Annotated in this window: 53 protein-coding genes, 2 tRNA genes, 1 pseudogene and 1 riboswitch (1 of these 57 only partly in view); of the genes and pseudogenes, 32 read left to right on the forward strand and 24 right to left on the reverse strand. The window is 70.7% G+C overall.

Going from position 1 to position 55,467, the window contains the following annotated elements:
• The 3 genes from ADK64_RS24720 to ADK64_RS24730 form a co-directional block, all read left to right on the forward strand.
• A partial coding sequence (locus tag ADK64_RS24720; RefSeq protein WP_199829703.1) for an AIM24 family protein occupies positions 1-947 on the forward strand: 947 nt, incomplete at its 5' end.
• An 11-nt stretch (positions 948-958) separates the two neighbouring features.
• A complete protein-coding gene (locus ADK64_RS24725; RefSeq protein WP_053662037.1) occupies positions 959-1,639 on the forward strand; it encodes an AIM24 family protein in 681 nt (226 codons plus the stop codon).
• Between the two features lie 17 nt (positions 1,640-1,656).
• A complete protein-coding gene (locus ADK64_RS24730) occupies positions 1,657-2,412 on the forward strand; it encodes an AIM24 family protein (RefSeq protein WP_053662038.1) in 756 nt (251 codons plus the stop codon).
• 67 nt (positions 2,413-2,479) lie between these two features.
• On the opposite strand, the gene ADK64_RS24735 is transcribed toward ADK64_RS24730, so the two are convergent.
• On the reverse strand, positions 2,480-3,001 hold the full coding sequence (locus ADK64_RS24735; protein WP_053662039.1) for an NUDIX hydrolase: 522 nt from the start codon (positions 2,999-3,001) through the stop codon (positions 2,480-2,482).
• Positions 2,998-4,446, reverse strand: a complete 1,449-nt coding sequence (locus ADK64_RS24740) for a zinc-dependent metalloprotease (RefSeq protein ID WP_053662040.1) — start codon at positions 4,444-4,446, stop codon at positions 2,998-3,000. The genes ADK64_RS24735 and ADK64_RS24740 overlap by 4 nt, the downstream gene beginning before the upstream one ends.
• A 189-nt stretch (positions 4,447-4,635) precedes the next feature.
• On the opposite strand from ADK64_RS24740, the gene ADK64_RS24745 reads away from it, so the two are divergent.
• The 4 genes from ADK64_RS24745 (at position 4,636) to ADK64_RS24760 (ending at position 7,785) form a co-directional block, all read left to right on the forward strand.
• The gene (locus ADK64_RS24745) at positions 4,636-5,748 is read left to right on the forward strand and encodes an SDR family oxidoreductase (RefSeq protein WP_053662041.1); all 1,113 of its coding nucleotides are present in this window, start codon (positions 4,636-4,638) and stop codon (positions 5,746-5,748) included.
• Between the two features lie 126 nt (positions 5,749-5,874).
• Positions 5,875-6,336: a molybdenum cofactor biosynthesis protein MoaE gene (locus ADK64_RS24750; protein ID WP_053662042.1), complete on the forward strand. Its 462-nt coding sequence runs from the start codon at positions 5,875-5,877 to the stop codon at positions 6,334-6,336.
• Between the two features lie 128 nt (positions 6,337-6,464).
• A complete protein-coding gene (locus tag ADK64_RS24755; protein ID WP_053662043.1) occupies positions 6,465-6,662 on the forward strand; it encodes a hypothetical protein in 198 nt (65 codons plus the stop codon).
• A 25-nt stretch (positions 6,663-6,687) separates the two neighbouring features.
• Positions 6,688-7,785, forward strand: a complete 1,098-nt coding sequence (locus ADK64_RS24760) for a PDZ domain-containing protein (RefSeq protein WP_053662044.1) — start codon at positions 6,688-6,690, stop codon at positions 7,783-7,785.
• A gap of 74 nt (positions 7,786-7,859) precedes the next feature.
• Here ADK64_RS24760 and ADK64_RS24765 read toward each other — a convergent pair whose 3' ends face one another.
• A complete protein-coding gene (locus tag ADK64_RS24765) occupies positions 7,860-8,402 on the reverse strand; it encodes a PPA1309 family protein (RefSeq protein WP_053662045.1) in 543 nt (180 codons plus the stop codon).
• A gap of 163 nt (positions 8,403-8,565) precedes the next feature.
• Here ADK64_RS24765 and ADK64_RS24770 point away from each other — a divergent pair, with 163 nt between their 5' ends.
• From ADK64_RS24770 to ADK64_RS24785, 4 genes are all read left to right on the forward strand, one after another.
• Positions 8,566-11,505 carry a UPF0182 family protein gene (locus ADK64_RS24770; RefSeq protein ID WP_107093073.1) on the forward strand — a complete coding sequence of 980 codons (2,940 nt, stop codon included), beginning with the start codon at positions 8,566-8,568 and terminating at the stop codon, positions 11,503-11,505.
• A gap of 41 nt (positions 11,506-11,546) precedes the next feature.
• Positions 11,547-11,620: transfer RNA gene (locus ADK64_RS24775), tRNA-Met, on the forward strand.
• Between the two features lie 204 nt (positions 11,621-11,824).
• Positions 11,825-13,645 carry a tetratricopeptide repeat protein gene (locus tag ADK64_RS24780; protein ID WP_199829704.1) on the forward strand — a complete coding sequence of 607 codons (1,821 nt, stop codon included), beginning with the start codon at positions 11,825-11,827 and terminating at the stop codon, positions 13,643-13,645.
• A gap of 79 nt (positions 13,646-13,724) precedes the next feature.
• Positions 13,725-13,798, forward strand: a tRNA-Met gene (locus ADK64_RS24785).
• Positions 13,799-13,931: 133 nt separating this feature from the next.
• Here the strand turns inward: ADK64_RS24785 and ADK64_RS24790 are convergent.
• A complete protein-coding gene (locus ADK64_RS24790; protein WP_078992818.1) occupies positions 13,932-14,348 on the reverse strand; it encodes a Fur family transcriptional regulator in 417 nt (138 codons plus the stop codon).
• A 138-nt stretch (positions 14,349-14,486) separates the two neighbouring features.
• Here ADK64_RS24790 and ADK64_RS24795 point away from each other — a divergent pair, with 138 nt between their 5' ends.
• Positions 14,487-15,956 (forward strand): catalase, encoded by a 1,470-nt coding sequence (locus ADK64_RS24795; RefSeq protein WP_053662048.1) that lies wholly within the window; start codon positions 14,487-14,489, stop codon positions 15,954-15,956.
• 86 nt (positions 15,957-16,042) lie between these two features.
• Here ADK64_RS24795 and ADK64_RS24800 read toward each other — a convergent pair whose 3' ends face one another.
• Positions 16,043-16,438, reverse strand: coding sequence for a cyclic nucleotide-binding/CBS domain-containing protein (locus ADK64_RS24800; protein ID WP_053662049.1), 396 nt, complete (start codon positions 16,436-16,438; stop codon positions 16,043-16,045).
• A gap of 141 nt (positions 16,439-16,579) precedes the next feature.
• The gene (hisN, locus tag ADK64_RS24805) at positions 16,580-17,380 is read right to left on the reverse strand and encodes a histidinol-phosphatase (protein ID WP_053662050.1); all 801 of its coding nucleotides are present in this window, start codon (positions 17,378-17,380) and stop codon (positions 16,580-16,582) included.
• 136 nt (positions 17,381-17,516) lie between these two features.
• Between hisN and ADK64_RS24810 the strand changes: the two genes are divergently transcribed.
• Complete coding sequence (locus ADK64_RS24810) at positions 17,517-18,125, forward strand: TetR/AcrR family transcriptional regulator (RefSeq protein WP_078992819.1); 609 nt, start codon at positions 17,517-17,519, stop codon at positions 18,123-18,125.
• 103 nt (positions 18,126-18,228) lie between these two features.
• On the opposite strand, the gene ADK64_RS24815 is transcribed toward ADK64_RS24810, so the two are convergent.
• The 4 genes from ADK64_RS24815 to ADK64_RS24830 all read right to left on the reverse strand — a co-directional run bounded on the left by ADK64_RS24815 (position 18,229) and on the right by ADK64_RS24830 (position 21,858).
• Entirely contained in the window at positions 18,229-18,552 is a 324-nt protein-coding gene (locus ADK64_RS24815) for a DMT family transporter (RefSeq protein ID WP_053662051.1), read from the reverse strand.
• Positions 18,553-18,636: 84 nt separating this feature from the next.
• Positions 18,637-19,647 (reverse strand): ribosome small subunit-dependent GTPase A, encoded by a 1,011-nt coding sequence (rsgA, locus tag ADK64_RS24820; RefSeq protein ID WP_053662052.1) that lies wholly within the window; start codon positions 19,645-19,647, stop codon positions 18,637-18,639.
• A gap of 9 nt (positions 19,648-19,656) precedes the next feature.
• Positions 19,657-20,997 carry a 3-phosphoshikimate 1-carboxyvinyltransferase gene (aroA, locus tag ADK64_RS24825; RefSeq protein ID WP_053662053.1) on the reverse strand — a complete coding sequence of 447 codons (1,341 nt, stop codon included), beginning with the start codon at positions 20,995-20,997 and terminating at the stop codon, positions 19,657-19,659.
• 138 nt (positions 20,998-21,135) lie between these two features.
• Entirely contained in the window at positions 21,136-21,858 is a 723-nt protein-coding gene (locus ADK64_RS24830; protein ID WP_053662054.1) for a M50 family metallopeptidase, read from the reverse strand.
• 49 nt (positions 21,859-21,907) lie between these two features.
• Between ADK64_RS24830 and ADK64_RS24835 the strand changes: the two genes are divergently transcribed.
• The 10 genes from ADK64_RS24835 (at position 21,908) to ADK64_RS24880 (ending at position 31,927) form a co-directional block, all read left to right on the forward strand.
• Entirely contained in the window at positions 21,908-22,762 is an 855-nt protein-coding gene (locus tag ADK64_RS24835; RefSeq protein ID WP_053662055.1) for an SOS response-associated peptidase, read from the forward strand.
• 1 nt (position 22,763) lies between these two features.
• Entirely contained in the window at positions 22,764-23,390 is a 627-nt protein-coding gene (locus ADK64_RS24840; RefSeq protein WP_053662056.1) for an alpha/beta family hydrolase, read from the forward strand.
• Positions 23,391-23,646: 256 nt separating this feature from the next.
• On the forward strand, positions 23,647-24,342 hold the full coding sequence (gene sigR / locus ADK64_RS24845) for an RNA polymerase sigma factor SigR (protein ID WP_053662057.1): 696 nt from the start codon (positions 23,647-23,649) through the stop codon (positions 24,340-24,342).
• Positions 24,339-24,641, forward strand: a complete 303-nt coding sequence (rsrA, locus tag ADK64_RS24850; RefSeq protein WP_053662058.1) for a mycothiol system anti-sigma-R factor — start codon at positions 24,339-24,341, stop codon at positions 24,639-24,641. Before sigR ends, rsrA begins: the two co-directional genes overlap by 4 nt.
• Before the next feature lie 108 nt (positions 24,642-24,749).
• Positions 24,750-26,054, forward strand: coding sequence for an HD-GYP domain-containing protein (locus ADK64_RS24855; RefSeq protein ID WP_053662059.1), 1,305 nt, complete (start codon positions 24,750-24,752; stop codon positions 26,052-26,054).
• Positions 26,051-27,343, forward strand: coding sequence for an HD-GYP domain-containing protein (locus ADK64_RS24860; RefSeq protein ID WP_053662060.1), 1,293 nt, complete (start codon positions 26,051-26,053; stop codon positions 27,341-27,343). Before ADK64_RS24855 ends, ADK64_RS24860 begins: the two co-directional genes overlap by 4 nt.
• Before the next feature lie 100 nt (positions 27,344-27,443).
• Positions 27,444-28,427: a tetratricopeptide repeat protein gene (locus tag ADK64_RS24865; protein ID WP_053662061.1), complete on the forward strand. Its 984-nt coding sequence runs from the start codon at positions 27,444-27,446 to the stop codon at positions 28,425-28,427.
• A gap of 114 nt (positions 28,428-28,541) precedes the next feature.
• Positions 28,542-29,192, forward strand: coding sequence for a peptide deformylase (gene def, locus ADK64_RS24870; RefSeq protein WP_053662062.1), 651 nt, complete (start codon positions 28,542-28,544; stop codon positions 29,190-29,192).
• A 291-nt stretch (positions 29,193-29,483) separates the two neighbouring features.
• The gene (cyc1, locus tag ADK64_RS24875; RefSeq protein WP_107093074.1) at positions 29,484-30,569 is read left to right on the forward strand and encodes an epi-isozizaene synthase; all 1,086 of its coding nucleotides are present in this window, start codon (positions 29,484-29,486) and stop codon (positions 30,567-30,569) included.
• Entirely contained in the window at positions 30,566-31,927 is a 1,362-nt protein-coding gene (locus ADK64_RS24880; protein WP_053662065.1) for a cytochrome P450, read from the forward strand. Before cyc1 ends, ADK64_RS24880 begins: the two co-directional genes overlap by 4 nt.
• A 27-nt stretch (positions 31,928-31,954) precedes the next feature.
• On the opposite strand, the gene ADK64_RS24885 is transcribed toward ADK64_RS24880, so the two are convergent.
• From ADK64_RS24885 to nagB, 7 genes are all read right to left on the reverse strand, one after another.
• Positions 31,955-32,917 (reverse strand): GlxA family transcriptional regulator, encoded by a 963-nt coding sequence (locus tag ADK64_RS24885; RefSeq protein ID WP_053662067.1) that lies wholly within the window; start codon positions 32,915-32,917, stop codon positions 31,955-31,957.
• Between the two features lie 248 nt (positions 32,918-33,165).
• A complete protein-coding gene (locus tag ADK64_RS24895; RefSeq protein WP_053662071.1) occupies positions 33,166-34,179 on the reverse strand; it encodes a ribonucleotide-diphosphate reductase subunit beta in 1,014 nt (337 codons plus the stop codon).
• Positions 34,179-36,542, reverse strand: a complete 2,364-nt coding sequence (locus tag ADK64_RS24900; protein WP_053662073.1) for a ribonucleoside-diphosphate reductase subunit alpha — start codon at positions 36,540-36,542, stop codon at positions 34,179-34,181. Before ADK64_RS24900 ends, ADK64_RS24895 begins: the two co-directional genes overlap by 1 nt.
• A 127-nt stretch (positions 36,543-36,669) precedes the next feature.
• Positions 36,670-36,830: riboswitch (cobalamin riboswitch) on the reverse strand.
• Between the two features lie 123 nt (positions 36,831-36,953).
• On the reverse strand, positions 36,954-38,570 hold the full coding sequence (mctP, locus tag ADK64_RS24905; protein WP_053662076.1) for a monocarboxylate uptake permease MctP: 1,617 nt from the start codon (positions 38,568-38,570) through the stop codon (positions 36,954-36,956).
• On the reverse strand, positions 38,567-38,830 hold the full coding sequence (locus ADK64_RS24910) for a DUF3311 domain-containing protein (protein ID WP_199829705.1): 264 nt from the start codon (positions 38,828-38,830) through the stop codon (positions 38,567-38,569). Before ADK64_RS24910 ends, mctP begins: the two co-directional genes overlap by 4 nt.
• Positions 38,831-38,981: 151 nt before the next feature.
• On the reverse strand, positions 38,982-39,746 hold the full coding sequence (locus ADK64_RS24915) for a GntR family transcriptional regulator (RefSeq protein ID WP_053662080.1): 765 nt from the start codon (positions 39,744-39,746) through the stop codon (positions 38,982-38,984).
• A 381-nt stretch (positions 39,747-40,127) separates the two neighbouring features.
• Positions 40,128-40,913, reverse strand: a complete 786-nt coding sequence (gene nagB, locus ADK64_RS24920) for a glucosamine-6-phosphate deaminase (RefSeq protein ID WP_053662082.1) — start codon at positions 40,911-40,913, stop codon at positions 40,128-40,130.
• A 217-nt stretch (positions 40,914-41,130) separates the two neighbouring features.
• Between nagB and ADK64_RS24925 the strand changes: the two are divergent.
• Together ADK64_RS24925 and ADK64_RS24930 are read left to right on the forward strand one after the other, a co-directional pair.
• A pseudogene (locus tag ADK64_RS24925) lies at positions 41,131-41,492 on the forward strand (TetR/AcrR family transcriptional regulator); the annotation flags it as partial.
• 331 nt (positions 41,493-41,823) lie between these two features.
• Positions 41,824-43,290, forward strand: a complete 1,467-nt coding sequence (locus ADK64_RS24930) for a sensor histidine kinase (RefSeq protein ID WP_053662084.1) — start codon at positions 41,824-41,826, stop codon at positions 43,288-43,290.
• Between the two features lie 210 nt (positions 43,291-43,500).
• Here the strand turns inward: ADK64_RS24930 and ADK64_RS24935 are convergent, their stop codons facing one another.
• Together ADK64_RS24935 and ADK64_RS24940 are read right to left on the reverse strand one after the other, a co-directional pair.
• Positions 43,501-43,758: a WhiB family transcriptional regulator gene (locus ADK64_RS24935; protein WP_003992873.1), complete on the reverse strand. Its 258-nt coding sequence runs from the start codon at positions 43,756-43,758 to the stop codon at positions 43,501-43,503.
• Between the two features lie 319 nt (positions 43,759-44,077).
• Complete coding sequence (locus ADK64_RS24940) at positions 44,078-45,046, reverse strand: diacylglycerol/lipid kinase family protein (protein ID WP_053662087.1); 969 nt, start codon at positions 45,044-45,046, stop codon at positions 44,078-44,080.
• A 162-nt stretch (positions 45,047-45,208) separates the two neighbouring features.
• Here ADK64_RS24940 and ADK64_RS24945 point away from each other — a divergent pair, with 162 nt between their 5' ends.
• The gene (locus ADK64_RS24945) at positions 45,209-45,664 is read left to right on the forward strand and encodes a hypothetical protein (RefSeq protein WP_053662089.1); all 456 of its coding nucleotides are present in this window, start codon (positions 45,209-45,211) and stop codon (positions 45,662-45,664) included.
• 41 nt (positions 45,665-45,705) lie between these two features.
• On the opposite strand, the gene ADK64_RS24950 is transcribed toward ADK64_RS24945, so the two are convergent.
• From ADK64_RS24950 to ADK64_RS24960, 3 genes are all read right to left on the reverse strand, one after another.
• Entirely contained in the window at positions 45,706-46,818 is a 1,113-nt protein-coding gene (locus tag ADK64_RS24950; RefSeq protein WP_234384696.1) for an RNA polymerase sigma factor SigF, read from the reverse strand.
• A 17-nt stretch (positions 46,819-46,835) separates the two neighbouring features.
• Positions 46,836-47,252: an anti-sigma regulatory factor gene (locus ADK64_RS24955; RefSeq protein ID WP_031163342.1), complete on the reverse strand. Its 417-nt coding sequence runs from the start codon at positions 47,250-47,252 to the stop codon at positions 46,836-46,838.
• Positions 47,253-47,562: 310 nt separating this feature from the next.
• Entirely contained in the window at positions 47,563-47,823 is a 261-nt protein-coding gene (locus ADK64_RS24960; RefSeq protein ID WP_053662091.1) for a UBP-type zinc finger domain-containing protein, read from the reverse strand.
• A 61-nt stretch (positions 47,824-47,884) separates the two neighbouring features.
• On the opposite strand from ADK64_RS24960, the gene ADK64_RS24965 reads away from it, so the two are divergent.
• A complete protein-coding gene (locus tag ADK64_RS24965; RefSeq protein WP_053662093.1) occupies positions 47,885-49,480 on the forward strand; it encodes a Na+/H+ antiporter in 1,596 nt (531 codons plus the stop codon).
• Positions 49,481-49,569: 89 nt separating this feature from the next.
• On the opposite strand, the gene ADK64_RS24970 is transcribed toward ADK64_RS24965, so the two are convergent.
• A complete protein-coding gene (locus ADK64_RS24970) occupies positions 49,570-50,469 on the reverse strand; it encodes a 1-aminocyclopropane-1-carboxylate deaminase/D-cysteine desulfhydrase (protein WP_053662095.1) in 900 nt (299 codons plus the stop codon).
• 79 nt (positions 50,470-50,548) lie between these two features.
• The gene (locus ADK64_RS24975; protein WP_053662096.1) at positions 50,549-51,142 is read right to left on the reverse strand and encodes an N-acetylmuramoyl-L-alanine amidase; all 594 of its coding nucleotides are present in this window, start codon (positions 51,140-51,142) and stop codon (positions 50,549-50,551) included.
• Positions 51,143-51,432: 290 nt separating this feature from the next.
• On the opposite strand from ADK64_RS24975, the gene ADK64_RS24980 reads away from it, so the two are divergent.
• The 5 genes from ADK64_RS24980 to ADK64_RS25000 all read left to right on the forward strand — a co-directional run.
• Positions 51,433-52,839, forward strand: coding sequence for a family 2B encapsulin nanocompartment shell protein (locus ADK64_RS24980; protein ID WP_053662098.1), 1,407 nt, complete (start codon positions 51,433-51,435; stop codon positions 52,837-52,839).
• 112 nt (positions 52,840-52,951) lie between these two features.
• Positions 52,952-54,100, forward strand: coding sequence for a family 2 encapsulin nanocompartment cargo protein polyprenyl transferase (locus ADK64_RS24985; RefSeq protein ID WP_053662100.1), 1,149 nt, complete (start codon positions 52,952-52,954; stop codon positions 54,098-54,100).
• Between the two features lie 266 nt (positions 54,101-54,366).
• Positions 54,367-54,951 (forward strand): dihydrofolate reductase family protein, encoded by a 585-nt coding sequence (locus ADK64_RS24990; protein ID WP_053662102.1) that lies wholly within the window; start codon positions 54,367-54,369, stop codon positions 54,949-54,951.
• Between the two features lie 29 nt (positions 54,952-54,980).
• Positions 54,981-55,313, forward strand: a complete 333-nt coding sequence (locus ADK64_RS24995) for a DUF952 domain-containing protein (protein WP_053662104.1) — start codon at positions 54,981-54,983, stop codon at positions 55,311-55,313.
• Positions 55,314-55,357: 44 nt separating this feature from the next.
• On the forward strand, positions 55,358-55,467 hold the start of the coding sequence (locus ADK64_RS25000) for a hypothetical protein (protein WP_053662106.1). 139 nt of this gene lie beyond the right edge of the window; the window shows 110 of its 249 coding nt (coding positions 1-110); it begins with the start codon at positions 55,358-55,360; the stop codon falls past the right edge of the window.

Raw genomic sequence — 55,467 nt, forward strand, 5'->3', positions numbered from 1 at the left:
TGCCGAACGTGCACGCCGCGCCGACGCTCATCGCCCCCCTGCGCCCACCCGTCGGCGGCCCGGAACCGCCCCCCGCCCCGGCCCCGGCTCCCGCCCCGCACCCCGCGCCCTACGGCCAGCCGCCGCAGCAGCCGTCGTACGGCGGCGGTCAGCCCGGCGCGCCGATGCCGCCCGGCTACGGCCAGCAGCCGCCCCCCTACGGCGGTCAGCCGGCCGCTCCCATGCCGCCCGGTTACGGCCAGCAGGCCGCCGGTTATGGAGTGCCGCAGGGCGCCCCGGCCGGCGCCGCCGGTGTGACGGCCGCACTCCAGATGTTCAAGGAGACGCCCACCGGGCAGCGCTGGACGCTGCAGAACAAGAAGCTCATCCGGGTCGACCTCGGCATCGGCGGACAGCCCGTGCTGGCCCGGCAGGGCAGCATGGTGCTCTACCAGGGCAAGGTCGACTTCGGCTACAAGGGCGCCGGGTTCGCCGGGCGGATCGTCGGCCACGCCACCGGCCAGGAGATGCAGCTGATGCGCTGCACCGGCCAGGGCCAGGTGTTCCTCGCCGAGAACGCCACCCAGCTGCACCCCATCGAACTCCAGGGCGACGCGATCTGCGTGTCCGCCGAGAACGTCCTCGCCTTCGACGAGAGCCTGCACCACGAGGTCCGCCGCATCGAGGGCCACGGCATCCCCGGCGGTGCGCTGTTCACGATGCAGTTCCAGGGCACCGGGACGATCGTCGTCAAGACGCACGGCACGCCCGTCGTCCTGCCGGTCACGCCGACCACCTTCGCCGACTGCAACGCCGTCGTCGCCTGGTCGGCCGCCTCCCAGGTGATCGTCTCCAGCCAGGTCCGCATGCGCCGCAACGCCTACCCGGGCGACACCGGAGAGAGCGTCAACCTCCAGTTCCGGGGCGCACCCGGCAACTTCATCGTCGTCCAGCCGTACGAGGTCTGAGGGAGCCCGTCATGAACCAGCCGCTCGCGGGCTACGCTCCCGCACCCGTCACCGCCCGCATGGAGAACCACGGCCAGCACATGCTGAAGGTCGCCATGCAGACCGGAAACGACCTCCTCGCGCGCGTGGGCTCGATGGTCGCCTACGAAGGCTTCGTCCAGTACGAGCCGAACCCGCCGGCCGTCCGCCAGATCGCCCGTGACTGGATCACCGGCGAGGGCGCGCCCCTGATGAAGTGCTCCGGCGACGGACTGCTCTACCTCGCCGACTACGGCGCCAACGTCGTCGTGATCAACCTCAACGGCGACGGCATCTCCGTCAACGCCAGCAACCTCCTCGCCTTCGACGCGCACCTGAGCTGGGGCGTGGAGCGGGTCAAGGGCCTGGCGAAGTTCGCCGGCCAGGGGCTGTGGAACACGAAGATCTCCGGGCAGGGCTGGGTCGCGCTGACCTCCCGGGGCGTGCCGATCGTCGTCGACTGCGGCGGCGGCGAGGACGAGACCTATGTCGACCCCGACGCGCTCGTCGCCTGGTCGCCGAACCTGAAGGTGCGCGGCAAGCGCAGCTTCAAGGCGCAGTCGCTGATCGGCCGGGGCAGTGGCGAGGCCTACCAGATGGCCTTCTCCGGCCAGGGCATCGTCGTCGTCCAGCCCAGCGAGGACAGCACCGACCGCCTCCGGATCCGGGGCTGAGGGGGATTCAGAACGTCATGCAGAGCCCGCTTTTCGCGCACAACGACCTCCAGACACAGGAGCGCTGGAGCCTGCAGAACTCGCAGCTGCTCCGCGTCACCCTGGAGGGCCACGACGACATCCTCGCCCGCAAGGGCACCATGGTCGCCTACCAGGGGCTGCTCGAGTTCGACGCCGAGTACCAGAGCAACAACCAGGCACGCGCGCGTGCGTACACGGGCGAGGGCCTGGACCTGATGCGCTGTCACGGACAGGGCACGGTCTATCTCGCCAACCTCGCCCAGCACGTGCACATCATGGACGTCGAGCAGGACGGACTGACCGTCGACAGCTCCTACGTCCTCGCCATGGACTCCTCGCTGCACCACGAGGTCATCGCCGTCGACAGTCTCTACGGTGTCTCCGGCTCCGGGAAGTACCAGCTGAACATCACCGGGCGCGGCAAGGTCGCCCTGATGACCTCCGGTTCGCCGCTGCTGATGCAGGTCACGCCCGACCGGTACGTCAACTGCGACGCGGACGCGATCGTCGCCTGGTCCACCGGGCTGCGCGTGCAGATGCAGGCCCAGACGCACTCCTCCGGCGTGTGGCGCAGGCGCGGCAACACCGGTGAGGGCTGGGAGCTGAGCTTCATGGGCTCCGGGTTCGCGCTCGTGCAGCCCAGCGAGCTGCTGCCGCCGCAGAACGCGGTGATCGGGTCGGGTCTCGCCGCCCAGTTCGGCATGGGGCAGCAGGGGGCGCGCGGACAGAACCAGGGGAACGTCTGGAGCTGAGCCGCAGCGGCTCGGTCCGGAACGCAACAGTAAGGGGCGACCGTCCAGGTGGTCGCCCCTTACCCGCTCACAGCCGTGCGCGGGTCGCTTCCAGCAGGCGTACGACCGACTCGTCCGCCACGTTTGCCACCTCGTCGTAGGCGAACCAGCGCAGGTCGAGGGACTCGTCGCTGATCGTCTGCACCGAGCCGGCCGGGGCCAGGGCGGCGTACTGGACGTCGAAGTGCCAGTGGCACGGCGCCGGGATCGGATGCCGGTCCAGGCGGAGCGGGCCGCCGGGCAGCGGTGTCAGCCCTGCGATCCCGGACTCCTCGGCCGCCTCGCGCAGCGCCGCCGCCTCCAGGGACGCATCGTCCGGCTCGCAGTGGCCGCCCATCTGGAGCCACATCCGCAGCTTCTTGTGCAGGGTGAGCAGCACCCGGCCGTGCCCGGGGTCGATCACCAGCGCGCTCGCCGTGATGTGCCCGGCGCCGCAGGCCTTCCACATGCCGTCCGGGTGGGCCGCCAGATGGTCCAGGTAGGCCTGGCGCAGTTCTCCCTGGCCCTCGTACCCCTTCAGCACGAGGACCGCGTCGTCGTACAGACTCACTCGGTGTCGTCGCCCTCGGCCTCGCCGTCGTCCTTCTTGTGCAGGTCGGGCTTGTGCAGGTCCGGCTTTCCGGCCGCCTCGCCGAGCATCTTGTCCAGCTCGGAGAAGTCCAGCTGCTCGCGGTGCACGAAGCCGTCCGGGTCGTCCAGGTCGGTCGCGGTGGGCAGCATGTCCGGGTGGGCCCACAGGCCGTCGCGGCCGTCGACCCCGCGCGCGTCCGTGAGCGAGGCCCACAGGCGCGAGGCGTCGCGCAGCCGGCGCGGGCGCAGCTCGAGGCCGATCAGCGTGGCGAACGTCTGCTCCGCCGGGCCGCCGGTCGCGCGGCGCCGGCGCAGGGTCTCGCGCAGGGCGTCGGCGGACGACAGACGCGGCTTCGCGGCCGCGTGCACCACCGCGTCCACCCAGCCCTCGACGAGCGCCAGAGCCGTCTCCAGACGGGCCAGGGCGGCCTTCTGCTCGGGCGTGTCCTCCGGCTGGAACATGCCCTGCTGGAGCGCGTCCTGAAGCTGCTCGGGGTTCTGCGGGTCGAACTGGCCGACCACGTCCTCCAGCTTGGCCGTGTCGACCTTGATCCCGCGCGCGTACCCGTCGACCGCGCCGAACAGGTGTGAGCGCAGCCACGGCACATGCGCGAAGAGGCGCTGGTGGGCCGCCTCGCGCAGGGCCAGATACAGCCGCACCTCCTCCTGCGGCACGCCGAGGTCCTTGCCGAAGGCCTCCATGTTGGCCGGGAGCAGCGCGGCCTTGCCGGCGGTGCCGAGCGGCAGGCCGATGTCGGTGGAGCCGACGACCTCGCCCGCGAGCACGCCTACGGCCTGCCCGATCTGCGTGCCGAACATGGCGCCGCCCATCGAGCGCATCATGCCGATCAGCGGGCCCGCCATGGCCTGCATCTCCTCCGGCAGGACGTCGCCCATGGCCGCGCCGACCCGCTCGGCGACCGGGTCGACCAGCTCCTGCCACGCGGGCAGGGTCGCCTCGACCCACTCCGCGCGGGACCAGGCCACCGCCGAGGCGGAGCCCGACGGCAGGGACGTCGCGTCGTCCAGCCACAGGTCGGCCAGGCGCACGGCCTCCTCGACCGCCTTGCGCTCGGCCGGGCCGACGCTGGCGTCCTTCGTGCCGTCCGGGGTGCCCTGGGCCACCGTCTGGCGGGCGATCTGCTTGGCCATGTCCCAGTTCACCGGGCCGCCCTCGTAGGAGAGCATCTGGCCCAGCTGCTGGAACGCGGCGCCCAGATCGGTGGGGTTCAGGGAACCGAACATCGCGGCGAGCGGATTGTCGGCGCCGGGGCCGCCCAAGCCTCCGGCTCCGGGCAGGCCGCCGAAGCCGAACGGGTTGGCCGGTCCCTGCCCACCACCGCTCTGCTGGTCCTTCTTCTTGCCCTCGTCGCCGTCTTCCGGCTCCTCCGGCGGAAGGCCGAAACCGAATGGGGTGTCACTCACAGGATTCCTCGGCTGGTAAGGCCACCGGTCTGTCTCCGGCGGCGCGGCTGCCCGACACCACCCAGCGTAGACACCCTGACCCGATCGGGCCTCGGTGCTTTGCCCACGGAAGGCCTGCGGCAGGATGGATACACCTGGTACGCACGCGTCACTCGCGCTCGTATTGAAGACAACCGCTGGAGACGCCCGGTGAGTTCCCCAGATCCGCAGGTTCGCGCAGCGCGAAACCCCTCAACCCCTCCCGCCTCGCGCGGGCCCGTCGTAGCGGTCACCGGCGCCGCCACCGGGATCGGCGCCCTGCTCACCGAGCGGCTGGCCGCCTCCGAGGAGATCAAGCAGGTCATCGCCATCGACGAGCGGCGCGGGGACTGTGCCGAAGCCGAGTGGCACATCCTCGACGTGCGCGACCCCGCCATCGCGGACAAGCTGCGGGGCGCCGACGTCGTCGTACACCTCGCGCTGGACCTCGACCTGGAGACGGATGCGGCGGCGCGTACCGCTTACAACGTCCGGGGGACACAGACCGTCCTCACGGCCGCGGCGGCCGCCGGTGTGCACCGGGTGGTGCTGTGCACCTCGGCCATGGTCTACGGCGCCCTGCCGGACAACGAGCTGCCCCTTTCGGAGGACGCCGAGCTGCGCGCGACCGCCGAGGCCACCGGGGTCGGCGACCTGCTGGAGATCGAGCGGCTGGCGCGGCGGGCGCCGCGGGCGCATCCGGGGCTCAACGTCACCGTCGTACGGCCCGCCGTGCTGGTCGGCGGCACGGACACGGCGCTGACCCGGTACTTCGAGTCGCCGCGACTGCTCGTCGTCGCCGGATCGCGGCCCGCGTGGCAGTTCTGCCACGTCGAGGACCTGTGCAGTGCGCTGGAGTACGCCGTTCTGGAGAAGGTCGAGGGGGAACTGGCCGTCGGCTGCGACGGGTGGCTGGAGCAGGAGGAGGTCGAGGAGCTGAGCGGGATCCGGCGGATGGAACTGCCGTCGGCGGTCGCGCTCGGCGCGGCGGCCCGGCTGCACCGGATCGGGCTCACACCGTCCCCGGCCGGGGATCTGGCATACACGATGTATCCCTGGGTGATCAGCGGGAGCCGGCTGCACGACGCGGGGTGGCGGCCGCGCTGGACCAACGAGGAGGTGCTCGCCGAGCTGCTGGACGAGGTCTCCGGCCGGCACACGGTGGCCGGGCGCCGGCTCGGCCGCAAGGACGCCACGGCCGCGGGTGCCGCCGGAGCGACGGTCGCCCTGCTGGGCGCTGCGGCTGTCGTACGGCGGGCCCGGAAGGCCCGGCGCCGCGTGTGAGGCGGCCCGGGCCGGGGGTGGGACCGCCGCCCCCGGCTCCGTCGTAGGACGCTCCAAACGCAGGCACGCGCGTGCCTGGTGAATCTCGTATTCCCCGTTGTCACAGGCGTGCGGCACGATGGGGGCATGGCACACGCGAACGAGCATCCCGGTGAGCAGGCGGCGCAGGATCCCATCAAGCTGATCGGTGTCCGGGAGACCGCGCTCTCCCTGGACGAGGTGTTCCGGGCCGTCGGGGACGACGCGGCCGGGGGAGTCGCGCTGTTCGTGGGGACCGTGCGCAACCACGACGGGGGTGCCGACGTCGACGCGCTCGGGTATTCCTGCCACCCCAGTGCCGAGGCCGAGATGCGCCGGGTCGCCGAGAAGGTCGTGGCGGAGTATCCGGTGCGGGCGCTGGCCGCCGTGCACCGGGTGGGAGACCTCGCGGTGGGGGACATCGCCGTGGTCGTCGGCGTGGCCTGTCCGCATCGCGCGGAGGCCTTCGACGCCTGCCGCAAGCTCATCGACGACCTCAAGCACGAGGTGCCGATCTGGAAGCACCAGAAGTTCTCCGACGGGACGGAGGAGTGGGTCGGGGCCTGCTGAGGTACGTCACCTGGAGCACACCCGCCCCTCCGGTTGCGTAACCGACCCCCTCGCGTGAGCGTTGTCTGTGCGGATGGTTAATCTGCTGATCAGTCAGTTGCAGACGCTCTTGGCGTTGGGAGGTCGGCATGGGGGCGCTTGTCTGGCTGCTGATTCCGCTTCTGGCCGCGATCGGCGGCGGGGTCTGGGGCAGCTGGGCCAATCGGACCCGCAAGGTGCGCGGTGACGGGCCCGAGCTGGACGGCTATGCCCGGTTCCGCGCAGCGATGGAGAAGTCCAACTCGGAGGCCGGGGGGCCCGACGAGGGTGCCCTGACGGGCCGCTGACAGAGGCGTCCCGTACTGTCGTGGCATGCCACGCCGCACCGCGACGATGCTCGCCTCCACCCTGATGCTGATCGCGCTCCTGTGCGCGGGAGTGCTCATCCCCGTGCCCTACGCGGAGATGTCTCCCGGCCCGACCGTGAACACGCTGGGGGACCACGACGGCGAGCCGGTGCTGCAGATCACCGGGCACAAGACGTACAAGACCGACGGCAACCTCAACATGACCACGGTCAGGGTGACCAGCGCGGACTTCCGGATGAACCTCGTGGAGGCCGTCTACGGCTGGCTGGACCACGACACCAAGATCGTCCCGCACGACACGCTCTATCCGAACGGCACGACGGAGGAGCAGTCCTCGCAGCAGAACGCCGAGGAGTTCAGCCAGTCCCAGGAGAGTGCCAAGGTGTCCGCTCTGAAGGAGCTGGGCATCCCGGTGAAGTCCTGGGTCATCGTCTCCACCGTGATCAAGGATTCCCCGGCCGAGGGCAGGCTGCACGCCGGTGACGTGATCAAGGCCGTCGACGGTACGGCGGTCAAGCAGCCGTCCGACGTCGCCAAGTTCGTCACGAAGCACAAGCCCGGGCAGCGCGTCGTCTTCACGGTCATCCCCGCCAAGGAGCAGGCCGCCGCGGAGAAGGCGCACAAGACGGCGACCACGACCCAGGACGTCGCCCTGACCACGAAGAAGTCCGACGACAGCGGCCCCGCGCGGGCCATCGTCGGGATCTCCGCCGGGACCGACCACACCTTCCCGTTCACCATCGACATCAAGCTCGCCGATGTCGGCGGCCCCAGCGCCGGTCTGATGTTCGCCCTCGGGATCTACGACAAGCTCACCCCGGGCGACCTCACGGGCGGCAAGTTCGTCGCCGGCACGGGCACCATCGACGACAGCGGCACCGTCGGCCCGATCGGCGGCGTCGAGATGAAGACCGTCGGTGCGCGCGAGAAGGGCGCCCAGTACTTCCTGACGCCCGCCGACAACTGCGCGGCCGCCGCCAAGGACACCCCGAGCGGGCTCACCCTGGTCAAGGTGAAGAACATCAGCGACGCGATCAGCTCGCTGAAGGACATCCGCAGCGGGAACACCACGGCACTGCCCAAGTGCACCACCAAGGGCTGACGGGTACGTGACGCGGCTGGGGGCGCCCCTCGCGACCAGAGGCGCCCCCAGTGCCGTACCGCAAGAAGCGGCGGTCAGTCCGCGAACGTCGCCGCCAGGGCGTCCGCCAGGCCGGGCACCAGCTCCGGGCCGGTGAGGACCTCCGTAGGAGAGTCCTTCTCGCGCAGCCGCAGCGCAGACTCGCGGGTGCCGTCGCGCAGCACCGCGACCGTCATGCGCACCTCCTGGCGCTCGGGGTGCTCGGCCACCCACTTCGCCAGCTTGGCGTCGCTCAGGTTCTGCGGGACCTGAGCCTCGGCGGACGGCGGCAGCATCAGACGTTCCACCGAGAGCGCGCAGCCGACGACCGCGTCGGGCCAGGCGATGGTGCCGAGAAAATCGTCGAGCGGCTTGCCGGACGGAAGCTCGTCCTGCTCGATCGGGGTGAGACCGGCGGTCTCGGACTCGCCGTCGAGACCCAGCTGGGCCGCGAGCGACGGTTCCTGATTCCGCAGCCGTGCGGTGTCTACAAGGGCGAAGAGGCGGGCGGGCTGGTCCCAGCCGAGGCCGGAGACGTACTCGTCGATCTCGAGTACGGCCCGGGTGAGCGGGCTCGCTGCCATGGGAGTGTTGGACATGGTCACAATCCTGCCTCGTTCATGGCCGGAATCGGGAACCGTGTAATCCCTGAGTAAGTTGCATAGGTGTGGGCCCGCGATCACGGGGGGCCACGGAGGGCCCACGACCACGAGGGCCTGACGGACCGACAGCGACTTCGAGGTGCGCACCTTGGCTTTCCAGATGCCGGACCGCGGCGGAGGCCCGACGGGACCGCGGATCAGAGCGGGCCGCCCGTCCCGGCGTGTCCGGGGCCTGCTCATGACACTGGGCGTCCTGGCCGTCCTCGGCATGGCGTTCACCATGTTCGCGGGCTTCTGGACGGACTGGCTGTGGTATCGGTCGGTGCACTACTCGTCGGTGTTCACGACGACCCTGTCGACCAAGATCGGGCTGTTCTTCGTCTTCGGTCTGCTGATGGCGGTCGCCGTCGGGGTCAACATCTGGGTGGCGCACCGGATGCGGCCTCCGCTGAGCGCCATGTCCATGGAGCAGCAGAGCCTCGACCGCTACCGGATGGGCATCGCGCCGTACAAGAAGTGGCTGCTGCTCGCCGTCACCGCGCTCGTCGGCCTGATCGCCGGAGCCTCGGCGTCCAGTCAGTGGCGGATCTGGCTGATGTGGGTCAACGGCGTGCCCTTCCACCAGAAGGACCCGCAGTTCCACCTCGACGTCTCCTTCTACGCCTTCGACCTGCCCTGGTACCGCTTCCTGCTGGGCTTCGGCTTCGCCGCCGCCATCCTGAGCCTGATCGCCGCCGCGCTCACGCACTATCTGTACGGCGGGCTGCGCCTGACCAGCCCGGGCGCGCGGGCCACCGCCGCCGCGACCGGGCATCTGTCCGTGCTGCTCGGCATCTTCGTCGCCCTGAAGGCGGTCGCCTACTGGCTCGACCGGTACGGCCTGGCCGTCAAGTCCAGCGACTTCAAGGCGACCGGCAACTGGACCGGCCTGCGCTACGTCGACGCCAACGCCTATCTGCCGGCGAAGACGATCCTGTTCTGCATCGCGGTCATCTGCGCGCTGCTGTTCTTCGCCACCCTGTGGCGGCGCACCTGGCAGCTGCCCGTCATCGGCTTCGGCCTGATGGTCCTGTCCGCGATCCTGATCGGCGGGCTGTACCCGGCGATCGTGCAGAAGTTCCAGGTGCAGCCCAACGAGCAGGCCAAGGAAGCCCCGTACGTCCAGAAGAACCTCAAGGCGACCCGCGAGGCGTACGGCATCGACGACGCCAAGGTCACCGAGTACTCCGGTCAGTCCACGACGAAGGACAAGACCAAGCTGCGCGACGACGCCGATGCCGCGGCGAGCATCCGCATCATGGACCCGAACATCGTCTCGCCGACGTTCCAGCAGCTCCAGCAGATGAAGAACTACTACGGGTTCCCGACCAACCTGGACGTCGACCGGTACCCCGCCAAGGACGGTAAGAACACCAAGGACCAGGACACGGTCCTCGGTCTGCGCGAGCTGAACCTGGACGGCATCCCGAAGAACAACTGGATCAACGACCACTTCCGCTACACCCACGGCTACGGCGTGGTCGCCGCGAAGGGTACCGAGGCCGACTCCCAGGGCCAGCCCGTCTTCACCGAGTACGACCTGCCGTCCCGGGGCGAGCTGCCCACGTACGAACAGCGCATCTACTACGGCGAGAAGACCACCACCTACTCCATCGTCGGCGGTCCCCAGAAGGAGATCGACTACTCCGACGACAGCGGTGAGAAGACCACCAGCTACACGGGCAAGAGCGGGGTCAACCTCGACAACCCGGTCAACCGGGCCGCGTACGCGGTGGCGTTCAACGAGCCGCAGATCCTCTACTCGGGTGCGATCGGCAAGGGTTCGCGGATCCTGTACAACCGCACGCCCAAGGAGCGCGTCGAGGCGGTCGCCCCTTGGCTGACCATCGACGGCGACGCCTATCCGGCGGTGGTGAAGGGCCGTATCCAGTGGATCGTCGACGCCTACACGACGTCGAACGGCTACCCGTACTCCTCCCGCACGACTCTCGGTGACACCACGGCCGACTCGCTGACCGCCACCAACAACAACCGCACCGTGGTGGCCCAGCAGAACCAGGTCAACTACATCCGCAACTCGGTGAAGGCGACTGTCGACGCGTACACCGGTGATGTCAAGCTCTACCAGTGGGACACCCAGGACCCGGTGCTGAAGACCTGGATGAAGGCCTTCCCCGGGACGGTGAAGCCGAGGAGTGCCATCTCCCCGGAGCTCATGGCCCATCTGCGCTATCCGCAGGACCTGTTCAAGGTCCAGCGCGAACTGCTCACCCGCTACCACGTGACGGACGCGCAGACGTTCCTCACCGGCAGCGAGGTGTGGCAGGTGCCGGACGACCCGACCAACAAGTCGGGCAGCGCGGTGCCGCCGTACTACCTGAGCATGAAGATGCCCGACCAGGCCAAGCAGGCGTTCTCGCTGTCGACGACGTTCACGCCCAACGGCCGGGACAATCTCAGTGCGTTCATGTCGGTCGACGCCGAGGCCGGCACCAGTGACTACGGCAAGATCAGAATCCTGAAACTGCCGACCAGCACGACGGTCGACGGGCCCAAACAGGTACAGAGCCAGTTCAACTCCGAACAGGACATCGCCGCGGCGATCAGACTCCTCAAGGGCGGCGACTCCGATATCGAGTACGGCAACCTGCTGACCGTGCCGCTGGACGGAGGACTGCTCTACGTGGAGCCGGTCTACGTACGCGGTGGCGGACTGAAGTACCCGCTGCTGCGCAAGGTGCTCGTCACCTACGAGGGCAAGACCGCGTTCGAGAACACCCTCGACGCCGCTCTCGACAAGGTCTTCGGTGCGACGGGCTCGACCACGACACCACCGGACACCGGCACCAGCAATCCGCCCACGTCCACCAATCCGACCGTCCAGCAGGCCCTGGACGACGCCCAGAAGGCCTTCGACGCGGGCCAGCAGGCGCTGCGGAATCCGGACGGGGCGGACTGGGCCGCGTACGCCAAGGCCCAGAAGGATCTGCAGGCCGCGCTGAAGCGGGCGCAGGAGGCGGAGGCGAAGGCCGCTCAGTCCGGCAGCGGCAAGAACGCCGACAAGAGCAGCGCCAAGGGCGGCGGCAAGAGCAGCAATTGATCAAGACCCCCCGCGCCGTGGTACGGTTACCAGGCAAACGGCGCGGGGTGGAGCAGCTCGGTAGCTCGCTGGGCTCATAACCCAGAGGTCGCAGGTTCAAATCCTGTCCCCGCTACTGCGAACGAAGGCCCGGATCCCAAGGGATCCGGGCCTTCGTGGTGTGCGAACTCATATCCGGAGGGGAGGTACGGCCGCGCCGCCGTGGGGAGTTGAGTGGTGTGTGTTTGACTTGTCGTCCTGTGGGCATGTCGACAAAACGCTGAAGTGACCTCACGGGCTGCGGTATACCGGGTGTACCCAGGTTGCAGGTGGTGCGACGATGGACGTTATGGGGGACAAGGCAACTCTGTTCGAGTCAGGGCGATTTGTGCAGCCGTCCGGTGAGGAGCCGACCCGCGACGAAGTGAGCGACATGGGGGATGCCGCTGAAGAGGTACGGCTCGCTCTCGCCGCGCAGAGCGGCGACGCGGAGGCGGCGAGCGTCCTCGGAGCCATGCTGCTGCGCCGCGGCGACCTCGACGGAGCCGAAGCCCATCTGCGCGCCGCCACCGCGGCCGGCGACCGGGCCGCCGCCAACAACCTCGGCGTCCTGCTGCACCAGCGCGGCTACCCCGAGGAGGCCGCCGGCTGGTGGCGGATCGCCGCCGTCGCCGGTTCCGCCGCCGCCGCGCACGCGCTCGGCCGCTACCACCGCGAGCGCGGGGACGAGCCGGCCGCCGAGTACTGGCTGCGCCAGTCCGCCGAACAGGGCCACGTCCTCGGCGCCTACGCGCTCGCCGACCTGCTGGAGCACCGCGGTGACGTCGGCGCCGAGCACTGGATGCGGGCCGCCGCCGAGCGCGGGCACCGGGAGGCGGCGTACCGGCTGGCACGCGCCCTCGACCACACGGAGGGACACGAGGACGAGAGCGGGTCCGACAACGCTGTCGCGGAGGCCGAGCAGTGGTACCGGCAGGCCGCCGCGCGCGGTCACCGGCGGGCCGCGCTGCACCTCGGGGCGATCCTGGAGAAGCGGGGAGAGCTGAAGGAAGCCGGGCGCTGGTATCTGACCTCGGCCAAGGACGGCGAGGCCCGGGCCGCCTGCGCGCTGGGCTTCCTGCTGCGCGACGCCGGGGACACCGAGAGCGCGGCCGTGTGGTGGCTGCGCGCCGCCCAGGAGGGCGACGGCAACGCGGCCAACGCGCTGGGCGCGCTGCACGCCGAGCGCGGCGAGACGCAGACCGCCGAGCGCTGGTACCGGGCGGCGCTGGACGCGGGCGACGACAACGGCGCGTACAACCTCGGGCTGCTCTGCGCCGAGCAGGGGCGGACCGCACAGGCCGAGCAGTGGTACCGGCGGGCCGCCTACGCAGGGCACCGGGAGGCCGCGAACGCGCTCGCCATCCTGCTGCTGCAGGGCGGTGACACCACCGGCGCCGAGCCGTGGTTCTCCAAGGCCGCCGAGGCGGGGAGCGTGGACGCCGCGTTCAATCTCGGGATCCTCTACGCCGGGCGTGGCACCGGGCAGGCGGCCGAGATGGCGCTGCGCTGGTACGAGCGGGCGGCCGCCGCCGGGCACACCGAGGCCGCGCTCCAGGTCGGGATCGCCCGGCTGCGCGAGGGCGACGAGCGGGAGGCCGAACGGCATCTGCGCTGCGCGGCCGGCGGCGGCAGCGCGGAGGCGGCATACCGGCTGGCCACCCTGCTCGACGCGCGCCGGCCGCCGGAGCCCGCGCACGAGCTGGGCGAGATCGTGCACGAGAAGACCGAGTGCGAGGAGTGGTACGAGCGCGCTGCCACCCAGGGCCACCGGCGGGCGCAGGTGCGGGTCGGCATGCTGGCCGCCGCCCGGGGTGATGTGGTCGAGGCGGCACGTTGGTACCGGGCGGCGGCGGAGGCCGGATCACGCAACGGCGCCTTCAATCTGGGGCTGCTGCTGGCCCGGGAGGGCAGTGAGCCGGAGGCGGCGGTGTGGTGGACGCGCGCCGCCGACGCCGGGCACGGCCGGGCCGCCCTACGGCTGGCCCTTGTCTACGCGCGTCGGGGAGAGCTGGCGGAGGGGCAGCGGTGGGCGGACCGTGCGGTGGCACTGGGCCCGGCGGAGGTCGCCGAGCGGGCGGGACGGCTCAGGGATGCGCTGCGGGAAGAGCTCTCTGCTTGACCGCGCAGTGGCCCTGGTCACTCGGTCCCCAATCGATTTGCTTCCGTGGGCCGCCCTCGCGTAATGTCGTGTTCACCGACGCGGGGTGGAGCAGCTCGGTAGCTCGCTGGGCTCATAACCCAGAGGTCGCAGGTTCAAATCCTGTCCCCGCTACTGATGACCTAGGGCCGGAATCCAGAGATGGATTCCGGCCCTAGGTGCGTTTAGGTGTGGGCAGGCGCGTGCAGGCCCGAAAAAAGGGGGCTTGCGCCCCCTGGTTCACGCGACTTCGTTCACGCGCCCGGGTTCACGCGCCCGCGCAGTTCGGGCACAGCCCCCGGTACGTCACCTCGACGTCCGACACCGTGAAGCCGAAGCGCTCCGTGTCGGGGAGGTCGGCGAGCGGGTTGCCCGTCGGGTGGACGTCGCGGATCGCGCCGCAGCGGGCGCAGACCAGGTGGTGGTGCGGGCGGTGCGCGTTCGGGTCGTACCGCTTGGCGCGCTTGTCCGTCGCGACTTCCAGCACCTCGCCGAGGGAGACCAGCTCGCCCAGCGTGTTGTAGACGGTCGCCCGGGAGATCTCCGGCAGCTTCGCGACGGCGCGCGCATGGACCTCGTCGGCCGTCAGATGGACGTGCTCGCCGTCCAGGACCTCGGCCACCACGCGCCGCTGCGCGGTCATCCGCCATCCGCGTCCACGCAGCCGTTCCAGAAGGTCGCTCATAGCTATCAGCCTAACAGGAGAGGGGACCAGGACGGGAATAGGTGTGAGATTGGAACACTAATTGACTTAGATCTAGTCCAATGTAGGATCGGGAACGGCTTTGGCCACAGGACAGGACTGGGACAGGATCAGTCAGTGATGACGCAGGAGGCGCACGTGACGCAGGGACCGCTCACCACGGAGGCCGGTGCTCCGGTCGCCGACAACCAGAACAGCGAGACGGCGGGCGTCGGCGGGCCGGTCCTGGTCCAGGACCAGCTGCTGCTGGAGAAGCTCGCCCACTTCAACCGGGAACGCATCCCGGAGCGGGTCGTGCACGCCCGGGGCGCGGGCGCCTACGGCACCTTCACGGTGACCGCCGACGTCACGCCGTACACGCGGGCCGCCTTCCTCTCCGAGGCCGGCAAGGAGACCGAGGTCTTCCTGCGCTTCTCGACCGTGGCCGGCAACCTCGGCGCGGCGGACGCCGTCCGCGATCCGCGCGGCTTCGCGCTGAAGTTCTACACCGAGGAGGGCAACTACGACCTCGTCGGCAACAACACCCCGGTGTTCTTCATCCGGGACGCGATCAAGTTCCCGGACTTCATCCACACCCAGAAGCGCGACCCGTACACGGGCTCCACGGAGGCGGACAACGTCTGGGACTTCTGGGGGCTCAGCCCGGAGTCGACCCACCAGGTGACCTGGCTGTTCGGCGACCGGGGCATCCCGGCGTCGTACCGTCACATGAACGGCTACGGCTCGCACACCTACCAGTGGAGCAACGAGGCCGGCGAGGTCTTCTGGGTCAAGTACCACTTCAAGACCGACCAGGGGATCAAGAACCTCACGGCGGAAGAGGCCGCGGTGCTCGCGGGCAACGACCCCGACTCCCACCAGCGCGATCTGCGCGAGGCGATCGAGCGCGGCGAGTTCCCGAGCTGGACCGTGCAGGCGCAGATCATGCCGGCGGCGGACGCGGCGACGTACCGCTTCAACCCGTTCGACCTCACCAAGGTCTGGCCGCACGAGGACTACCCGCCGATCGAGATCGGCAGGCTGGAACTGAACCGCAACCCGCGGAACGTCTTCGCCGAGGTCGAGCAGTCGATCTTCAGCCCCGCGCACTTCGTGCCCGGCATCGGCCCGTCCCCGGACAAGATGCTCCAGGGCCGGCTCTTCGCGTACGGCGACGCGCACCGCTACCGCGTCGGCATCAACGCCGACCACCTGCCGGTGAACCGCCCGCACGCCACCGAGGCGCGCACCAACTCCCGCGACGGCTTCCTGTACGACGGCCGGCACGGTGGCGCGAAGAACTACGAGCCGAACAGCTTCGGCGGGCCGGGGCAGACGGGGCGTGCGCTGTGGCAGGCCGCCTCGGTCGACGGTTCCACCGGCAACCACCCGACCCCCGTGCACGCCGAGGACGACGACTTCGTCCAGGCGGGCGCCCTCTACCGGCTGATGGCGGAGGACGAGAAGGAGCGGCTGATCACCAACCTGGCGGGTGCGATCTCCGCGGTCTCACGCCAGGACATCGCCGAGCGGGCGATCGGCAACTTCGCGAGCGCCGACGCCGAGTTCGGCAAGCGGCTGGAAGCGGCGGTGCGGGCGCTGCGCGGCTGAGTCGGCGGCACGTTCCGTGCTGCTGGGCGGGCCGGATCCCACGGTGCTCGGGGTCCGGCCCGTTCCGAATGCCCCGTTACGCGTGCTCAGCGGGCCGGTGCGGGCTCGCGGGCCGGAAGCCAGCAGCGGATGATGTCGCGCACCGACACGATGCCGGCCACCTCGCCGCCGTCGAGGACGACCAGGTGCCGGAAGCCGCCGTGGGTCATGGCGCGGGCGGCCTCCTCGAGGGTCCAGGTGGGGGCGGCGAAGACGACGTCGGTGGTGGTGTGGGCGTGGGTGCGTTCCGTGTCCGGGTTCTGGCCGAGGCCGACGGAGATGAGGATGTCGCGTTCGGTGAGGATGCCGATGCCGCCGGCGTCCGGGTCGAGGACCACGGCGGCACCGGTGCGGCGCGCGGACATCAGGGTGGCCGCCTGGCGGAGGGTGTGAGCGGGGCCGACGGTGAGGGTCACCGCGCTCATGGCGTCACGGACGAGCATGGATGGTCCACCTCCTAGGAATCCCCTGTGCGGGGATTCACAAATGCACAAGTGGGGGTGGGCTCAGGGTGACAGGTAAAGGGAGGGTCAACAAGGGGGCGCGCGACGCCAATTGTGGGCGTGCGCGCGCCTTCGCCTCGCTCAGCGGCGCGGGTCGAGATACCCGAGCAGCTCGTCGTGGAGCAGGCCGTTGGACGCGGCCGCGTTGCCGCTGTGCGGGCCCGGCCGGCCGTCGAGGCCCGTGAAGCTGCCGCCGGCCTCGGTGACGACGATCGCGGTGGCGGCCATGTCCCACAGGGACAGCTCGGGCTCGGCGCAGAGGTCGACGGCGCCCTCGGCGACCATCATGTAGGGCCAGAAATCGCCGTACGCGCGCGTGCGCCACACCTGGCGGGTCAGGTCCAGGAAGCCGTCGAGGCGGCCCTGCTCCTCCCAGCCGGACAGGGAGGAGTACGCGAACGACGCGTCCGCGAGCTTGCCGACCTGGGAGACGTGGATACGGGACGCGGAGGTGAGGCTGCGGCCGGAGTAGGCCCCGTGGCCCTTCGCGGCCCACCAGCGGCGGCCGAGGGCGGGGGCGGAGACGAGGCCGACGACGGGCTGGTAGCCGCCCTCGCCCGCCTCCATCAGAGAGATCAGCGTGGCCCAGACAGGGACGCCGCGGACGTAGTTCTTGGTGCCGTCGATGGGGTCGATCACCCAGCGGCGGGGGCCGGTGCCCTCGACGCCGTACTCCTCACCGAGGACCGCGTCCCGTGGGCGGGCGCGCTGGAGGTGGCCGCGGATGAGTTCCTCCGCCGCCTTGTCGGCCTCGCTCACCGGGGTCATGTCCGGCTTCGTCTCCACCTTCAGGTCGAGAGCCTTGAAGCGGTCCATGGTGGTGGCGTCGGCGGCGTCCGCGAGGACGTGGGCGAGGCGCAGGTCGTCCAGGTAGTCCGGCATGTAGGAACGGTATCTTCCGGCGCCGGTGCGGGGCCAGCAGGGGCGGGGCGCGCGAAAGGGTGACTCTCACGGAGTCTTGACAGTGCGTACGGGCGCGTCAACTCTGGGCGCAGAGCTGCTCTGGCCCAGGGAGGCGATGATGCCTGCTGCCCGGGAGTCCCTGTTGGACGCCGCTTTCACCGCGCTCGCGCGCCGGCCGTGGTCCGCGGTGCGGATGGTCGACGTGGCCGCGGCGGCCGGGGTGTCCCGGCAGACCCTGTACAACGAGTTCGGCAGCAAGGACGGACTCGCCCGGGCGCTGGTGCGACGGGCGGCCGACGGCTACCTCGCCGGGGTCGAGCGGGCGCTCGCCGGATCCGCCGAGCCCCGCGAGCGGCTGACCGCGGTCGCCGAGTGGACCGGCTCCGCCGCGCGGGAGAACGAGCTGATACGGGCCATGCTCACCGGCTGCTGGAGCGAGCGGCTGCCCACCCCGCCGCTCGCCGCCGTACCGTCCTCCTCCGCGGTGCCCGCGCAGCGCCGGGCGGACGGTCCGCTGCCGACGCCCCGCGATTTCGTGCGCATCGTGCGGGACCGCGCCGTGACCGCCCTGGCCGGGCCCGCCGCCACCCCCGTCGACACCGCCGGGCTGGCCCACCCCTGCGAACTGGTCGTCCGCCTCGCCCTCTCCTGTGTCGCGGCCCCGCCGGGGGAGGGCGGCATGGCGGAGCTGGTCCGTGCGGTGGTCCCGCACCGGGCGGCGTGACGGAGCCGGGCCGGACTGCCGCACGGATGGCGGGAGTCGAGGCGCACCCCCACCGTCGCCGACTCGTCGGCTCCGGCGCCGAACTCGCCCTGCCGGAACCGGCCTAGTGGGCCGAGCCCGACAGCTGGAGCCCGATGACGCCGATGATGACGAAGCTGATCGACACGATCTTCAGCGTGGACACCAGGTCACCGAGGAAGACCATGCCGTAGATCGCGGTGCCCGCCGCGCCGATCCCGGTCCACACGGCATAGGCGGGACCGACGTCCAGCTTCTTCAGCGAGAGGGTCAGCAGGCCGAAACTGCCCAGTGCGAACGACGCGAAGGCGACCGTCGGCCACAGGCGGGTGAACCCGTGCGAGAGCTTCAGGCACACGGCGAAACCGGTCTCCAGAATCCCGGCCACTACGACCAGCAGCCACGCCATGCGCTGTCCTCCCGTTGATCCGGATCACCGGCTCGGTGCGATTATGCACTTACCGGCGTCGACCCCCGGCAAACAACGCGGCGGTCAGTCGCCTTCCCGGCGCTCCCTCGTGGACAGCAGCCGGCGCAGCGAGTACAGCCGCGCCGGATCCGCGTGGCCCTCCTCGACCCAGGCGTCCAGCGCGCAGTCGGGCTCGTCGTGGCTGCACGCGCGCGGGCAGTTCTCCGTACCCGCCGCCAGGTCCGGGAAGGCGTGGATCACCCGGGACGGATCGATGTGCGCGAGCCCGAAGGAGCGCACGCCCGGGGTGTCGATGACCCAGCCCTCGTCCCCGCCGAGCGGCAGCGCCAGCGCGGAGGTGGTGGTGTGTCGGCCCCGGCCCGTCACCGCGTTGACGTGTCCCGTCGAACGCCGCCGGTCCTTCGGGACGAGCGCGTTGACCAGGGTCGTCTTGCCGACGCCCGAGTGGCCGACGAACGCCGTGATCCGGCCGTCCAGTTGCGCCCGCACCCGGTCCGCCGCGTCCCCGTTCTCCAGCTCCTCGCGGCTGGTGACGACGTACGGGATGTCGAGGTCGCCGTACAGCTCCAGCAGCTTGTCCGGCGGGGCCAGGTCCGACTTCGTCATCACCAGCAGCGGCTCCAGGCCGCCGTCGAAGGCCGCGACCAGACAGCGGTCGATCAGCCGGGGGCGGGGTTCCGGATCGGCGAGGGCCGTCACGATCGCCAGCTGGTCGGCGTTGGCGACGACCACCCGCTCGAACGGATCGTCGTCGTCGGCCGTGCGCCGCAGCACCGAGGCGCGCTCCTCGATGCGCACGATCCGCGCGAGGGTGTCCTTCTTGCCGGACAGATCGCCGACCAGCGCCACCCGGTCGCCCACCACGGCAGCCTTGCGGCCCAGTTCGCGGGCCTTCATCGCCATGATCACCTGGTCCTCGACCAGGCAGGTCAGCCGGCCCCGGTCGACGGTGAGGACCATGCCCTCGGCCGCGTCCTCGTGCTTGGGCCGGATGTTCGTACGCGGCCGGTTGCCCTTGCGGTTGGGACGGCTGCGGATGTCGTCCTCGTCGGTGTGCTTGCCGTAGCGGCGCATGGCGTGTCCCTACTGCCCGAGCATCCCGGTCCACAGCTCGGGGAAGTCCGGCAGGGTCTTGGCCGTCGTCGCCACGTTCTCGATGAGCACGCCCTCGACCGCGAGGCCGAGGATCGCGCCGGCGGTCGCCATGCGGTGGTCCTCGTAGGTGTGGAAGGTCCCGCCGTGCAGCGGGCGCGGGCGGATGTGCAGGCCGTCGGCCGTCTCCGTGACGTCACCGCCGAGTTCGTTGATCTCCTTGGTGAGCGCGGCCAGCCGGTCGGTCTCGTGCAGTCGCAGATGGGCCACGCCGCGCAGCGTGGAGGGGGAGTCCGCGAGGGCGGCCACGGCCGCGACGCCCGGGGTCAGCTCGCCGACGTCGCCGAGGTCCACGTCGATACCGTGGATGGCACCCGAACCGGTGAACACCAGCCCGTAGTCGGTGAGTTCACAGAAACCGCCCATCTCGGTGAAGATCTCCCGCAGCCGGTCGCCGGGCTGCGTGGTCCGCTGCGGCCAGTCCGGGACGACCACCTTGCCGCCGGTCACCAGCGCCGCCGCCAGGAACGGCTGGGCGTTGGACAGGTCCGGCTCGATCGTGAGGTCCCGGCCGAGCAGCGCGCCCGGCGTCACCCGCCACACGTTCGGCTCGCCGCCGGACTCCGGGGTGTCCACCTGGGCGCCGACCGCGCGCAGCATGTCGACGGTCATCCGGATGTGCGGCATGGACGGGAGGGTCGCGCCGGTGTGCCGGACCTCGACGCCCTGGTTGAAACGCGGGCCGGACAGCAGCAGGGCCGACACGAACTGGGACGAGGACGACGCGTCGATCGACACCGGGCCGCCGTCCAGCGCGCCGCCGCCGTGCACGGTCAGCGGCAGCGCGCCCCGGCCGTCGTCGTCGATCCGGGCGCCGAGCACGCGCAGCGCGTCGATCACACCGTGCAGGGGGCGCTCGTACGACCGCGGGTCGCCGTCGAACCGGATCGGGCCGTCGGCCAGCGCGGCCACCGGCGGCAGGAAGCGCATCACCGTGCCGGCGTTGCCGACGTCGACCGTGGCCGGACCGCGCAGTCCGGTGGGCAGCACCCGCCAGGCCTCGCCGGTGCCGTCGGGGCCGCCCGCGGCGGAGGAGCTGGATGACACCGTCTCCTCGATCTCCACCCCCATGGCCCGCAGGGCGCCGGCCATCAGCAGGGTGTCGCGCGAGCGCAGCGGGCGGCGCAGCCAGCCGGGCTCGGAGGCGAGGGCGGCGAGGACGAGGGCGCGGTTGGTGACCGACTTGGACCCCGGCACGTGGACCGTCGCGTCGACGGCTCCGCTCGCGTGCGGGGCGGGCCAGAGGGCGGGAGGGGCGGTGTTCGGGGCCATGGGGTCACTTTATAAGGAGGCCGACATTCGGGTGCGGCGCCGTTGGGGCTGGTCGCGCCCCCACGGCGGTGCCGCGTATCGGTACGGCCCCGTACCCCCGCCGATGCTGCCCCCCGCGGGGCGCGTCGTCCCTCCGGCTCACACCTCCAGCAGCCAGCGACCCCCACCGATCAAGGAGCACACCGACACCGCGTGGAACAGGAACAGCCACAGCCCCGCCGGTACGTGCGTCAGCCGCGACAGCTGGTCCGCGTCCGAGTCCCCGGCCCCTCCCCGGGACCGCTTCGTCTGCAGCTCGAACGGCGGTCGTACCCCGCCCAGCAGCAGGAACCACACCACCGCGTACGCGAAGGCGGCCTGCACCTGGGAGCCCGCCAGCCAGGACACCAGCAGGAAGGCGCCGCCGGCCAGGACCACGGTCAGCAGGCCGTACGCGTTGCGGATCATGACCAGCATCGCCACCAGCAGGGCGGTCGCCGCCCACAGCAGCAGCGTGATCCGGCCGGCGGCCAGCAGGGCGGCGCCGCCGAGGCCCAGCAGCGAGGGCGCCGTGTAGCCGGCGGCGGCCGTCAGGATCATGCCCAGCCCGTACGGCTTGCCCCGGCTGACGGTGAGGCCACTGGTGTCGGAGTGCAGCCGGATGCCCGTGAGCTGCCGGCCGGTGAGCAGCGCGATCAGACCGTGGCCGCCCTCGTGCGCGATGGTGATCGCGTTGCGCGCTATGCGCCACAAGGGGTGCGGGACGATGACGGCGAGCGCGGCGGCCAGCGTGGCCAGCACCACCCACAGATCGGGGTCGGGCTGGGTCCCGGTGAGCCGGTCCCAGAGGTCGGGCAGCGCGAGGGCGGCGAGGCTGTCCATGGTTCGAGCGGCTCCCTGTGCTGATACGCGGTCTGGCAGTGTTGCCTGTATGTGCGGACGGTATGCATCGAGTCGTAGGCCCGAGGATCTCGCAGGAGTCTTCGAGATCGAGATGGGGGTCCCCCCAGGGCGCGCGGAGTCGGACCTCTGGCGGAGGGAGCCCGAGGAGACCTTGGAGCCGGACTACAACGTGGCTCCCACCAAGGAGGTCTACGCCGTACTCGACCGCCCCCTGAAAGACGCGGACTCCCCGCGTCCGGTTCGCCAGCTGCGCAAACTCAGGTGGGGACTGGTGCCGTCCTGGGCCAAGACGCCCGAGGGCGGTGCCCGGATGATCAACGCACGCGCGGAGACCGTGCACGAGAAGCCCTCCTACCGGCGTGCGTTCGCCGCCCGGCGCTGCATCCTGCCCGCCGACGGCTACTACGAGTGGGTCACCGGCAAGGACGAGCGCGAGCTGGAGGTCGAGGGCAGGAAGAAGCGGCCGCGCAAGCAGCCGTACTTCGTGCTGCCCGCCGACGGCTCGGTGTTCGCGATGGCCGGGCTGTACGAGTTCTGGCGCGACCGGACCCTGCCCGACGACCACCCCCGGGCCTGGTGGGTCACCTGCTCGGTGATCACCACGGAGGCCGAGAGGACGCCGCTGGCCGTCGCCCCCGCCGACGGCCCGGGCACCCTCGCCGACATCCACCCCCGGATGCCGCTGATGCTCACCCCGGACCGCTGGGACGCCTGGCTGGACCCCGCCCGCACCGAACCGGACGACCTGCGCGAGCTGCTCGCCCCGCCGCCGCCCGGCCTGATGCGCGCCTACCCGGTCTCCACGGCCGTCAGCAACGTCCGCAACAACGGCCCGGAGCTGCTGAAGGAGCTGGCGGCGCCGGAAGAGGGCACACTCTTCTAGCGTGATCGAGATTGTCGAGACGGACGCCGGGACCGCACGCATCACCTGGCACCGGGCGAAGAAGGCGCGGCTGGTGCTGGCCGTGAGTCATGGGGCCGGCGGTGGCATCGAGGCCCGGGACCTGCGGGCACTAGCGGAGGTGCTCCCGGGACACGGCGTGACCGTGGCCCTCGTCGAGCAGCCCTGGCGGGTCGCGGGCAAGAAGGTCGCGCCCGCGCCGAGGACCCTGGACAGCGGCTGGCGCGGCATCTGGCCGGCGCTGGCCGGGATGGATCTGCCGGTGATCTCCGGCGGGCGCAGCGCCGGTGCCCGGGTCGCCTGCCGTACGGCGGCCGAGCTGGGCGCGCACGCCGTACTCGCGCTGAGCTTCCCGCTGCACCCGCCGGGCAAGCCGGAGAAGTCCCGCGCCGGGGAACTGCTCGGCGCCGGGGTCCCCACGCTCGTCGTCCAGGGCGGCAACGACCCCTTCGGGAAGCCGGAGGAGTTCCCGGAGGGCGACTTCCGGCTGATCGAGGTGCCGTACGGGGATCACGGGTTCGTGGTCCCCAAGCGCGCGGAGATCGGCCAGGAGCGGGCCCTGGAGGTCATCACCGAGGGCGTCGTGGAGTGGCTGGCGTCACTCGGGTGACGGCCGGGAATGCGCGGCGCCGGAGCACTGTTGTGGCGGACAGAAGTGCTGAGGCCTCGGCACCGACGTCGTAGGAGAGGAAGTCCGCCGCATGGGTCCGACCATTTGCCCGAGCCGCAGCAGCCGCCTTGACCTGGACTGGTCGGTGCTGCACGCGGGCAAGACCGCTTCTATTCGAGCGGCGGCAGGTACGGGTCGTGTTCTATCCTCCGAAACGAGTGGGGCCGGTCTCGGTCCCGCCCGGGATCTTGAGGAGGTGGGTCCGGTCACCGGTACCGACGCAGGGACCGACAACGGCCAGGCGGAGCAGCCCGAGGGCCGGGGCGTCAGCGCGGAGTCGACCTCCGAGTCCACCACGGAGCGCAGCGCGCGCTTCGAGCGGGACGCGCTCGAATTCCTCGACCAGATGTACTCGGCCGCGCTGCGCATGACGCGTAACCCGGCCGACGCCGAGGACCTGGTGCAGGAGACGTATGCCAAGGCGTACGCGTCCTTCCACCAGTTCCGCGAGGGCACCAACCTCAAGGCGTGGCTGTACCGGATCCTCACCAACACGTTCATCAACTCCTACCGCAAGAAGCAGCGTGAGCCCCAGCGCTCCGCCGCGGAGGAGATCGAGGACTGGCAGCTGGCCCGCGCCGAGTCGCACATGTCGACGGGTCTGCGCTCCGCCGAGTCGCAGGCTCTCGACCACCTGCCCGACTCGGACGTGAAGGAAGCGCTGCAGGCGATCCCCGAGGAGTTCCGCATCGCCGTCTATCTCGCGGACGTAGAGGGCTTTGCGTACAAGGAGATCGCGGACATCATGGGGACACCCATCGGTACGGTGATGTCCCGGCTGCACCGGGGCCGCCGTCAACTGCGCGGCATGCTGGAGGACTACGCCCGTGACCGCGGGCTGGTTCCGGCGGGTGCCGGAGAGTCGAACGAAGCGAAAGGTTCGGGCTCATGAGCTGCGGAGATCCGCACGAGACGGACTGCAGTGAGGTCCTCGACCATCTGTACGAGTTCCTCGACAGTGAGATGCCGGACGTCGATCGCGACAAGTTCCGGCACCACTTCGAGGAATGCTCCCCGTGCCTGGAGAAGTACGGCCTGGAGCAGGCCGTGAAGAAGCTCGTCAAGCGCTGCTGCGGACATGACGACGTTCCGGCGGATCTGCGTGCCAAGGTCATGGGGCGGCTCGATCTGATCCGCTCCGGGCAGGCCGTGCCCGAGCACGACGTGACCGCCACTCCGCAGGAGAGCTGACCGCCGGGTCATCACCCGAACGTGCTAATCCTCAGGTCATAAGCCCCGTACCCGCCGGTTTCCGCCCTAGGCTCCGAGCCTGGGCAGGTGTGGTCGGGGAGGGGCGCGATGGAGGCGGTTCCGGCGAGAGCGCGCGGCTACGTGGCCGGCGTCGCCGTGCTGGCGCTGCTCTGCCTGCTGCCGCTGCCGACGATACGCACCCCCTGGTGGGCGCTCGGCCTGCTCTCCGCGCTCTACGCCGCCTGCGAGTACGTCGTACGGCGTCGCTTCGGCGGCACCTTCTACCCCGTCCTGCTCGCCGGCGCGTTCCTGCTGCCCCCGCCGGCCGCCGCGCTGGTCCCGCTGCCCGCCGCCCTGCTGGGCCGGGTCGAGCAGCGGCCCGCCCTGCTCCGGCGGGTGTGGCGGGCCGCGCAGCCCGCGCTCGCCGTGTGGGGCGCGGCCAAGGTGCACTGGGCGCTCGGCGGCCGGGACGCCGTCGTCGCCTCCGACTTCCCCCGCGCCCTGCTGCCCGCCGGCGCCGCCGTCCTCGCCTTCTGCCTGGTTCTGGCCGTCCTCGACGGCGGCATCCGCGCGGTCGCCCTCGGTATCCCGCTGCGGCAGGCCTGGCGAGGGCTGCTGTCCCGCTCGCTCGCGCCGGTGGTGGTGCACGGACTCGCCGGGCTGATGATGGCCGTGCTGTGGCGCAGCCCGTACGGCCCGGTCGCCGCGCTGCTCGTGCTGCTGCCGATGGGCGTCTCCTGGTGGGTCTTCGCCCAGTACCACCGCGAACGCGCCGCCCACCAGGCCACCATCCGCGCCCTCGTACAGGCCGTCGACATCAAGGACGGCTACACCCGCGGCCACAGCGAACGCGTCGGACAGGCCTCCGTGATGATCGCCCGCGAACTCGGCATGGACGACGACCGCGTCGAGATGCTCCGCTTCGCCGGCATCCTGCACGACGTCGGCAAGCTCGGCGTCCCCACCCGGCTGCTGCGCAAGGACGGCCCGCTGACCCCCGAGGAACGCCGCATCATCGAACTGCACCCCGAGTACGGCCACGAGATGGTCCGCGGGATCTCCTTCCTCGGCGAGGCCCGCGCCGCGATCCTGCACCACCACGAACGCCTCGACGGCAGCGGCTACCCCTACGGCCTGGTCGGCACCCAGATCCCCGAGTCCGCCCGGATCGTCGCCGTCGCCGATGCCTTCGACGCCATGACCTCCACCCGCTCCTACCGCAGAGCCCGGCCGGTCGGGACGGCCGTCGCCGAGCTGGAGCGGTGCGCGGGCGCCCAGTTCGACCCCCGGATGGTCGGCGCGCTGGCCCGCGTCCTGCACCGCCAGGGCTGGCACCCCGCGGTCACCGCCGACGAACCCGCGCACAAGCGCGCACCCCAGGAGCCGGTCCCCAGCACCGGGACATCCGGGTGAACGCCCTGCGGCCGATCCACGGCGCCGCCGCGCTCACCGCGGCCTGCTGCCTCGCCGCCACCCTGTGGACCGGCCTCGCGGACCGGGGTGTCGCGCTCGCCTTCGGGGTGCTCATAGCCGTCGGCGAGCTGACCCGGTGGAGCGACGCCCGGATACGGCAGGCCGCGCCCCTCGCCACCGCCGGCTCGCTGTCGTACGCCCTGCTCGGCGCCGACGCCGGACAGCCCACCACCCATCGCGCCGCCCAGGTCGTCACCGTCGCCCTCGCCGCCGCCCTGCTCGGCGCCGTCCCGCACATCTGGTCCGGCCGTACCCTCACCCTCGACCACCTCGCCCGCCGCGTCCTGACCGTCGGCTTCGCCGCCGTCTGCTTCCAACCCCTGTACAACGAAGGCCTGTTGGCCTCCTGGATCGGCCCCGCCTATGCCCTGCTCCTCATCGCCCTGCTCGGTCTCACCAGCCTGTGCGACGCCGTCCTGGCCGCCGCCCTCGCGCACGCCCGCACCCGCTGGCCGTTCGGCCCGCTGCTGCGCGAGGAGCTGCGCGGACTGCTCGGCATCGGCTCCGCCGTCTGCGCGACCGGCGCCGTGATGGCGCTCGCGGTCGCCGTCGCCGGACTGTGGGCGCTGCCCGTGTTCTGCCTGCCCCTGCTGCTCACCCAGCTCTCCGTCCGTCGGTACGCCGCGGTGCGCGCCACCTACCGGCAGACCATCGCCTCCCTCGCCCGCGCCACCGAGATAGCCGGGTACACCCCCGCGGGCCACGCCCGCCGGGTCGCCGCGCTCAGCCTCGCCGTCGGCCGCGATCTCGGCCTCACCGGGGACGAACTGACCGTTCTGGAGTACGCGGCCCTCATGCACGACATCGGCCAGCTCAGCCTGGTCGACCCGGTCCCGGCCGGTGCCACCGCGGACCTGCCCGCCGCGCAGCAGCGGCGCATCGCGCTGCTCGGCGGGGCCGTCGTCCGGCAGACCGGGGTGGACGCGGCCGTCGCCGTCGTGGTCGAGCGGCAGGCCGACCCCTGCCCGGAGCAGCCCGTCGCCGCACGGATCGTCCGGGCCGTGAACGCCTACGAGGAGAAGACCCGGGACGCCGGCCCCGAAGGTCCGCTGTGGGCACTGGAGGAACTGCGCCTCGCCGCCGCCGGGGACTACGCCCCCGAGGTCGTCGAGTCCCTCGCCCGGGTGCTGGCCCAGCCGAGCGGCTGGCGGGAGACCGGGCCGGCGCAGGCCGACGGGAGACGTACGGCACTGTCTGACCCCGCGCGTGGCTGGGTAACCCATGGGTAATGAGCGCCTTTCCCACCGTACGTGGTTGGATGCGAGGGAGAGGGTGTCCGGGGGCACAAGCCAGCCCACTGTGTGGAAATGGAACTGGCAGGCGGGAATCGTGAGGATCTTCGGCAAGGGACGGCACCGGCCCTCCGCCTCCTGGCGGCAGGCCACGGACCGCGCGTTCACACTCATCGGCGACGGACGCTACGAGGACGCGGGCGAGCTGCTGACACGGGCCGCCGATCTGGAACCCTGGCTGTCGGAGTCCTGGTTCAACCTCGCCCTGCTGCACAAGTTCCGGCACGACTGGGAGCAGGCCCGCGCGGCCGGCCTGAGGGCGGTCGCCCTGCTCGACCGGGAGACCGGTACGCCCGACTGGTGGAACGTCGGCATCGCCGCCACCGCCCTGCAGGACTGGCCGCTGGCCCGTCGCGCCTGGCAGGCGTACGGACTGAAGGTGCCCGGGTCAGGCGCCGCCGCGGTCGGCGAACCGGTCGGCATGGAGCTGGGCAGCGCGGCCGTACGGCTCTCCCCGGAGGGTGAGGCCGAGGTCGTGTGGGGCCGCCGGCTCGACCCGGCGCGCATCGAGGTGCTGTCCATCCCGCTTCCCTCGTCCGGACGGCGCTGGGGCGAGGTCGTCCTGCACGACGGGGTCCCGCACGGCGAGCGCACGACGTCCGCGGGGCATTCCTACCCGGTCTTCGACGAGATCGAGCTGTGGGCGCCCTCGCCCGTGCCGACCTGGGTGGTCCTGCTGGAGGCGGCCACGGAGGCGGACCGGGACGCGCTGGAGCAGCTCGCCGCCGACGCGGGGTTCGCCGCGGAGGACTGGTCGTCGTCCGTGCGGCTGCTGTGCCGGACGTGTTCCGAGTCCCGGATGCCTTCCGACGAGGGCGAAGGGATGCAGCTGGATCCGCATGATCACAGTGAGCCCGGTCACCCGGGGCCGCTGGGGCATCGGACGGACGGGCAGCTGTGGGTGCCGGAGCGGGAGTGCGGCGTGGCCGCGCCGGCTTCGTTGGTGCGGGGGCTGCTGGACGGATGGGTTGCGGACAGCCCTGATTCCCGGGACTGGCGGGATCTCGAAGAGGTGTGCTGAGGCTGCCCGCCGTCCTGGCCGGCCGCACCGTTCCCCGCGCCCCTCGAGGGACGCTGCACGTACCCTGTATCAGCATTCACTCCCAGTTTTTGTGCAGGAAGGCATACGTCGGTCATGGCTCAGCAGGACACCGATCAGCAGCACGCGGGCGTGCTCCCCGTCGACGGTGAGGGGTACGTCGTCGACACGGAGGACTGCGAGGAGCGCGAGAAGGCCTGGCGTGAGCGCGGCGCCTCGCAGCCGATCACGGTCGTCGGCAACCCGGTGCTGCACCGGGAGTGCGAGGACGTCACCGAGTTCGGCGAGGAGCTGCGGCAGCTGGCCGCCGACATGTTCGCCAGCCAGCGCACCGCCGAGGGCGTGGGCCTGGCCGCCAACCAGATCGGTGTCGACCTGAAGGTCTTCGTCTACGACTGCCAGGACGACGAGGGCACCCGGCACGTCGGTGTGGTGTGCAACCCGCGGCTGGTCGATCTGCCGGCCGAACGGCGCCTGCTGGACGACAGCAACGAGGGCTGCCTGTCCGTGCCAGGGGCATATGCCGAGCTCGCGCGTCCCGACTATGCCGAGGTGACCGGCCAGGACGAGCGGGGCAACGCGATCAAGGTCCGCGGCACCGGCTACTTCGCACGCTGTTTGCAGCACGAGACCGACCACCTGTACGGCCGCCTCTACATCGACCGTCTGTCGAAGCGGGACCGCAAGGACGCGCTGCGGCAGATGGCCGAGAACGAGCCACGCTACCCGGTGGTCGCCAACGACTAGCCACCGCAGGGCCGTCGGGGCGCCCGACCGGGATTACTCCCGGTCGGGCGCCCTTCGTATGACCTCGCTCGCTTGTCCGCTCGTCGTACAACCGATCCCTTCCGGTCCGCTAGTGATCCTTAATCAGTCACTCGAGGGGGGATTCTCGGCACCTTGGGGTAGTGAGTGGAGCAAATCCGTTCCCATGGCGGTCAGTTGTGGTGCTGAATGGGAAGTGCGGGGACGCACAACGGCGCACGCCCGGCACAACAGGAGGGGTGTGCGCTCCTGGCGGCTGAGAGGGGTTTGTTCGTGCAAGCTTTCCCACACAGCACCACAGCGACGCCTACGGCGGTCGTAGTACCACCCTCGTTGGCACTCCCGGTGATCGAATCCGCCTTTCCCCGGCAACTGCATCCGTATTGGCCCCGGCTCCAGGAGAAGACACGGCTCTGGCTGCTGAAAAGGCAGCTCATGCCGGCGGGCAAGGTGCAGGAATATGCCGATGGACTGTGCTACACCGACCTGATGGCGGGCTTCTACGTCAACGCCCCTGACGAGGTCCTGCAAGCGATCGCCGACTACAGTGCGTGGTTCTTCATCTGGGACGACCGCCACGACCGTGACATCGTGCACGGCCGGGCGGGCGACTGGCGGCGGCTGAGGAACCGCCTGCACACCGCCCTCGATGCGCCCAGGCACCATCTGCACCACCCGGACCCGCTGGTCGCGGGGTTCGCGGACAGCGTGCTGCGGCTGTACGGCTTCCTGTCGCACACCTGGAACCAGCGCTTCGCCCGGCACTTCCACGCGGTGATCGAGGCCTACGACCGCGAATTCCGCAACCGCACCGAGGGATACATACCCGACGTCGAGGAATACCTCGATCTGCGTCGGCACACCTTCGCCCACTGGATATGGACGGACCTGCTCGAACCCAGCGCGGGTTGCGAACTCCCGGACAGGGTACGGAAATACCCGGCCTATCGTCGGGCCGCACTGCTCTGCCAGGAATTCGCCGCCTGGTACAACGACCTGTGCTCGCTGCCAAAGGAAATCGCGGGCGACGAGGTCCACAATCTCGGAATCAGTCTCATCACCCATGAGGGACTGACTCTCGAAGAAGCCGTGGACGAGGTCAGGCGGCGCGTCGAAGAATGCATCCTGGAATTTCTCGACGCCGAGCAGGAAGCGCTTCTGTTCGCCGAAGCAATCGACGACGGAAGCGTCCGCGGAAAAGAACTGAGCACTGCGGTGCGGGCCAGTGTCTGCAATATGCGGAACTGGTTCAGCTCCGTCTACTGGTTCCACCACGAGTCCGGCCGGTACATGGTCGACAGCTGGGACGACCGGTCCACGCCCCCGTACGTCACGAACGAAGCGGCAGGTGAGAAATGACCGTCGAGTCTGTGAAGCCCGTGACCTCCGAAACGATCGAACCGCCCCTGGCCGGCGGCGCGGTGCCGGGTCTCGGACACGGCCTGAAACTGGTCCGCGACCCGCTCGCCTTCATGGCCCGGCTGCGCGACCACGGCGACGTCGTACGCCTCAAGCTCGGCCCCAAGACGGTGTACGCCGTCACCACGCCCGCCCTCACCGGCGCCCTCGCTCTCAGCCCCGACTTCAAGATCGACGGCCCGCTGTGGGAGTCCCTCGAAGGGCTGCTCGGCAAGGAAGGTGTGGCTACCGCCAACGGCCCCCGGCACCGGCGCCAGCGGCGCACCATCCAGCCCGCGTTCCGGCTGGACGCCATCCCGGACTACGGGCCGATCATGGAGGAGGAGGCGCATGCGCTGACCGAGCGCTGGCGGCCCGGCGAGACCGTCGAGTGCACCTCGGAGTCCTTCCGGGTGGCCGTCCGCATCGCCGCCCGCTGCCTGCTGCGCGGCGAGTACATGGACGAGCGCGCCGAGCGGCTCAGCGTCGACCTCGCCACCGTCTTCCGGGGCATGTACCGCAGGATGGTCGTCCCGCTCGGACCGCTGTACCGGCTGCCGTTTCCGGCCAACCGCGAATTCAACCGGGCCTTGGCCGATTTGCATCTCCTCGTCGACGAGATCGTCGCCGAGCGCAGGGCATCTGGTCAAAGGCCGGACGATTTGCTGACGGCATTGCTGGAAGCGAAGGGCGACAATGGCGACCCCATCGGGGAACAGGAGATCCACGACCAGGTCGTCGCGATACTCACCCCGGGCAGCGAAACAGTGGCCTCCACGATCATGTGGCTGCTCCAAGTCCTGGCGGAACACCCGGAACACGCCGAGAAGGTACGGACCGAGGTCGAATCCGTGACCGGCGGCCGACCGGTCGGATTCGAGCACGTTCGCACACTCACGCACACCAACAATGTCGTCGTCGAGGCCATGCGGCTCAGGCCGGCCGTATGGATATTGACGCGGCGGGCGGTGACCGATACCTCGCTGGGCGGCTATCGCATTCCGGCCGGGGCGGACATCGTCTACAGCCCGTACGCGATCCAGCGCGACGCCCGCTCCTACGACCACCACCTCGACTTCGACCCCGACCGGTGGCTGCCGGAGCGGGCCAAGGAGGTACCGAAGCACGCCATGAGCCCGTTCAGCACGGGCAACCGCAAGTGCCCGAGCGATCACTTCTCCATGGCCCAGCTGACCCTGATCACGGCGGCGATATCGGCGAAGTACCGCTTCGAGCAGGTCGCGCGGTCGAACGACACCACCCGTGTGGGCATCACCCTGCGCCCGCACGACCTGCTGCTGCGGCCCGTGGAATGGTGAGGCGCACCCCCTGATACCGGCGTGCGCTCACGCGGCGTGGGGGCCGCGGAACGTGCGCCGGTAGGCGTTCGGCGTCGTGCCGAGTGCCCGGACGAACTGATGCCGCATGGCGGCCGCCGTTCCGAACCCGGTGCGCCAGGCGATCGTGTCCACGGTCTCGTCGGTGCCCTCCAGCAACTCCTGTGCGCGCAGCACCCGTTGGCGCAGGATCCAGCGGTAGGGAGTGGTGCCGGTCTCCTGCTGGAAGCGACGGGCGAAGGTGCGCGGTGACATGTGCGCGCGGGCGGCGAGCTGCTCGACGGTCACCTCCTCGCCGAGGTGCTCCTCCATCCACACCAGCACCTCGCCGACGGTGTCGCACGAACCCTTCGGCAGTGGCCGCTCGATGTACTGCGCCTGCCCGCCGTCCCGGTGCGGCGGTACGACCATCCGCCGGGCGATCTTGTTGGCGACCTCGGGTCCCTGTTCCTTGCGCACGATGTGCAGACAGGCGTCGATCCCGGCGGCGGTGCCGGCGGAGGTGATCACGGGATCCTCGTCGACGTACAGCACATCCGGCTCGACGGCGATCCGTGGATAGCGCCGGGCGAGCTGTTCGGCGTGGTGCCAGTGCACCGCGCACCGCCGGTCCTCCAGCAGCCCGGCGGCGGCCAGTACGAACACCCCGGAGCAGACGCTCAGCACCCGCGCACCCCGCCCGACGGCCCGCCGCAGGGCGTCCAGCAGCTGTGGCGGATACTCCCGCACGGCATAGGTCTCCCCGGCCGGCACGGCGATCAGATCGGCTTCCTCCAGCCGCTCCAGACCGTACGGCGTGGACACGGTGAACCCGCAGTGCGTGCGCAGGTCCGGTCCCTCGGCCGAGACTACGGCGAAGTCGTAGACGGGCAGTCCCTCGTCGCTGCGGTCGATGCCGAACACCTCGCACACGACACCCAGCTCGAAGGGATGCACCCCGTCCAGCAGCACGGCGGCGACGTTCTTGAGCATGCTGCCAGTGTGCCGCGTCGGTGGCAGTAATTCGAGGGCCTACGGCAGTCCTGCCACTGCCGGTCAGGAGCATCCGGCACGACAGTGGTGTCCATGACCGGAAACCAGATACAAGGCCTGATCGGAATGCTCGCCACCCTCGGGATCCTGCTCCTCCTGGTCCTCCCCTCCGCGATCGGCGCCGTGCGCGAACGGCGCATCGACCGACAGCTCAGAAAGGCCCAGGAGGGCCGTGCGGAGAAGGAGGCTCAGAAGTCCTCGTCCAGGTCGACGGTGCCCTCCACCGCGACCTGGTACGCCGACGGGCGGCGCTCGAAGAAGTTCGTCAGCTCCTGAACACCCTGGAGCTCCATGAAGGAGAAGGGGTTCTCCGAGCCGTACACGGGCGCGAAGCCGAGGCGCGTCAGGCGCTGGTCGGCGACGCACTCCAGGTACTGGCGCATCGACTCGGTGTTCATGCCCGGCAGACCGTCGCCGCACAGGTCCCGCCCGAACTGGAGCTCCGCCTCGACGGCTTCCCGCATCATGTCCGTGACCTGCTGCTGGAGCTGGTCGTCGAAGAGCTCCGGCTCCTCCTTGCGGACCGTGTCGACGACGTCGAACGCGAAGCTCATGTGCATGGTCTCGTCGCGGAACACCCAGTTGGTGCCCGTGGCGAGGCCGTGCAGCAGACCCCGGCTGCGGAACCAGTAGACGTACGCGAAGGCGCCGTAGAAGAACAGGCCCTCGATGCACGCGGCGAAGCAGATGAGGTTGAGCAGGAAGCGGCGGCGGTCCGCCTTGGACTCCAGGCGGTCCAGCTTCTCGACCTCGTTGATCCACTTGAAGCAGAACTCGGCCTTCTCGCGGATCGAGGGGATGTTCTCGACGGCCGCGAAGGCGGCGGCGCGGTCCTCCGGGTCGGGCAGGTAGGTGTCCAGCAGGGTCAGATAGAACTGGACGTGCACCGCCTCCTCGAAGAGCTGACGGCTCAGGTACAGCCGCGCCTCGGGGGAGTTGATGTGCTTGTACAGCGTCAGCACCAGGTTGTTCGCGACGATCGAGTCGCCCGTCGCGAAGAAGGCCACCAGACGGCCGATGAGGTGCTGCTCCTCCGGGGACAGCTTCGCGAGGTCGGCGACGTCCGAGTGGAGGTCGACCTCCTCCACGGTCCAGGTGTTCTTGATCGCGTCCCGGTAGCGCTCGTAGAAGTCCGGGTAGCGCATGGGACGGAGGGTCAGCTCGAAGCCCGGGTCGAGAAGGTTCGTGTGACGGGTGGACATTACTGGCAGGCCTCGCAGGACTCGGGGTTTTCCAGGGAGCAGGCGACGGCGTCGGGGTCGGCGGCCTGCTGGACGGGGATGGTGGGCTGCGCCTGCGCGGCACGGGCGATCCGGGTCGCCGGGCGGGAGCGCAGGTAGTACGTCGTCTTCAGGCCCGACTTCCAGGCGTACGCGTACATCGAGGAGAGCTTGCCGATCGTCGGCGTCTCCAGGAACAGGTTCAGGGACTGCGCCTGGTCCAGGAACGGGGTACGGGCCGCGGCCATGTCGATCAGTCCGCGCTGCGGGATCTCCCAGGCCGTGCGGTACAGCGCCCGCACCTCCTCGGGGATCCAGGCGAACTCCGCGACGGAGCCGTTGGACTCGCGCAGCGCCTCACGGGTGCGCGCGTCCCACACGCCCAGGTTCTTCAGGTCCTGCACCAGGTAGGAGTTGACCTGGAGGAACTCGCCGGACAGCGTCTCGCGCTTGAACAGGTTCGACACCTGCGGCTCGATGCACTCGTACACGCCCGCGATGGAGGCGATGGTGGCCGTCGGGGCGATCGCGAGGAGCAGCGAGTTGCGCATGCCCGTTTCGGCGATACGCCGGCGCAGCGCCTCCCACCGCTCGGGCCAGGTCAGCTCGACGTCGTAGTGGTCGGGGTGCAGTACGCCCTGGGCCGTGCGGGTCTTCTCCCAGGCCGGCAGCGGGCCGCTGCGCTCGGCGAGGTCGGTCGAGGCCTCGTACGCGGCCAGCATGATCCGCTCGGCGATCCGGGTGGACAGCGCCTTCGCCTCGGCGGAGTCGAAGGGTAGGCGCAGCTTGAAGAAGACGTCCTGCAGACCCATCGCGCCGAGACCCACCGGACGCCACTTGGCGTTCGAACGGCCCGCCTGCTCGGTCGGATAGAAGTTGATGTCGACCACGCGGTCGAGGAAGGTGACGGCCGTGCGGACCGTCTCGTCCAGCCGCTCCCAGTCGATGTCCTGGGCCGCCGGGTCGACGAACGCGCCGAGGTTCACGGAGCCCAGGTTGCAGACCGCCGTCTCGCCGTCGTCCGTGACCTCCAGGATCTCCGTGCAGAGGTTGGAGGAGTGCACGACGTGCCCCGGCAGGGCCGTCTGGTTGGCGGTGCGGTTGGCCGCGTCCTTGAAGGTCATCCAGCCGTTGCCGGTCTGCGCGAGGGTGCGCATCATACGGCCGTACAGCTCACGGGCCGGGATGGTCTTCTTCGCCAGACCCGCCGCCTCGGCCTTGCGGTAGGCGGCGTCGAACTCCGCGCCCCACAGGTCCACCAGCTCGGGCACGTCCGCCGGGGAGAACAGCGACCACTGCCCGTCGGTGTTGACCCGGCGCATGAACTCGTCCGGGATCCAGTGCGCGAGGTTCAGGTTGTGCGTACGGCGGGCGTCCTCACCGGTGTTGTCCCGCAGCTCCAGGAACTCCTCGATGTCGGAGTGCCAGGTCTCCAGGTAGACCGCGGCCGCGCCCTTGCGCCGGCCGCCCTGGTTCACGGCGGCCACCGAGGCGTCCAGGGTCTTCAGGAACGGCACGATGCCGTTGGAGTGCCCGTTGGTGCCCCGGATCAGCGAGCCGCGCGAACGGATCCGGGAGTACGACAGACCGATGCCGCCGGCGTGTTTCGAGAGCCGGGCCACCTGGTGGTAGCGGTCGTAGATGGAGTCCAGCTCGTCCAGCGGGGAGTCGAGGAGGTAGCAGGACGACATCTGGGGGTGCCGCGTGCCGGAGTTGAAGAGCGTGGGGGAGGACGGGAGGTAGTCGAGGCGGCTCATGAGCCCGTAGAGCGCGGCGACTTCGTCCACCGAGCGGGTGGTGTCGTCCTCGGCGAGGCCGGCGGCGACCCGGAGCATGAAGTGCTGGGGGGTCTCGATGACCTTGCGGGTGATCGGGTGCCGCAGCAGGTAGCGGCTGTACAGGGTGCGCAGGCCGAAGTAGCCGAAGCGGTCGTCGGCCGCCGTGTCGACCATGGCGTCCAGACGGGTCGCGTGCAGACGCGCGAACTCCGCGGTGCGGTCCGCGATGAGGCCCTCGCGGTGGCCCACGGCCACGGACCCGGTGAAGGACGTCACGCCCTGCGAGGCGGCCTCCGCGCGGATGGAGAGGGTGAGCAGCCGGGCGGCCAGCCGCGAGTACGCGGGGTCCTCGGAGATGAGTCCGGCGGCGGCCTCGGTGGCCAGTTCGCGCAACTCCGCCTCGTCGGCCCGGGCGGACCGGCCGCGCAGCGCGGCGGCGGCGACCCGGCCGGGGTCGGCGTCGGGGAGGTCGGCGGTCAGCTCGGTCAGGGTCCGCAGCAACGCGGTACCGGGACCGTCGGTGTCCAGGCCGCTGGCTGAAACCGGATCTGCTGGCGCGATGGTCACGTGGGGCTCTCCCTCGCTCGGCACGGGGGCCTTGCGGAGGGCAGGGGGCAGCCACGAGCGCGCACGGCGTCGCGTCCACCAGCCCATTCCACGAGGCCCGGACGTCTGAAGGCACCCGGACCGGGACGGCCGGGCGCGCGCTGGCGGCAGGTCCTCGGACTGACTCCTGTGCGCAGACACGCACAAGTACACCGTTGCGGGACAGTTCCGGATTCGCACCGGATTCCCCTGCGACGACAGCGAGGACGAGCATACATCTAGTGCCGGGCTGTCGTGGCACCCCCACATGTTGTGTCTGTTGTGTGTCGTGATGGCTTCAGAGCGTCAACTCGTGTATGACGGGGGACATACGAGCGGGCCGCCGGTGTTGCTCGATCCCGGCGGCCCGCTGCGGGTGGTGCGAAGGGCGCTTCAGTGAGCGGCGCCCGCCAGTTCGCTCTGGACGCCCGGTTCGCCCGCGTCCGCCGTGTAGTCCTCCGGCCGGGTCTCGTCGATGCCCTCGGGGGCCTTCACGGCCTTCAGGACGAGCGTGAGGACCACCGTGACGGCCACGTTGAGCACGAACGCCGTCATACCGATGTAGCCGATCTCACCGATGCCCGGGATCTCCTTCGCCGAGCCGCCGAAGTGCTTCTGGGTCGGGGAGGCGACGCCGTACGCGGCGACCGTGCCGTAGACCATGCCGACCGCCCAGCCGGCGAGCAGCGCCCAGCGGTGGAACCAGCGGGTGAACAGTCCGCCGACCAGGGCCGGGAAGGTCTGCAGGATCCAGATGCCGCCCAGCAGCTGGAAGTTGATCGCGACCGTCTTGTCCATGGTCAGGACGAAGGCCAGGGCGCCGACCTTCACCAGCAGCGACACGAGCTTGGAGACCTGGGCCTCCTGCTTCGGCGTGGCGTCCGGCTTGATGAAGTCCTTGTAGATGTTGCGGGTGAAGAGGTTCGCCGCCGCGATCGACATGATGGCCGCAGGGACCAGGGCGCCGATGCCGATCGCCGCGAAGGCCACGCCCGCGAACCAGTCCGGGAACATGTCCTCGAACAGCTGCGGGATCGCCAGCTGGCCGTTGCTGACCTTCACACCGGCCGCGATCGCCATGAAGCCCAGCAGGGCCAGCAGGCCGAGCATGAGGGAGTACAGCGGCAGGATCGTGGTGTTGCGGCGGATCACCTCACGGCTCTTGGACGACAGGGTCGCGGTGATCGAGTGCGGGTACATGAACAGCGCGAGGGCCGAGCCCAGGGCCAGCGTGGCGTACGTCCACTGGCCCGCCTCCGGCGGGGCGAGCGCGCCGCGCGGTTTGCCGGTGGCCGGGCTGACCTGGCTGAACGCATGACCGGCCTTGGCGAAGATGTCGTCGAAGCCGCCCAGCTTGATCGGGATGTAGATGATCGCCACCGTGATGACGAGGTAGATCAGGCCGTCCTTCACGAACGCGATCAGGGCGGGCGCGCGCAGCCCGGACGAGTAGGTGTAGGCAGCCAGCACGCCGAAGGCTATGAGCAGCGGCAGGTCCTTCATGAACCAGTTGGTGCCGTCCCCGCCGCCGACACCCATGACGTCCAGCACGGCCTGGATGCCGACGAGCTGGAGTGCGATGTACGGCATCGTCGCGAGGATGCCGGTCAGCGCCACCGCCAGTGACAGGCTCTTGGAACCGAACCGGCCCCGCACGAAGTCGGAGGTCGTCACATAGCCGTGCTTGTGGGACACCGACCACAGGCGCGGCAGGAAGGTGAAGATCAGCGGATAGACCAGGATCGTGTACGGCACCGCGAAGAAGCCGGACGCGCCCGCCGCGTAGATCGCCGCCGGTACGGCGACGAAGGTGTACGCCGTGTACAGGTCACCGCCGAGCAGGAACCAGGTGACCCAGGTGCCGAACGACCGTCCGCCCAGGCCCCATTCGTCCAGGGAGTGCTCGTTCTCGGCCTTGCGCCAGCGTGCGGCGAGGAAGCCCATGACCGTGACGGCCAGGAAGAAGAAGATGAAGACGCCGAGCGCGACGCCGTTGACGCCGTTCTTCACTTCGCCTCACCGCCCCTCTGGGTCGTGCGGGAGCGCTGGTCGAGCTGCCACAGCTTGTACGCGAGCATCGTCAGCGCGGTCGAGATCAGCACCCAGAGCATCTGGTACCAGTAGAAGAACGGGATCCCGATGAACCTGGGGTCCGTCTTGGCGTACGAGCCGACCCACAGCATCGCCACGAACGGCGCGACGAGGCACAAACCGATGACGACACGGACCGGTGTCACCACCGGTGGTCTCACTTCTGGTGTATCGGACATGCCACGGCTCTCCGTCCCCTCGCTGATCACCTGTGTAATGCGCAGGCAATCTAGGTGACGGTGTCGCGACAGCGGAAGACCTCGTCCGCATATCGGTATATCGATTCAGCGAACGTCCACGGGCCGTACGGCGAAGGGCGGTTGAGAAGCCCTACTCCGCCGGGCGCTTCAGCCGTGCCACGAACTTGTAGCGGTCCCCCCGGTACACGGACCGCACCCACTCCACCGGCTTGCCCTCCCGGTCCAGGGAGTGACGGGAGAGCAGCAGCATCGGCAGACCCACGTCGGTGCCGAGCAGACTCGCCTCGCGCGGGGTGGCCAGAGAGGTCTCGATGGTCTCCTCGGCCTCGGCGAGGTGGATGTCGTAGACCTCGGCGAGGGCGGTGTAGAGAGAGGTGTACTTCGCCAGGGACCGGCGCAGGGCAGGGAAGCGCTTGGCGCTCAGATGCGTGGTCTCGATGGCCATCGGCTCGGCGTTGGCCATGCGCAGCCGTTCGATGCGCAGCACGCGTCCGCCGGCCGTGATGTCGAGCAGTTCGGCGAGCCGGTCGTCCGCGGTGATGTACCCGATGTCCAGCAGCTGCGAGGTCGGCTCCAGGCCCTGGGCGCGCATGTCCTCCGTGTAGGAGGTGAGCTGCAACGCCTGGGAGACCTTGGGCTTGGCGACGAACGTGCCCTTGCCCTGGATGCGCTCGAGCCGGCCCTCCACGACCAGCTCCTGCAGGGCCTGGCGGACGGTGGTGCGGGAGGTGTCGAACTCGGCCGCCAGCGTGCGCTCGGGCGGGACCGGCGTGCCCGGCGCCTGCGTCTCCGTCATGTCGAGCAGGTGCTTCTTCAGGCGGTAGTACTTGGGCACGCGCGCCGTACGGACGGTCGTGCCGGCCTCGGTCTCCGCACTGCTGACGTCGGTGCTCATGCTCTGCCTTCCCGGCTCCGGATGCCGAAAGCGACCGACCTGGCATCGGCCACGGCACACATCGTGGCACGGCTTCGGGTGTCCGGACTCCACCCGCACGCTCCGCGATCTCCTCTGTATACCGTCGCACCCGGCGTTGGTCTAGTCCATAGCCCCCGGTGGGCGCGGCCCGCACCGGGCAGGGGCACCGGCACGGGCGGCGGTATCGGCGCCCCGCGCCAGGGCCTGCCTGCCCCCTCCCGCCGGGCCCGCGACGCCTGGCACCGCACCCCGCCGCGCTGCCGGGCACGCCGGAGTACGAGGGCGGTCCTCCGCCTTGCGATGCACGGCACCGGACACCGCGGGCCGATCCGACGGGAAGGGGCGGACAGCCCCAATCCCCTAGATGCCCTGCCAGTCCGGCTTGTTGACGTAGGTGTGCCGGAAGTAGTCGGCGAGCTTCAGCTTGGACGCGGCCGCCTCGTCCACGACCACCGTGGCGTGCCGGTGCAGCTGGAGCGCGGAGGCCGGGCAGACCGCCGCGACCGGGCCCTCGACCGTGGCGGCGACGGCGTCCGCCTTGCCCTCGCCGGTCGCGAGCAGCACCAGGTGCCGGGCCTCCAGGATGGTGCCGATGCCCTGGGTGATGACGTGGTGCGGGACCTGCTCGATGTCGCCGTCGAAGAAGCGGGCGTTGTCTACGCGGGTCTGCTCGGTCAGGGTCTTGATCCGGGTGCGCGAGGCGAGCGAGGAGCACGGCTCGTTGAAGCCGATGTGCCCGTCGGTGCCGATGCCGAGCAGTTGCAGGTCCACCCCGCCGGCCGTGGCGAGCGCGCGGTCGTACTCCTCGCACGCCGCCTGGATGTCCTCGGCGGTGCCGTCCGGTCCGAGGAACGCCTCCATCCCTATGCCGAGCGGCTCCAGCACCTCCCGGCGCAGCACCGAGCGGTAGGACTCGGGGTGGTCGGCGGGCAGCCCCACGTACTCGTCGAGCTGGGCGATCCGGACCCGCGAGGTGTCCACGGCACCGGAGCGCACCTTCTCGGTCAGCGCCTGGTAGATGGGCAGCGGGGTCGAGCCGGTGGCCACGCCGAGCAGGGCGTCGGGCTTGCGTCGCAGCAGCTGTGCCATGGCCTCGGCGATCAGCTCGCCGCCGGCCGCGGCGTCCGGAACGATGACAACTTCCACGCTGGGCCTGCCGTTCTGAAGTGGGCTCTGTGCGTCTCCATGTGGTTTAGACCAATCTAACAGAATCGGCGTACGCCGGCTCTGGAAAGGAGCGGAGAACGTCCGGGAAACGTTCAGCCGAGGGACCCTCCCGTCGCGTCCAGCCAGTGGCCCGTCACCCGGCGCCCGTCCTCCGGGTCCAGGAAGGCCACCACGTCGGCGATGTCCGCCGGCGCGCCTCGCCGAGGAGCCGACGGCCCGCGCGGCCGTCGGGCGCATGCCGCGCGAGGCCGCTGCCGAGTACACCGACCCCGCACACCCCTGCGGCTGCCTGGTCGTGCACGCCGCGACCGACTGCACCAGCCCCGAGGTGGAGGGGCTGCTGCGCGAGCGGCGCAACCCCGACGTAGCGGCCATGACCTCCCTGATCCGGGCGGACATCGCGCCGGGCTGCTCCCGGCCGGCACCGACGCCACCGCCCTCGCCCGGCACGCCGGCGCGATGATCCAGGGCATGTCCCAGCGGGCGCGCGACGGAGCGAGCCGGGAGGAACTGGAAGCACTCGCGGAAATTGCCATGACCATCTGGCCCCATGACTGAGTCCGGGCGGCTAGGCTGCGTGGCATCGAGTGCCATCAGTCGTGTATGCCGACAAGGCCATGGACACGTCCTTGTGGTCTAGTCCACAATTCCAAGTGAATGCACGAGCCTCCGTCTTCCCCGCACAGGAAGGCGGATCGAGGAACCGGAGCTCTCTGCCCTGACTGCCCCGGCTCCTCGACCTTCGGCCGACCGGGACCGCACACCCCACGGCCGATGATGCTCCGGGCTGCGGTGCCGGGAGGGTTGAGGGTCCCTTCCAGGCGCCGCGGCCCGCGGGTGTTTTTCGGCCACTCGCGGGGCCCCGGGTACGCTCGCAGACGTGCCCTCCATGAACGAACTGGTCCGCCAGCACACCGCCCTCGACGACTCCGATCTCGAGTGGCTGCACCTGCTGGTCTCGGAGTGGCAGCTGCTCTCCGACCTCTCCTTCGCCGACCTCGTCCTGTGGGTCCCCACCCGCGACGGCACCCGGTACGTCTCGGTCGCCCAGATGCGCCCGAACACCGGCCCCACCTCCTATCAGGACGACATGGTCGGCCACCTCGTCCCGCGCGGCCGCCGGCCCATGCTGGACGCGGCCCTGGACGAGGGCCGGATCGTGCGCGAGGGCGACCCGGAGTGGCGCGAAGAGGTCCCCGTACGGGTCGAGTCCATCCCCGTGCGACGCGAGGGCCGTGTCCTCGGCGTGATCGCCCGCAACACCAACCTGCTCACCGTCCGCACCCCCAGCCGACTGGAGCTGACCTACCTCCAGAGCGCCTCCGACCTTGCGCAGATGATCGCTGCAGGATCGTTCCCCTTCCCCGGCCAGCAGGTCGACATGGACGCCTCGCCGCGGGTCGGCGACGGACTGATCCGGCTCGACGCGGACGGCGTCGTCCAGTACGCCTCCCCGAACGCCCTGTCCGCCTACCACCGGCTCGGCCTCGCCGCCGACCTGGTCGGCCATCACCTCGGGCAGACCACCGCCGAGCTCGCCCCGACCCGGGGCCCGGTGGACGAGGCGCTCGCCAAGGTGGCCAGCGGCTGGGCGCCGCGCGAGTTCGAGATCGAGGCCCACGACGGGGTGATCCAGTTCCGGGCGATCCCGCTCAAGCCCAAGGGCACCCGGATCGGTTCGCTGGTGCTGTGCCGGGACGTCACCGAACTGCGACGCCGTGAGCGCGAGTTGATCACCAAGGACGCGACCATCCGGGAGATCCACCATCGGGTGAAGAACAACCTCCAGACGGTCGCCGCCCTGCTGCGGCTGCAGGCCCGGCGCATCGACTCCGAACGCGGCCGGGAGGCCCTGGAGGAGGCCGTGCGCCGCGTCGGCTCGATCGCGATCGTGCACGAGACGCTGTCTCAGAACCTCGATGAGCGCGTGGAGTTCGACGACATCGCCGACCGGGTGCTGGCGATGGTCGCCGAGATCTCGCCGGGCAAGGTGACCGGCCGGCGCAGCGGACGCTTCGGGATTCTCGACGCCGAGGTCGCGACCCCGCTGTCCATGGTCCTCACCGAGGTCCTCCAGAACGCCCTGGAGCACGGCTTCCGCGAGGGCGACACCGGCACGGTCGAGGTCTCCGCGGTCCGCGGCGGCACCAGCAAGGAGGCCCGCCTCCTGGTCACGGTCCAGGACGACGGCGTCGGCCTGCCCGAGGGCTTCGACCCGCACCGCTCGGGCAATCTCGGTCTGCAGATCGTACGGACGCTGGTGGAGGGCGAGTTGGGCGGCTCGTTCGACATGGTCCCGGCACCGGGGCGGGGCACCCGGGTGATCCTCGACATTCCGGTGCAGACGCAGAAATAGCCAACGGCCCTGCGGTCAAAGGGGGTTGGGCGGGAGTCGGTGGAGCAGCAAAAAGCCCCGGACCGCCATTGGTCCGAGGCTCGTGCTCGTTGCTGCTCTGCTTCTATCGCTAAGCGCATCGGGGGTTACTGCGCGCTGCGGCTCGGGGGCGGGAGATGCGTACGTGGTGCACGCGCCGCCAAGCTCAGGCTGTCAGCAGGGGTGGGTATGTCAGGCGGAGGCCTGACGGGCCCGGTTGCGAGCGGCGCGGCGCTTCATGGCGCGGCGCTCGTCCTCGCTGAGACCACCCCAGACGCCGGAGTCCTGGCCGGACTCGAGCGCCCACTGCAGACACTGCTCGATCACCGGGCAGCGACGGCAGACGGCCTTGGCTTCCTCGATCTGCAGCAGCGCAGGACCGGTGTTGCCGATGGGGAAGAAGAGCTCGGGGTCTTCCTCGCGGCAAACGGCGTTGTGACGCCAGTCCATGGCTGCTACCTCTCCTTGGTATTACGTGCAAGTTGCTTGTGAATGTGAACGCTTTCACGAATCCCTCAACAAGTGAAGGGCCGATCGCCGAGTCTCCCCGGCGTGGTCCTGGGTTTGAAGAGGGGTTCTGTTGATCAGTGGAGGCCGGTGGTGCGGGCCGTCCCGATCGACACGTAGAGACTCGCAAACCTCAGCGACGGATACAACCCCTTCCGGAAAGTTTTTTTTGATTCCTCGGTGTCGACTAGGTCACAGCCGTACTTCCATGGGGTGGATCCTGGCCTAAACGTTCGAGTGAAAGGACTTTCGCCCCTTCCGCTCACACAATCACACGCAGTGCACGGCGTACGCCTGTGAACGTCACGCTCGTACGCAGTCCTAGGTGGTCGCCGTCCATCTGCAGGGGCAGAGGAGCCTTCGAATGCAAGGTGAACTGGTCCAGATCGTGCAGCGAGAGGGCGTGCCTGCCATGGGGTCCGCGCTCCGGGGACGAAGTGAGCAACTGGGTGCCATACCGGGCAACCGCGGCCGTCGACAGGCGGCTGAGACCGAGCAGGTCGAGCCCGGTATCGAACGAGGCCTTAGGCGACGTGTACATGGGGCGATTGCCGAGATACGTCCATGGGGACGTGTTCGAGACTATGGCGACGACCAGATCCCGGACCTGATCCTCACCCGGCTGCTCCAGCATGATCGCGCCGTGCCGGCGGTCCTGCTCGCCGAGGAACTGCCGGATCACCTGGCGTACGTACAGCCCGTGGGTCGACGTCTTGCCCCGCTCGCGCTGCTGCTCGACCCGGCCGACCACGCCCGCGTCGAAACCGAGCCCGGCGTTGAAGGTGAACCAGCGGTCCGGGACCGCCTCGTCCTCGGTGCCGGGCGTGCCCGAGGTCAGCCCGAGTCCGACGACCCGCTCCCGGTCCTCACGCAGCGCGTCCAAGAGGGCACCGGTGGCCTCGACCGGGTCGTTGGGCAGGCCCAGGGCGCGGGCGAAGACGTTCGTGGAGCCGCCGGGCACCACGGCGAGGCCGGGCAGCCGGTCCGGGTCGGGCCCGGCGTGCAGGAGGCCGTTGACGACCTCGTTGACCGTGCCGTCGCCGCCGAGGGCCACCACGAGGTCGATGTCGTCGCTGTCCGCCGCCTGCCGGCCCAGGTCGCGCGCGTGGCCGCGGTACTCGGTGGTGACCGCCTCCAGCTTCATCTCGCTCGCCAGCGCGTGGATCAGGACGTCACGCCTGCGTGCGCTTGTGGTGGTTGCCGCCGGATTGACCACGAGAAGTGCACGCATGGAGGGCAGCGTACCTACTGGGTGGTACCCGGCGAAGAGCGAGGTAGGGATCGGGTAAGAGGCGAGGGCGTGAGTCCGCGCACTCTCCGGGCCGCGAGGGGGGACACTCTCCGGCCGCGGGGCGCGGGCGGGCGCCTGTGGGGCGGCGGCTACCCTGCTGGGGTGAGCAGTGAGCAGAAGCCCGCCAAGGACACCGCGGACACCACCGAAGCCGTCGCCGAGCCGCGCCCGCGCCGGCTGACGTACGCGGCGGTGCTCGCCGCCCTGGAGGGCGCCGCCCTGGTGGTCGGCGGCCTGTGGATGCTCGTCATCGGCCTCACCGGCGGCGCCTCCGACCGGAAGCAGGGCGTGTCCCTGGGGATCACCCTCGTCGTACTCGCGCTGCTGCCGCTGCTCGCCGCGCGCGGTCTGCTGTTGCGGCGCGGCTGGAGCCGCGGCCCTGCGGTGATCACCCAGCTCATGGCTCTGCCGGTGGCCTACAGCCTGCTCCAGGCCGACAGCATGGCCATCCCGGCCGGTATCGCCCTCGCGGTCGTCGCCGTGGTGGCGCTGGTGCTCCTCGTCAACCCGGCCACGACCCGGGCCCTCGGCATCAGGGGACCGGGCCGGAGCGAGTAGCGACTTCTCTCCGGCCCGCTGCTCGGCTCACGCTTTTCGGCTCACTCCTCGACGAGCAGCTTCTCCCGCAGCTGGGCCAGGGTGCGGGCCAGCAGCCGGGAGACGTGCATCTGGGAGATGCCGACCTCCTGGGCGATCTGCGACTGGGTCATGTTCCCGAAGAAGCGCAGCAGCAGGATGCGCTTCTCCCGCGGCGGCAGGTCCTCCAGCAGCGGCTTGAGGGACTCGCGGTACTCCACACCCTCCAGCGCCTCGTCCTCGGCGCCGAGGGTGTCGGCTACCGCCGGGGACTCGTCGTCGGTGTCGGGGACGTCCAGGGACAGCGTGGAGTACGCGTTGGCGGACTCCAGGCCCTCCAGGACCTCCTCCTCCGAGATGGCGAGCTTCTCGGCCAGCTCGTGGACCGTGGGGGAGCGGCCGTGCAGCTGGGACAGCTCGGCCGTCGCCGTGGTCAGCGCGAGCCGCAGCTCCTGGAGCCGGCGCGGCACGCGCACCGCCCAGCCCTTGTCACGGAAGTGCCGCTTGATCTCGCCGACGACGGTCGGGGTGGCGTACGTGGAGAACTCCACGCCGCGCTCCGGGTCGAACCGGTCGACGGACTTGATCAGGCCGATCGTGGCGACCTGGGTGAGGTCGTCCAGCGGCTCGCCGCGGTTGCGGAAGCGGCGCGCCAGGTGCTCCACGAGCGGCAGATGCATGCGGACCAGCTTGTTGCGCAGCTCCGCGTACTCCGGGCTGCCGTCCTGCAGCTTGCGCAGCTCGACGAACATCGCCCGCGCCCCGCTGCGGTCCTGGGGGCCGTGCTGGGTGGCCTGCACGGCCCCCGCGCCCGGCGCGTCGTCCCCGGCGTATCGCTCGTGCTCGCTCATCGTCCCGCCCGTAGCCCTTCCCCGAGCCCTCGCCCCCGCGCGGACGGCGGATCCGGCGCCGCCGGGTCCCTCCGGCGGTACACCCTGCACGGCACCGTCACCGCCGGCCCGCGCGGAGTCGTCCTCCGGGTGCGGTCTGGCCTGCTCGGGGATGCCGTCGATGCCGTCCGCCATGCGTCGGGAACCGTCCCGGGAGACCTGCTCGGAGGTCTCGTCCCGACTCGGCCAGGGGCCACCCCCGTCACCGGCCGGCAGCTCCCGTGTGCCGCGCTCTTCGTCCCGCACCGGACCGTCCCCGTTCCTCACGCCGGGCCAGGGCCCGCGCCACGCTGTTTGTAGAGGCTGATCGACACGGTCTTGTCCTCGTCGACGGCGGACGAGACCTTGCCGGCGAGGGCCGACAGCACGGTCCAGGCGAAGGTGTCCCGCGAGGGGGCGTGACCGTCCGTGGTCGGCGCCGCGACCGTGACCTCCAGCGAGTCGTCGACGAGCCGGAAGACACAGCTGAGCACGGAACCGGGCACGGCCTGTTGGAGCAGGATCGCGCAGGCCTCGTCCACGGCGATGCGCAGGTCCTCGATCTCGTCCAGGGTGAAGTCCAAGCGGGCCGCCAGACCGGCCGTGGCCGTCCGCAGCACCGACAGGTAGGCACCCGCGGCCGGCAGCCGGACTTCCACGAAGTCCTGATTCGCCGTGGGCTCGCCTGCGATCTGGGACACCCTCACCTCCATGGTGGTACAAGCTCTACGGGGCCGAGGGTCGCCCCCCGGGGTAACGCGTACGTGGTTCCGCGGTGACGCTATCGCGCTCCGAATGGTCCTGTCCCCGGGGCCCCAACCCCCTGGCGTCACTCACAGTAAAGCTGTGGATACGCTCCGTGTCTAGAGGGTTTGCGGGCCCAAATGGGAAGAGCGCGCGCCGGGTTGACGTACCCAGGCGTCCGACGCTCGAACCGTCGTACGGCCGTCACTGCATGCAGTGTCACACGAGAATGCGTGTGAAAGGGAAGCCGCGGGGGCCGGAAGCCGTTCAGACGAGGATGTGGTCCACGAAGCACCACCGCCAGTCCTCGCCGGGTTCGTAGGTCCGCATGACCGGGTGACCGGACGCCGTGTGGTGCTCCGTCGCGTGCCGGCCGGGCGAGGAGTCGCAGCAGCCGACGTGACCGCAGCTGAGGCACAGCCGCAGCTGCACCGGGTGCGTGCCGTCCCGCAGGCACTCCGGGCAGGTCGGGTTGAGCGGCTCCGGTTCCGGGTGCGGCAGCGCGTCGGTGTGCGTGCACTGTTTCATGATTGCCAGATTACGACGGGTGTGCGGGTGGCCGCGCGAAAAATGAGGGTGGGCGAGGACCATGGACGTGATGCCGCTGCTGTTGCTGGTGGCGGGCAGTGCGGGCATCGCGGGGGTCGCCCGGCGCACACCGGTGCCGGCACCCCTGCTGCTGGTCGCGGTGGGTCTGGCCATCTCGTACGTGCCGGGGATCCCGCACTACACCCTCGACCCCGACGTGGTCCTGCCGCTGGTGCTGCCCCCGCTGCTTTACAAGGAGGGCACGGAGAGCTCGTACCTCGATCTGCGGGCCCAGAAGCGGCCCGTGGGACTGCTGTCGATCGGGTACGTGCTCTTCGCGACCTTCCTGGTGGGCTGGGTCGCCTACCTCGTCGTACCGGGGCTGCCGCTGCCCGCCGCGCTGGTGCTGGGCGCGGTGGTCGCGCCGACGGACGCGGTCGCGGCCGCGGCGATCGCCCGCCGGGTCGGCCTGCCGTCCAGGATCACCACCATCCTCCAGGGCGAGTCCCTGCTCAACGACGCCACCGCCATCACCGCCTACAAGGTGGCCCTCGCGGCGGCCGTCGGCGCGGGCGCCACCTGGGCGGGCGGCATCGAGGAGTTCCTGCGGGCCGCGGTCGGCGGTGTGCTCGTCGGACTGGTGCTCATGGTGCCGATCCACTGGCTGCGCACCCACCTGAAGGAAGCCCTGCTCCAGAACACCCTCTCCCTGCTGATCCCCTTCGTCGCCTACGGCGTGGCCGAGCAGCTGCACGGCTCCGGCGTGCTCGCGGTCGTGGTGGTCGCCGTCTATCTCGGGCACCACGCGTGGGAGGTCGATTTCGCCACCCGGCTCCAGGAGGACGCGGTGTGGCGGATGGTCGCCTTCCTGCTGGAGTCGGCGGTCTTCGCGCTGATCGGGCTGCAGCTGCCGACCGTCCTCAAGGGGCTCGGCGCCTACCGGGGAGGCGACGCGGCCTGGTACGCGATCGCGGTCTTCCTCGTCGTCGTCGCGGCCCGGTTCGCGTGGGTCTACCCGGCCGCCTTCCTGCCGCGTCTGCTCTCCGCCCGCATCCGCGAGCGCGAGGAGAACCCCACCTGGCGGGCGCCGATCGTGACGTCGTGGGCCGCCATGCGGGGTGTGGTCTCCCTGGCCATCGCGTTCTCGATCCCGCTCACGGTGCACGGCGGCGCCCCCTTCCCGCAGCGGAACATGATCCTCTTCCTGACCTTCACCACGGTCATCGGCACCCTGGTCGTGCAGGGCCTCACCCTCGCGCCGCTGATCCGCCTGATGCGGTTCCCCGGGCGGGACCTGCAGGCCGAGACGCTGGCCGAGGCCAACGCCCAGGCGCAGGCCTCCCGGGCCGCCGACAAACGCCTCGACGACCTCCTCGCCGACGAGCGCAACGCCCTGCCCCCGCCGCTAGCCGACCGGCTGCGCCAGGTCCTGGAGCGCCGCCGCAACGCCGTCTGGGAGCGGCTCGGCCAGACCAACCCGGTCACCGGCGAGTCCGTGGACGACACCTACCGCCGGCTGTCCCGGGAGATGATCAGCGCCGAACGCGAGGTCTTCGTCAAGCTCCGCGACCATCGCTACATCGACGACGAGATGCTGCGCGCACTGCTCAGACGCCTGGACCTGGAGGAGGCGGCGGCCTACCGGGAGGCGGGCTAGACCCTGTCCGGCGCTTCCCGCCGGGCCCGCGGTGCACGGCACGGCACCGGGCGCCGCGGGCTGGTCCGAGGGGCAGGGGCGGACGGGCCCTAGGCCTGCGGGAACGGCCGCCCGGTGACCACGGCGGCGATCGTCGTCCCGCGCGCGTGGGCGCCCTCCTGCGCGAGGGCGACAAGTCCATGGAGCAACTTGGCGACATAGAGACGCTCGACGGGCAGCCCGTGGCGGTCCTCGAAATCCCGCGCGAACGCGTGCAGTTCGGGTGTCGTGCGCGCGTACCCGCCGAAGTGGAAGCGCCCGTCGAGGGACCAGTCGCCGGTGCGGGCGCCGAAGGCACGTTCCTGCAGGGCCTGTACCTCCCCTTCCAGGAAGCCGCCCTTGAGGACCGGTACGCCGAGCGCGCGCTGCCCGGGGGCCAGGCCCGCGGCCAGTCCCGCGAGCGTGCCGCCGGTCCCGCAGGCGACGGCCACGACGTCGGCGTGCCCGCGCAGTTCCTCGCCCAGCGCCCGGCAGCCGTGCACGGCCGCGCTGTTGCTGCCGCCCTCGGGGACGACGTACCCGTCCTCGACCCCGGCCGCGCGCAGGATCGCGGCCAGGACCTGCCGCTCGGTCTTGCGACGGTACGTCGATCTGTCGACGAAGTGCAGTCGCATGCCGTCGGCCGCGCACCGGGCCAGGGACGGGTTGAGCGGCCGGCTGGCCAGCTCGTCACCGCGGACCACGCCGGTGGTCGCCACGCCCAGCAGACGGCCCGCGGCGGCGGTGGCCCGCAGATGGTTGGAGTAGGCCCCGCCGAAGGTGACCAGCGGCCGCCCGCGCGCCGCCTCGATGTTCGGCACCAGCTTGCGCCACTTGTTGCCGATCAGCTCCGGGTGGATCAGATCGTCCCGCTTGAGGAGCAGCCGGAGACCGTGGCGGTCGAATCGCTCGTCCCTGACCTCCTGGAGAGGCGACGGGAGACGAGGGGTGAGCGGGTCGGGGCTGGTCACGGCTCCATTGTCACAGCCAGGAGCGATCCGTGAGGGTGCGGGGAGCGCGGCAACCGCTGCGGACCCGCACCCCTGCCCGCTAGCCCCGCAGCCGCACCCCGACCCGCTCCCGCAGCCACGCCATGGTGAACCCCCGCGGATCCACCTTCCCCGGCTGCCACTCCAGGTGCCCGATGACCGACCGCTCCGTCCACCCGTGCCGGCGGCACACCGCGGCCGCCGCGCGCGTGATCGCGTCCAGCTGGGCATCCGGCCAGGGATCCTCGCCGTCGCCCAGGTTCTCGCACTCGAAGCCGTAGAAGTGCCGGTTGCCGTCGGTGTCCGCCTCGTTGTCCGGCGGCAGCCCCTTCTCGGCGATCACCGCGCGCAGCACGTCGTCGTCGCCCAGCCCGGCATGGTTGGCGCGGCCGTAGCCGACCAGGTGGAGCGTGCCGTCCTTGGTGATCACACCGTGGCACAGCGGGCCCGGCAGCGCGGCCCGGCCGTCGCGGCACAGTTGCACCGTGGACGCGCTGCCCCGGGTCACCGTGTGGTGGATCATCACGCCGTGCACCGGCCCCCACTGGCCCTTGTGGTTGCGGTTGTGGTGGCGCCAGTCGTCGACCTCGACGACGGTGACGCCCTCCGCGCGCAGAACGTCCAGAAACGTGCTCGCGGACATGGGTGGGGCCATGCCGCCTCCTTCGGGTCTCACCTCGCTGTCACGTGCTTCCGGCACAACCTCTACCGAAAGCGGACGTCTTGGACCACCCCGTTCGCGCGCTGTACGAGCCGATCCGGACAGACGGCGCGGCCGGCGGACCCGTAGGCGTTGTACAAGATCCCTCCTCATGCCCAGTAATCCGATGATCCATTCCCGCTCTTTCGGGTAATGGCGACGGCACGATCCGTGATGGAAGGCTCGGCGGCGAGACCGGTGCCCGCGTCATCCGGCACCGGGCATACATGGGAGGACATTTCCTTATGTCGGTAGGCGAAGAGGTCCGCACGGATCAGGGCAAGCCGCAACAGTCCCTCGGGACGGCGGCCGCGCGGAACCTGGCCACCACCACCAAGTCCGTTCCGCAGATGCAGGAGATCAGCTCCCGCTGGCTGCTGCGCACGCTCCCGTGGGTGGACGTGAACGGCGGTACGTACCGCGTCAACAGGCGCCTGGCGTACACCGTCGGCGACGGCCGCATCACCTTCGTGAAGACCGGGGACCAGGTCGAGGTCATCCCGGCCGAGCTGGGCGAGCTGCCCGCCCTGCGCGCGTTCGGGGACGAGGAGGTGCTGACGGAGCTGGCCCGGCGCTGCCGTCAGCGCGACTTCGCACCGGGTGAGATCATCGCCGACTTCGGCAACCAGACGGGCGAGGTCTACCTGCTGGCACACGGCAGGGTCGAGAAGGTCGGCACCGGCCCCTACGGCGACGACGCCGTCCTCGGAGTCCTCGCCGACGGCGCCTACTTCGGCGACCAGGCGCTGCTGGACCCCGACGCCATCTGGGAGTTCACCGTCCGCGCGGCCACCGCCACCACGGTGCTGATCCTCAGCCGCCAGGACTTCGAGCAGGTCGCGGAGCGCTCGGCCACCCTGCGCGCCCACCTCGAGGAGCTGCGCGCGGTCCCCGAGCAGCGGACCAACAAGTACGGCGAGAAGGAGGTCGAGCTGGCGGCCGGTCACTCCGGGGAGCCCGACATCCCGCACACCTTCGTGGACTACGAGCCCCGGCCCCGAGAGTACGAACTGAGCATCGCCCAGACCGTGCTGCGCATTCACACGCGCGTGGCCGACCTGTACAACCAGCCGATGAACCAGACCGAGCAGCAGCTGCGGCTCACGGTCGAGGCGCTCAAGGAGCGCCAGGAGCACGAGCTGATCAACAACCGTGACTTCGGTCTGCTCAACAACTGCGAGTACGACCAGCGGCTCCAGCCGCACGACGGCGTGCCCAGCCCGGACGACATGGACGAGCTGCTCAGCCGCCGCCGCAGCACCAAGCTGTTCCTCGCCCACCCGCGCGCGATCGCCGCGTTCGGCCGCGAGCTGAACAAGCGGGGCCTGGTCCCGGAGAGCGTCGAGATCGGCGGCAACCGCATCCCGACCTGGCGCGGGGTGCCGATCTACCCGTGCAACAAGATCCCGGTCACCCCGGAGCGCACCACGTCGATCATCGCGATGCGCACCGGCGAGCAGGACCAGGGCGTCATCGGCCTGAGGCAGTCGGGCATCCCGGACGAGATCGAGCCCAGCCTGTCGGTGCGGTTCATGGGCATCAACGAACAGGCAGTCATCAACTACCTCGTGACGGCCTACTACTCGGCGGCCGTGCTCGTGCCGGACGCTCTAGGCGTGCTGGAGAACGTCGAGATCGGCCGGTGGAGGTGACGTTTCCGCACTTCGCGGCCGTGTTCCCGCCCACCGGGGCGGGTAGATCCTCGGCACACGTGTCCGGGTGGGCCGGCGACGCCGGCGTCCACGGACCTGGCGAGGGGGAGACATGGCCGAGTTCTTGACGGAGACCGAACACCGTTCCCCCGCCGTGCCGCACCCCGGCGCGGCGGGGGACGCACGGGCAGGGCAGGACGGCACGGCTGCCGGCGACACCGCTCCGGCCGAGGGCCAGGAGGCGGCGGCGCTGCTGGAGCGCACCAAGGCCCTGGTCGACCCCGAGCTGCGCGCGGCGCTGGAGTCGCTGCCCGGCTCCATGCGCCGGATCGCGCTCTACCACTTCGGCTGGCAGCACGCCGACGGCACCCCGGCGGCGGGCCACGGCGGCAAGGCCATAAGGCCCGCACTCGTCCTGGCGGCGGCCGCCGCCCTCGGCGGACCGACGGCCCGTACGGCGGCCGTCCGGGCCGCGGTGGCGGTCGAACTGGTCCACAACTTCACGCTGTTGCACGACGACGTGATGGACCGGGACACCTCTCGCCGGCACCGGCCCACCGCCTGGGCGGTGTTCGGCGACACCGACGCGATCCTCGCCGGGGACGCCCTCCTCGCGCTGGCCCTGAGGCTGCTCGCCGAGGACACGCATCCGGCCGGCGGCCCGGCCGCGGCCCGGCTCGCGAACTGTGTGGTGGAGCTGTGCGCCGGGGAGCACACCGACACGGACATGGAGCGCCGCGCCCCGGACGAGGTCACCCTCGACGAGGTGCTCGCCATGGCCGAGGCGAAGACCGGCGCGCTGCTGGGCTGCGCCTGCGCCCTCGGCGCGCTGTACGCGGGCGCCGGGCCCGCGGAGGCGGCCGCGCTGGACGGCTTCGGCCGCCAGGCCGGGCTCGCCTTCCAGTTGATCGACGACGTCATCGGCATATGGGGTGACCCGCGGCGCACCGGCAAGCCGGCCGGCGCGGACCTCGCGGCCCGCAAGAAGTCGCTGCCGGTAGTGGCGGCGCTCGCGTCCGGCACCGAGGCCGGCGCCGAGCTGGCGGAGCTGTACGGCAAGCCGTACGTCACCGGGGACGCCGAGGGCATCGCGCGTACGGCGCTGGTCGTGGAGCGGGCCGGCGGCCGGGACTGGGCGCAGGCCGAGGCGGCCGACCGGATGGCCCGCGCCGTGCAGGAGCTGGCCCGCGCGGTCCCGGACCCCGAGGCGGCCGGCGGTCTGCTGGCCCTCGCCGAGTTCGTGACCCGGCGCAACAGCTGACCACGGCCGGTCGAGAAGAACGCCGGACCCCGGGCTCGTGCGGCTCCTGACCCCGCACGGTCACCGGGGCTCCGGTCAGCCGGGCCCCGCACATCCCCACAGTGTGCGGGGCCCGTCGCTGTGCGGCGGCGTCGAGACGTTCCAGCGAAAACCCCTTGAACCACGACAGTTGGAGTACTACAAATGAACCACTGCGAACGGAGTGCTCATCGCGTTCGTGCCCCGACGACCCACGCGCCCCCGACGGAAAACGAAAAGAGACCGGCTTGCGCAAGCTCACCTACTTCATCGCCTGCTCACTCGACGGCTTCATCGGCGACGAGAGCGGCGACGGCTCCGCGATGCTCCGCTTCCTGGACGAGGAGTACCTCGACTTCCTCAAGACGGAGTTCCCGGAGACCCTCCCCACCCACGCCCGCACGCCCTTGGGCGCCGACCACCTGGAGAACAAGCGGTTCGACACCGTCATCCAGGGCCGCGGCAGCTACGAGGTGGCCCTGAAGGAGGGCATCACCAGCCCCTACGCCCATCTGCGCGAGTACGTCGCCTCCCGGACCCTGGACCCGTCCCCCGACCCGCACGTCGAGATCGTCGCCGACGACCTGCTCGGCCGGGTCCGCGCCCTGAAGGCGGAGGAGGGCGGCCTGGGCATCTATCTGTGCGGCGGCTCGCGCCTCGCCGGAGAGCTGCTGGAGGAGATCGACGAACTCGTCATCAAGACCTACCCGATCGTCTACGGCACGGGCATGCCGATGTTCGCCGGTGGCCTGGACATCAAGGAGTTCGGCCTCGACGGGGTGCGGACCTTCGGCAACGGCGCGCTCGTGCGGACGTACACGAGGAAGCGCTGAGTCCGCCGGCTACGCCGTACCGTGGGCGCATGCCGACACTGCCCCGGATCTTCCACATCACCGAACGCTCCCTGTGGGAAGCGGCCCGCGAGCGCGGCGCCTACGAGCTGTCGACCCGTGGCCGCACCCTCCAGGAGGAGGGCTTCATCCACTTCTCCACCCGCGAGCAGCTCCCGCGCATCGCCGACTTCCTCTACGGCGGCTACGACGGCCCGGACCAGCTGGTCGTGCTGGTCGTGGACCCGGCCCTGGTCGGCGCGCCGGTGAAGTACGAGGCGGTGGAGCCGGGCGGGGAGGAGTTCCCGCATGTGTACGGGCCGGTGCCCGCTGACGCCGTGGTGGACGTGGAACCCTGGGGGTGACCGGTGAGGGGGGAACGCGCCGCCGGAGGCGGTGGCGCTGGGCGGTGACCGTCTGGGCGGTCGCCGTGGTCGTGGGGGGAGGACTCACCCTCGTACTCCACGAGGACGCCCGCGCGAAGGGGCCGTACGTCTGGCAGGACGGGCACGGGGCCGG

Origin of the sequence: Streptomyces sp. MMG1121, from assembly GCF_001280015.1 — a bacterium.
Lineage (GTDB): Bacteria > Actinomycetota > Actinomycetes > Streptomycetales > Streptomycetaceae > Streptomyces.

What these genes read in the sequence shown, in the direction of transcription:
- hisN (WP_053662050.1), bottom strand. Translation starts at nt 17,380, where the DNA reads ATGCCGGACTACCTGGACGACCTGCGCCTCGCCCACGTCCTCGCGGAC.
- ADK64_RS24975 (WP_053662096.1), bottom strand. Translation starts at nt 51,142, where the DNA reads ATGGCCCCACCCATGTCCGCGAGCACGTTTCTGGACGTTCTGCGCGCG.
- ADK64_RS24730 (WP_053662038.1), top strand. Translation starts at nt 1,657, where the DNA reads ATGCAGAGCCCGCTTTTCGCGCACAACGACCTCCAGACACAGGAGCGC.
- ADK64_RS24965 (WP_053662093.1), top strand. Translation starts at nt 47,885, where the DNA reads ATGGACGTGATGCCGCTGCTGTTGCTGGTGGCGGGCAGTGCGGGCATC.
- ADK64_RS24760 (WP_053662044.1), top strand. Translation starts at nt 6,688, where the DNA reads ATGCCACGCCGCACCGCGACGATGCTCGCCTCCACCCTGATGCTGATC.
- ADK64_RS24960 (WP_053662091.1), bottom strand. Translation starts at nt 47,823, where the DNA reads ATGAAACAGTGCACGCACACCGACGCGCTGCCGCACCCGGAACCGGAG.
- ADK64_RS24895 (WP_053662071.1), bottom strand. Translation starts at nt 34,179, where the DNA reads ATGTCCACCCGTCACACGAACCTTCTCGACCCGGGCTTCGAGCTGACC.
- ADK64_RS24755 (WP_053662043.1), top strand. Translation starts at nt 6,465, where the DNA reads ATGGGGGCGCTTGTCTGGCTGCTGATTCCGCTTCTGGCCGCGATCGGC.
- ADK64_RS24790 (WP_078992818.1), bottom strand. Translation starts at nt 14,348, where the DNA reads ATGAGCGACCTTCTGGAACGGCTGCGTGGACGCGGATGGCGGATGACC.
- ADK64_RS24770 (WP_107093073.1), top strand. Translation starts at nt 8,566, where the DNA reads ATGCCGGACCGCGGCGGAGGCCCGACGGGACCGCGGATCAGAGCGGGC.
- ADK64_RS24780 (WP_199829704.1), top strand. Translation starts at nt 11,825, where the DNA reads ATGGACGTTATGGGGGACAAGGCAACTCTGTTCGAGTCAGGGCGATTT.
- ADK64_RS24750 (WP_053662042.1), top strand. Translation starts at nt 5,875, where the DNA reads ATGGCACACGCGAACGAGCATCCCGGTGAGCAGGCGGCGCAGGATCCC.
- ADK64_RS24995 (WP_053662104.1), top strand. Translation starts at nt 54,981, where the DNA reads ATGCCGACACTGCCCCGGATCTTCCACATCACCGAACGCTCCCTGTGG.
- ADK64_RS24915 (WP_053662080.1), bottom strand. Translation starts at nt 39,746, where the DNA reads ATGAGCACCGACGTCAGCAGTGCGGAGACCGAGGCCGGCACGACCGTC.
- ADK64_RS24725 (WP_053662037.1), top strand. Translation starts at nt 959, where the DNA reads ATGAACCAGCCGCTCGCGGGCTACGCTCCCGCACCCGTCACCGCCCGC.
- ADK64_RS24835 (WP_053662055.1), top strand. Translation starts at nt 21,908, where the DNA reads ATGTGCGGACGGTATGCATCGAGTCGTAGGCCCGAGGATCTCGCAGGA.
- def (WP_053662062.1), top strand. Translation starts at nt 28,542, where the DNA reads ATGGCTCAGCAGGACACCGATCAGCAGCACGCGGGCGTGCTCCCCGTC.
- ADK64_RS24815 (WP_053662051.1), bottom strand. Translation starts at nt 18,552, where the DNA reads ATGGCGTGGCTGCTGGTCGTAGTGGCCGGGATTCTGGAGACCGGTTTC.
- ADK64_RS24795 (WP_053662048.1), top strand. Translation starts at nt 14,487, where the DNA reads ATGACGCAGGAGGCGCACGTGACGCAGGGACCGCTCACCACGGAGGCC.
- ADK64_RS24880 (WP_053662065.1), top strand. Translation starts at nt 30,566, where the DNA reads ATGACCGTCGAGTCTGTGAAGCCCGTGACCTCCGAAACGATCGAACCG.
- aroA (WP_053662053.1), bottom strand. Translation starts at nt 20,997, where the DNA reads ATGGCCCCGAACACCGCCCCTCCCGCCCTCTGGCCCGCCCCGCACGCG.
- ADK64_RS24800 (WP_053662049.1), bottom strand. Translation starts at nt 16,438, where the DNA reads ATGCTCGTCCGTGACGCCATGAGCGCGGTGACCCTCACCGTCGGCCCC.
- ADK64_RS24765 (WP_053662045.1), bottom strand. Translation starts at nt 8,402, where the DNA reads ATGTCCAACACTCCCATGGCAGCGAGCCCGCTCACCCGGGCCGTACTC.
- ADK64_RS24885 (WP_053662067.1), bottom strand. Translation starts at nt 32,917, where the DNA reads ATGCTCAAGAACGTCGCCGCCGTGCTGCTGGACGGGGTGCATCCCTTC.
- ADK64_RS24855 (WP_053662059.1), top strand. Translation starts at nt 24,750, where the DNA reads ATGGAGGCGGTTCCGGCGAGAGCGCGCGGCTACGTGGCCGGCGTCGCC.
- ADK64_RS24980 (WP_053662098.1), top strand. Translation starts at nt 51,433, where the DNA reads ATGTCGGTAGGCGAAGAGGTCCGCACGGATCAGGGCAAGCCGCAACAG.
- rsrA (WP_053662058.1), top strand. Translation starts at nt 24,339, where the DNA reads ATGAGCTGCGGAGATCCGCACGAGACGGACTGCAGTGAGGTCCTCGAC.
- ADK64_RS24935 (WP_003992873.1), bottom strand. Translation starts at nt 43,758, where the DNA reads ATGGACTGGCGTCACAACGCCGTTTGCCGCGAGGAAGACCCCGAGCTC.
- ADK64_RS24985 (WP_053662100.1), top strand. Translation starts at nt 52,952, where the DNA reads ATGGCCGAGTTCTTGACGGAGACCGAACACCGTTCCCCCGCCGTGCCG.
- ADK64_RS24930 (WP_053662084.1), top strand. Translation starts at nt 41,824, where the DNA reads ATGAACGAACTGGTCCGCCAGCACACCGCCCTCGACGACTCCGATCTC.
- ADK64_RS24810 (WP_078992819.1), top strand. Translation starts at nt 17,517, where the DNA reads ATGATGCCTGCTGCCCGGGAGTCCCTGTTGGACGCCGCTTTCACCGCG.
- ADK64_RS24910 (WP_199829705.1), bottom strand. Translation starts at nt 38,830, where the DNA reads ATGTCCGATACACCAGAAGTGAGACCACCGGTGGTGACACCGGTCCGT.
- ADK64_RS24940 (WP_053662087.1), bottom strand. Translation starts at nt 45,046, where the DNA reads ATGCGTGCACTTCTCGTGGTCAATCCGGCGGCAACCACCACAAGCGCA.
- rsgA (WP_053662052.1), bottom strand. Translation starts at nt 19,647, where the DNA reads ATGCGCCGCTACGGCAAGCACACCGACGAGGACGACATCCGCAGCCGT.
- ADK64_RS24830 (WP_053662054.1), bottom strand. Translation starts at nt 21,858, where the DNA reads ATGGACAGCCTCGCCGCCCTCGCGCTGCCCGACCTCTGGGACCGGCTC.